General features: G+C 71.9%; 54 protein-coding genes (2 of these 54 only partly in view). 26 read left to right on the top strand and 28 right to left on the bottom strand.

Annotated elements, in window-relative coordinates; translation table 11 throughout:
- The 9 genes from pstC to JK359_RS06700 form a co-directional block, all read left to right on the top strand.
- A protein-coding gene (pstC, locus tag JK359_RS06660) for a phosphate ABC transporter permease subunit PstC (RefSeq protein WP_269138964.1) crosses the window boundary here: on the top strand, window positions 1-410 show its end. 652 nt of this gene lie to the left of the window's left edge; only the last 410 of its 1,062 coding nucleotides appear in the window; the start codon falls outside the window, past its left edge; the stop codon is at window positions 408-410.
- Between the two features lies 1 nt (window position 411).
- Window positions 412-1,803, top strand: a complete 1,392-nt coding sequence (gene pstA, locus JK359_RS06665; protein ID WP_201832592.1) for a phosphate ABC transporter permease PstA — start codon at window positions 412-414, stop codon at window positions 1,801-1,803.
- Window positions 1,803-3,536 (top strand): phosphate ABC transporter substrate-binding protein PstS, encoded by a 1,734-nt coding sequence (locus JK359_RS39790; RefSeq protein WP_201832593.1) that lies wholly within the window; start codon window positions 1,803-1,805, stop codon window positions 3,534-3,536. The genes pstA and JK359_RS39790 overlap by 1 nt, the downstream gene beginning before the upstream one ends.
- A complete protein-coding gene (locus tag JK359_RS06675; RefSeq protein ID WP_201832595.1) occupies window positions 3,533-6,223 on the top strand; it encodes a hypothetical protein in 2,691 nt (896 codons plus the stop codon). The genes JK359_RS39790 and JK359_RS06675 overlap by 4 nt, the downstream gene beginning before the upstream one ends.
- A 117-nt stretch (window positions 6,224-6,340) precedes the next feature.
- Window positions 6,341-8,338: an Ig-like domain repeat protein gene (locus JK359_RS06680; RefSeq protein ID WP_201832597.1), complete on the top strand. Its 1,998-nt coding sequence runs from the start codon at window positions 6,341-6,343 to the stop codon at window positions 8,336-8,338.
- A gap of 83 nt (window positions 8,339-8,421) precedes the next feature.
- On the top strand, window positions 8,422-9,330 hold the full coding sequence (locus tag JK359_RS38800) for a sortase (protein WP_201832605.1): 909 nt from the start codon (window positions 8,422-8,424) through the stop codon (window positions 9,328-9,330).
- Between the two features lie 68 nt (window positions 9,331-9,398).
- The gene (gene pstB, locus JK359_RS06690) at window positions 9,399-10,175 is read left to right on the top strand and encodes a phosphate ABC transporter ATP-binding protein PstB (protein WP_372445359.1); all 777 of its coding nucleotides are present in this window, start codon (window positions 9,399-9,401) and stop codon (window positions 10,173-10,175) included.
- A gap of 249 nt (window positions 10,176-10,424) precedes the next feature.
- Entirely contained in the window at window positions 10,425-10,697 is a 273-nt protein-coding gene (locus JK359_RS06695; protein WP_201832615.1) for a hypothetical protein, read from the top strand.
- 103 nt (window positions 10,698-10,800) lie between these two features.
- A complete protein-coding gene (locus JK359_RS06700) occupies window positions 10,801-12,588 on the top strand; it encodes a phosphatidylglycerol lysyltransferase domain-containing protein (RefSeq protein WP_236677329.1) in 1,788 nt (595 codons plus the stop codon).
- Here JK359_RS06700 and JK359_RS06705 read toward each other — a convergent pair.
- The 6 genes from JK359_RS06705 to JK359_RS06730 all read right to left on the bottom strand — a co-directional run bounded on the left by JK359_RS06705 (window position 12,583) and on the right by JK359_RS06730 (window position 18,760).
- Complete coding sequence (locus JK359_RS06705; protein WP_201832616.1) at window positions 12,583-13,413, bottom strand: hypothetical protein; 831 nt, start codon at window positions 13,411-13,413, stop codon at window positions 12,583-12,585. The two genes, JK359_RS06700 and JK359_RS06705, sit on opposite strands and share 6 nt — an antisense overlap.
- Before the next feature lie 152 nt (window positions 13,414-13,565).
- On the bottom strand, window positions 13,566-14,999 hold the full coding sequence (locus JK359_RS06710; RefSeq protein WP_201832618.1) for a sensor histidine kinase: 1,434 nt from the start codon (window positions 14,997-14,999) through the stop codon (window positions 13,566-13,568).
- A complete protein-coding gene (locus tag JK359_RS06715; protein WP_201832620.1) occupies window positions 15,000-15,725 on the bottom strand; it encodes a response regulator transcription factor in 726 nt (241 codons plus the stop codon). It lies immediately after the preceding gene.
- Between the two features lie 305 nt (window positions 15,726-16,030).
- Window positions 16,031-16,603, bottom strand: a complete 573-nt coding sequence (locus tag JK359_RS06720; protein WP_201832622.1) for an FMN reductase — start codon at window positions 16,601-16,603, stop codon at window positions 16,031-16,033.
- Window positions 16,600-17,688 carry an LLM class flavin-dependent oxidoreductase gene (locus tag JK359_RS06725; RefSeq protein ID WP_201832624.1) on the bottom strand — a complete coding sequence of 363 codons (1,089 nt, stop codon included), beginning with the start codon at window positions 17,686-17,688 and terminating at the stop codon, window positions 16,600-16,602. Before JK359_RS06725 ends, JK359_RS06720 begins: the two co-directional genes overlap by 4 nt.
- A 181-nt stretch (window positions 17,689-17,869) precedes the next feature.
- The gene (locus JK359_RS06730; RefSeq protein WP_201832625.1) at window positions 17,870-18,760 is read right to left on the bottom strand and encodes an NADP-dependent oxidoreductase; all 891 of its coding nucleotides are present in this window, start codon (window positions 18,758-18,760) and stop codon (window positions 17,870-17,872) included.
- Window positions 18,761-18,895: 135 nt separating this feature from the next.
- Between JK359_RS06730 and JK359_RS06735 the strand changes: the two genes are divergently transcribed.
- Entirely contained in the window at window positions 18,896-19,300 is a 405-nt protein-coding gene (locus JK359_RS06735) for a winged helix-turn-helix transcriptional regulator (RefSeq protein WP_201832627.1), read from the top strand.
- Window positions 19,301-19,407: 107 nt separating this feature from the next.
- On the opposite strand, the gene JK359_RS06740 is transcribed toward JK359_RS06735, so the two are convergent.
- Complete coding sequence (locus JK359_RS06740; RefSeq protein ID WP_201832834.1) at window positions 19,408-19,866, bottom strand: hypothetical protein; 459 nt, start codon at window positions 19,864-19,866, stop codon at window positions 19,408-19,410.
- A gap of 150 nt (window positions 19,867-20,016) precedes the next feature.
- On the opposite strand from JK359_RS06740, the gene JK359_RS06745 reads away from it, so the two are divergent.
- The 4 genes from JK359_RS06745 to JK359_RS06760 are packed head-to-tail and all read left to right on the top strand — an operon-like array spanning window position 20,017 to window position 21,966.
- Entirely contained in the window at window positions 20,017-20,355 is a 339-nt protein-coding gene (locus JK359_RS06745; RefSeq protein WP_201832629.1) for a YnfA family protein, read from the top strand.
- Window positions 20,356-20,408: 53 nt separating this feature from the next.
- On the top strand, window positions 20,409-21,188 hold the full coding sequence (locus JK359_RS06750) for an SDR family NAD(P)-dependent oxidoreductase (protein ID WP_201832644.1): 780 nt from the start codon (window positions 20,409-20,411) through the stop codon (window positions 21,186-21,188).
- The gene (locus JK359_RS06755) at window positions 21,185-21,331 is read left to right on the top strand and encodes a hypothetical protein (RefSeq protein WP_201832646.1); all 147 of its coding nucleotides are present in this window, start codon (window positions 21,185-21,187) and stop codon (window positions 21,329-21,331) included. The genes JK359_RS06750 and JK359_RS06755 overlap by 4 nt, the downstream gene beginning before the upstream one ends.
- 41 nt (window positions 21,332-21,372) lie before the next feature.
- On the top strand, window positions 21,373-21,966 hold the full coding sequence (locus tag JK359_RS06760) for a TetR/AcrR family transcriptional regulator (protein WP_307787988.1): 594 nt from the start codon (window positions 21,373-21,375) through the stop codon (window positions 21,964-21,966).
- Here JK359_RS06760 and JK359_RS06765 read toward each other — a convergent pair.
- A complete protein-coding gene (locus JK359_RS06765; protein WP_201832648.1) occupies window positions 21,956-23,149 on the bottom strand; it encodes an RtcB family protein in 1,194 nt (397 codons plus the stop codon). The genes JK359_RS06760 and JK359_RS06765 overlap by 11 nt on opposite strands.
- Before the next feature lie 215 nt (window positions 23,150-23,364).
- Here JK359_RS06765 and JK359_RS06770 point away from each other — a divergent pair, with 215 nt between their 5' ends.
- The 3 genes from JK359_RS06770 to JK359_RS06780 all read left to right on the top strand — a co-directional run bounded on the left by JK359_RS06770 (window position 23,365) and on the right by JK359_RS06780 (window position 26,654).
- Window positions 23,365-24,204, top strand: a complete 840-nt coding sequence (locus JK359_RS06770; protein ID WP_201832650.1) for a DUF3558 domain-containing protein — start codon at window positions 23,365-23,367, stop codon at window positions 24,202-24,204.
- Window positions 24,205-24,330: 126 nt separating this feature from the next.
- On the top strand, window positions 24,331-25,275 hold the full coding sequence (locus tag JK359_RS06775; protein ID WP_201832652.1) for a DUF3558 family protein: 945 nt from the start codon (window positions 24,331-24,333) through the stop codon (window positions 25,273-25,275).
- A gap of 119 nt (window positions 25,276-25,394) precedes the next feature.
- Window positions 25,395-26,654, top strand: a complete 1,260-nt coding sequence (locus JK359_RS06780; protein WP_201832654.1) for a DUF2637 domain-containing protein — start codon at window positions 25,395-25,397, stop codon at window positions 26,652-26,654.
- Window positions 26,655-26,741: 87 nt separating this feature from the next.
- Here the strand turns inward: JK359_RS06780 and lysS are convergent, their stop codons facing one another.
- The gene (lysS, locus tag JK359_RS06785; RefSeq protein ID WP_201832656.1) at window positions 26,742-28,481 is read right to left on the bottom strand and encodes a lysine--tRNA ligase; all 1,740 of its coding nucleotides are present in this window, start codon (window positions 28,479-28,481) and stop codon (window positions 26,742-26,744) included.
- Window positions 28,482-28,608: 127 nt separating this feature from the next.
- Between lysS and argS the strand changes: the two genes are divergently transcribed.
- Window positions 28,609-30,393, top strand: coding sequence for an arginine--tRNA ligase (argS, locus tag JK359_RS06790; protein ID WP_201832657.1), 1,785 nt, complete (start codon window positions 28,609-28,611; stop codon window positions 30,391-30,393).
- A gap of 252 nt (window positions 30,394-30,645) precedes the next feature.
- On the opposite strand, the gene JK359_RS06795 is transcribed toward argS, so the two are convergent.
- A complete protein-coding gene (locus tag JK359_RS06795) occupies window positions 30,646-31,593 on the bottom strand; it encodes a helix-turn-helix transcriptional regulator (RefSeq protein WP_201832659.1) in 948 nt (315 codons plus the stop codon).
- Between the two features lie 72 nt (window positions 31,594-31,665).
- Here JK359_RS06795 and JK359_RS06800 point away from each other — a divergent pair, with 72 nt between their 5' ends.
- Window positions 31,666-32,052 (top strand): VOC family protein, encoded by a 387-nt coding sequence (locus JK359_RS06800; RefSeq protein ID WP_201832661.1) that lies wholly within the window; start codon window positions 31,666-31,668, stop codon window positions 32,050-32,052.
- Window positions 32,053-32,060: 8 nt separating this feature from the next.
- Here the strand turns inward: JK359_RS06800 and JK359_RS06805 are convergent, their stop codons facing one another.
- Window positions 32,061-32,462, bottom strand: a complete 402-nt coding sequence (locus JK359_RS06805; RefSeq protein WP_201832663.1) for an ATP-binding protein — start codon at window positions 32,460-32,462, stop codon at window positions 32,061-32,063.
- A gap of 113 nt (window positions 32,463-32,575) precedes the next feature.
- On the opposite strand from JK359_RS06805, the gene JK359_RS06810 reads away from it, so the two are divergent.
- Genes JK359_RS06810 through JK359_RS06820 form a run of 3 tightly spaced genes read left to right on the top strand, consistent with a single transcriptional unit; the run spans window position 32,576 to window position 34,492 of the window.
- Window positions 32,576-33,394 (top strand): helix-turn-helix domain-containing protein, encoded by an 819-nt coding sequence (locus tag JK359_RS06810; protein ID WP_236677330.1) that lies wholly within the window; start codon window positions 32,576-32,578, stop codon window positions 33,392-33,394.
- Window positions 33,391-33,627, top strand: a complete 237-nt coding sequence (locus JK359_RS06815; protein WP_201832665.1) for a DUF397 domain-containing protein — start codon at window positions 33,391-33,393, stop codon at window positions 33,625-33,627. Before JK359_RS06810 ends, JK359_RS06815 begins: the two co-directional genes overlap by 4 nt.
- A 40-nt stretch (window positions 33,628-33,667) precedes the next feature.
- The gene (locus JK359_RS06820; RefSeq protein ID WP_201832667.1) at window positions 33,668-34,492 is read left to right on the top strand and encodes a DUF4253 domain-containing protein; all 825 of its coding nucleotides are present in this window, start codon (window positions 33,668-33,670) and stop codon (window positions 34,490-34,492) included.
- Window position 34,493: 1 nt separating this feature from the next.
- Here the strand turns inward: JK359_RS06820 and JK359_RS06825 are convergent, their stop codons facing one another.
- A complete protein-coding gene (locus JK359_RS06825) occupies window positions 34,494-35,921 on the bottom strand; it encodes a helix-turn-helix domain-containing protein (protein WP_307787991.1) in 1,428 nt (475 codons plus the stop codon).
- A gap of 184 nt (window positions 35,922-36,105) precedes the next feature.
- On the opposite strand from JK359_RS06825, the gene JK359_RS06830 reads away from it, so the two are divergent.
- Entirely contained in the window at window positions 36,106-36,831 is a 726-nt protein-coding gene (locus tag JK359_RS06830) for a DUF4232 domain-containing protein (protein ID WP_443729073.1), read from the top strand.
- A gap of 12 nt (window positions 36,832-36,843) precedes the next feature.
- Here the strand turns inward: JK359_RS06830 and hemB are convergent, their stop codons facing one another.
- From hemB to JK359_RS06875, 9 genes are all read right to left on the bottom strand, one after another.
- A complete protein-coding gene (hemB, locus tag JK359_RS06835) occupies window positions 36,844-37,836 on the bottom strand; it encodes a porphobilinogen synthase (RefSeq protein WP_201832670.1) in 993 nt (330 codons plus the stop codon).
- Window positions 37,837-38,063: 227 nt separating this feature from the next.
- Window positions 38,064-39,248, bottom strand: a complete 1,185-nt coding sequence (locus JK359_RS06840; RefSeq protein WP_201832672.1) for a hypothetical protein — start codon at window positions 39,246-39,248, stop codon at window positions 38,064-38,066.
- Complete coding sequence (locus JK359_RS06845; protein WP_201832674.1) at window positions 39,248-40,084, bottom strand: C39 family peptidase; 837 nt, start codon at window positions 40,082-40,084, stop codon at window positions 39,248-39,250. The genes JK359_RS06840 and JK359_RS06845 overlap by 1 nt, the downstream gene beginning before the upstream one ends.
- Before the next feature lie 113 nt (window positions 40,085-40,197).
- Window positions 40,198-40,467, bottom strand: coding sequence for a helix-turn-helix domain-containing protein (locus JK359_RS39795; protein ID WP_201832682.1), 270 nt, complete (start codon window positions 40,465-40,467; stop codon window positions 40,198-40,200).
- A 164-nt stretch (window positions 40,468-40,631) separates the two neighbouring features.
- On the bottom strand, window positions 40,632-42,341 hold the full coding sequence (locus JK359_RS06855; protein ID WP_201832684.1) for a bifunctional uroporphyrinogen-III C-methyltransferase/uroporphyrinogen-III synthase: 1,710 nt from the start codon (window positions 42,339-42,341) through the stop codon (window positions 40,632-40,634).
- Window positions 42,338-43,333 (bottom strand): hydroxymethylbilane synthase, encoded by a 996-nt coding sequence (hemC, locus tag JK359_RS06860; protein ID WP_201832693.1) that lies wholly within the window; start codon window positions 43,331-43,333, stop codon window positions 42,338-42,340. Before hemC ends, JK359_RS06855 begins: the two co-directional genes overlap by 4 nt.
- Window positions 43,330-45,072: a glutamyl-tRNA reductase gene (locus JK359_RS06865; RefSeq protein ID WP_201832701.1), complete on the bottom strand. Its 1,743-nt coding sequence runs from the start codon at window positions 45,070-45,072 to the stop codon at window positions 43,330-43,332. The genes hemC and JK359_RS06865 overlap by 4 nt, the downstream gene beginning before the upstream one ends.
- Window positions 45,069-45,830, bottom strand: a complete 762-nt coding sequence (locus JK359_RS06870) for a redox-sensing transcriptional repressor Rex (protein ID WP_201832703.1) — start codon at window positions 45,828-45,830, stop codon at window positions 45,069-45,071. Before JK359_RS06870 ends, JK359_RS06865 begins: the two co-directional genes overlap by 4 nt.
- 277 nt (window positions 45,831-46,107) lie before the next feature.
- Window positions 46,108-46,389: a glutaredoxin family protein gene (locus tag JK359_RS06875; protein ID WP_201832705.1), complete on the bottom strand. Its 282-nt coding sequence runs from the start codon at window positions 46,387-46,389 to the stop codon at window positions 46,108-46,110.
- A 117-nt stretch (window positions 46,390-46,506) separates the two neighbouring features.
- Here JK359_RS06875 and JK359_RS06880 point away from each other — a divergent pair, with 117 nt between their 5' ends.
- The 3 genes from JK359_RS06880 to JK359_RS06890 all read left to right on the top strand — a co-directional run bounded on the left by JK359_RS06880 (window position 46,507) and on the right by JK359_RS06890 (window position 50,126).
- Window positions 46,507-47,427 carry an HAD family hydrolase gene (locus JK359_RS06880; protein ID WP_201832707.1) on the top strand — a complete coding sequence of 307 codons (921 nt, stop codon included), beginning with the start codon at window positions 46,507-46,509 and terminating at the stop codon, window positions 47,425-47,427.
- Between the two features lie 450 nt (window positions 47,428-47,877).
- Window positions 47,878-48,654: an ECF subfamily RNA polymerase sigma factor, BldN family gene (locus JK359_RS06885; RefSeq protein WP_201832709.1), complete on the top strand. Its 777-nt coding sequence runs from the start codon at window positions 47,878-47,880 to the stop codon at window positions 48,652-48,654.
- Window positions 48,655-48,890: 236 nt separating this feature from the next.
- Window positions 48,891-50,126 (top strand): DUF5667 domain-containing protein, encoded by a 1,236-nt coding sequence (locus JK359_RS06890; protein ID WP_201832711.1) that lies wholly within the window; start codon window positions 48,891-48,893, stop codon window positions 50,124-50,126.
- Window positions 50,127-50,341: 215 nt separating this feature from the next.
- Here JK359_RS06890 and JK359_RS06895 read toward each other — a convergent pair whose 3' ends face one another.
- From JK359_RS06895 to JK359_RS06925, 7 genes are all read right to left on the bottom strand, one after another.
- A complete protein-coding gene (locus tag JK359_RS06895; RefSeq protein ID WP_201832712.1) occupies window positions 50,342-51,406 on the bottom strand; it encodes a lysophospholipid acyltransferase family protein in 1,065 nt (354 codons plus the stop codon).
- Between the two features lie 14 nt (window positions 51,407-51,420).
- Entirely contained in the window at window positions 51,421-52,485 is a 1,065-nt protein-coding gene (locus JK359_RS06900; RefSeq protein ID WP_201832714.1) for an NAD-dependent epimerase/dehydratase family protein, read from the bottom strand.
- A gap of 186 nt (window positions 52,486-52,671) precedes the next feature.
- The gene (locus tag JK359_RS06905; RefSeq protein ID WP_003948845.1) at window positions 52,672-52,770 is read right to left on the bottom strand and encodes a 30S ribosomal protein bS22; all 99 of its coding nucleotides are present in this window, start codon (window positions 52,768-52,770) and stop codon (window positions 52,672-52,674) included.
- A gap of 136 nt (window positions 52,771-52,906) precedes the next feature.
- On the bottom strand, window positions 52,907-53,119 hold the full coding sequence (locus JK359_RS06910; protein ID WP_121791081.1) for a helix-turn-helix domain-containing protein: 213 nt from the start codon (window positions 53,117-53,119) through the stop codon (window positions 52,907-52,909).
- Window positions 53,120-53,248: 129 nt separating this feature from the next.
- Complete coding sequence (locus JK359_RS06915; RefSeq protein WP_201832716.1) at window positions 53,249-54,064, bottom strand: phosphatase; 816 nt, start codon at window positions 54,062-54,064, stop codon at window positions 53,249-53,251.
- Between the two features lie 346 nt (window positions 54,065-54,410).
- Entirely contained in the window at window positions 54,411-55,583 is a 1,173-nt protein-coding gene (locus JK359_RS06920) for an acetoin utilization protein AcuC (RefSeq protein WP_201832718.1), read from the bottom strand.
- Window positions 55,534-56,784 carry the 3' portion of an MFS transporter gene (locus tag JK359_RS06925; RefSeq protein ID WP_201832720.1) on the bottom strand. Its footprint extends 57 nt past the window's final position, so only the last 1,251 of its 1,308 coding nucleotides appear in the window; its start codon lies off the right edge, out of view; it ends in the stop codon at window positions 55,534-55,536. Before JK359_RS06925 ends, JK359_RS06920 begins: the two co-directional genes overlap by 50 nt.

The following is a 56,784-nucleotide window of genomic DNA, read 5'->3' on the forward strand; positions in this document are numbered from 1 at the left end:
TCCAGTGCTCGGTGATGCGCGAGGTGTTCGCGCAGGCCCCGGCCGGCGAGCGGGAAGGCGCGTACGCGCTCGGCGCGACCCGCTGGGGCATGATCCGGGCGGTCGTCCTGCCGTACGGCAAGGGCGGGATCATCGGCGGCACGATGCTCGGGCTCGGCCGGGCGCTCGGCGAGACCATCGCCGTCTACCTGATCATCTCGCCGGTCTTCGTCATCCAGCCGCACATCCTGCAGACCGGCTCGAACTCCGTCTCGTCCCTCATCGCCCTGCACTACGGCGACGCCTCCGCCTTCGGCATGTCGGCGCTGATGGCGGCGGGCCTGGCGCTGTTCCTGCTCACCCTGGCGGTCAACTTCACCGCTTCCTCCATCGTGGCCCGTTCCCGGTCCGGCGCGCAGAGCGAGGCATGAGATGACCGTCGCAGAGATGGAAAAGGCCGGCGAAGAGAGGGAAAGGCCCGGCGAAGCGACCGGGTCCGCTCCCGCGGTGGCCGCCGCCGGACTCCCGGACGTCCCCCGGCGCATCGGCGGTGTCACCCGCTCCGGCGTCCTGTCGCTGCTGGGCGCCGCCGCCTCGGGCCTGTGCACGGCCGTGCTGCTGTTCGGCGAACTCGCCCCGTTCTCCGGCGCACTGGGCTTCACCGTCACGGGGTACGCCGCCTTCCTGCTGGTCTACGCCGTTCTCACCGGCCTGGAGGAGGACGCGCAGGCGGTACGGGACCGGGTGATGACCGTGGTGCTGTGGAGCGCGGCCGCACTGCTGTTCAGCGGTCTCGCCCTGGTCGTCGGCTTCACCGCCTGGCGGGGCCGGGAGGCGCTGCCGCACACCAACTTCTTCACCCAGGACATGCAGGCGGCCGGCCCCCTGGACCCGCTCACCAACGGCGGTGTCGCGCACGCGATGCTCGGCACCCTCACGATGATCAGCATCGCCCTGCTGATCACGGTCCCGCTCGGACTGGCCTGCGCGGTCTACCTCAACCAGATCCCCGGCCGCTTCTCCCGCTTCGTGCGGACGATCGTGGAGGCGATGACCGCGCTGCCCTCGATCGTGGCCGGACTGATGGTGTACGCCACCTGGATCCTCGGGCTCGGCATGCAGAAGTCGGGGCTCGCGGCCGGGTTCGCGATCAGCGTGATGATGCTGCCGATCGTGATCCGGGCGGCGGACGTGGTGCTGCGGCTGGTGCCGGGCACGCTGACGGAGGCGGCGGAGGCGCTGGGCGCGCCGCGCTGGCGGACCGTGTGGCACGTGGTGCTGCCCACCGCACGCTCCGGCCTGGCCACCGCGGTCATCCTCGGCACCGCGCGCGGCATCGGCGAGACCTCGCCGGTCCTGCTGACCGCCGGCTTCACGGCGGGGCTCAACGCGGACCCCACCGAGGGGCCGATGGTGTCGCTGCCCCTGGCCGTCTTCAACTTCGTCAAATCACCCGAGCCGGCGATGATCGCCCGCGGTTTCGGCGCGGCGGCGGTCCTGATGGCCCTGGTGCTGGTCCTCTTCGCCGTCGCCCGCGTCATCGGCGGCCGGGGACCGGGCCACCAGAGCAGGCGCCAGACCCGCAAGGCGCTCCGCGCGTCCCGCAGGGACTCCGAGCGGTTCGCCGAACTCCACGGGCCGGGCCTGCGCTTGTTCGAGACCGGCCCTGCCGACGACGGCCCCGACGGCCCCGACGGCCCCGACGACTCCGGCAACCCCGACGCCCCCGGCGACTCCCGCGACGCCGACGCCCCCGCAGCCGCCGACGCCCCCGACCCCGCCGACGGCGAACAGCCCTCGTCCTCCGTAGGAGACACGCACTGATGTCCAGCCTTGTCATCAACGCCCTACGACGGCTGGGCATCCTGGCCGCCCTGATAGGGATCCTCAGCACCGCCACCCCGGCGTCGGCCGACAGCTACACGCCCATCTCGGGCGCGGGCTCCACCTGGGCCGAGAACGCCGTCGACGAGTGGCGCCGGGCCGTCAACCAGTACGGCATGCGCATCAGCTACGCCGGCACCGGCTCCTCCGACGGCCGCCGCCAGTTCCTCAGCGGCACCGTGGACTTCGCGGTCTCGGACATCCCGTTCCAGACCCACCCGACCGACGGCTCCGCCGCGGAACGCCCGGCGGCCGGCTCGTACGCCTACATGCCGATCGTGGCCGGCGGCACCGTCTTCATGTACCACCTGACGGTCAACGGCAAGCGGGTCACCAACCTGCGGCTGTCCGGGGACGTCGTCACGAAGATCTTCACCGGGGTCATCCGGACCTGGGACGACCCGGTCATCAAGGCCGACAACCCCGGGCTGCAGCTGCCCCACCGCACGATCGTCCCGGTCGTCCGCTCCGACGGCTCCGGTTCCACCGCCCAGTTCACGCTGTGGATGGCCAACCAGCACAAGTCGCTGTGGCAGGCGTACTGCCGCCGCGTCGGCCGCTCCGGCGCCTGCGGGCAGACCTCGTACTACCCGACCGTCCCCGGCATGATCGCCCAGTCCGGCGACCTCGGTGTGGCGGGCTACGTGGCCCAGAACTACGGCGAGGGCGCGATCGGTTACGTCAACTACTCCTACGCGCTCAACGCGCACTACCCGGTCGCCAAGGTCCTCAACCACGCCGGCTACTACACCGAGCCCACCCCGCAGAACGTGGCGGTCTCCCTGCTCAAGGCGAAGATCAACACGAACAGGCGCAGCCCGGACTACCTCACCCAGCAGCTCGACGGCGTCTACAACGACAGCGACAAGCGCAACTACCCGCTGTCCAGCTACTCGTACATGATCCTGCCGCTGAAGGTGCAGGGCACCTTCACCAAGGTCAAGGGCAAGACGCTCGGCGCGTTCTCGTACTACTTCATGTGCCAGGGCCAGCAGCAGGCTCCCCAGCTCGGCTACTCGCCGCTGCCCATCAACCTGGTGAAGGCGGGCTTCGACCAGATCCGCCGGATCCCGGGCGTGCAGGCGCAGAACATCAACATCAAGAACTGCAACAACCCCACCTTCACGCCCGACGGCCACAACCGGCTCGCCGACACCGCGCCCTACCCGCCGGCCTGCGACAAGAAGGGCGCCCCGCCGTGCACCACGGGCACCGGCGGCACCAAGGACGACGGCGGCGGCACGGGCGGCGCGTCGGGCGGTCCGGGCAACGGAGGCGGTACCGGCGGCGGTTCCGGGAACGGCGGTACGGCCGGGGGCGGTGGCGGCGGGTCCGGCTCCGGGCCGGGATCCGGGTCGGGGCCGGGATCGGGGAGCGGGGGCGCGCAGCCGTCCGTCGACCCCGACACCGGGCAGACCATCGCCCCGGGCGGCGGCTCCGGCGCCGGCGGCAACGGCGGCGGCGGTACGGCGGCCGACGGGACCATCGCCCTCGCCCAGCCGGTCGCCGTGGCAGCCGGGCACGGCTGGACCGGGACGCAGACCCTGATGCTGCTCGCCGCGTTCCTCGTCCTCGGCCTGCTCCTGCTGCCCTCCCTGGTCTCCCGGCTGGTCGGCTCCCGTTCCGGACTCGACGCCGGCCGCGACCGCGGGGACGAAGGGAGCACCCGGTGACACCCCGTACCCCGGCGGCACGCCTGCGTACGCGCTCCCGCCGTGCCCTCACCCGCCTGCTCGCCGGCGCCGCCGTCGGCGCCCTGGCCGGGCTGGCCGTCGCCCAGGCGGCCCCGTCCGCCGCCGCGGCCGGCGACGGCACCCGCTCCGCCGTCACGGTCTCCGGGCGCGGCGAGTTCAAGGACATGAGGTTCACGGTGGACCGCACCACCCACCTCACCAGCCAGGCGATCAAGGTGACCTGGACCGGCGGCACCCCGACCGCCTTCGCGGGCACGCTGTTCAACACCGACTTCGTGCAGATCATGCAGTGCTGGGGCGAGGACGACCACAGCGTGCCCGGCAACCCGGGCCCGCCGCGCACCCAGTGCCAGTACGGCGCCTCCCCCACCACCGACCGCGGCAACTGGCCCGGCAACGGCCAGGACGACACCCGCCAGGTCTTCTACAGCGCCGCCCCCACCAACTACGGCCAGGACGACGTCTACGGCGCCGCCAACCCCAACGCCCCCGCCGAGGTGCCGTTCAAGGCGGTCGACGGCACGGTCATCACCACCAACACGCAGAACAACCCCTTCTACAACCGCAACACCACCAACGAGGTCGACTTCGCCCGCACCGGCGCCGACGGCACCGGCCAGGAGTACTTCGAGGTGCAGACCGCCAACGAGGCCCCGCACCTGGGCTGCGGCCTGCCCGTCGGCGCGGGCCGCACGGCGGGACCCCGCCCCTGCTGGCTGGTGATCGTCCCGCAGGGGCACCTGGACCTGGACGGCAAGCCGTACACCGACCACAGCCAGGTCAACGCGGGCTCCCCGGTCTCCTCCACCAACTGGAAGAACCGCATCGCGATCCCGCTCGGGTTCAACCAGGTCGGCACCAACTGTGCGCTCGGCGCCAAGGAGCGGCCCACCGTCGGCAGCGAGCTGGCCGCCGACGCCGTGACCAGCTGGCAGGCGGCCCTGTGCCCGGCCGGCAAGGTCTACGGCTACACGCAGCTGGGTGAACCGGACACCCGCGCCCGGCTCACCGCCGACGGCGCGGGCGGCCTCGGCTTCACCACCCGGGCGCTGGGCGCCGACACCGGCACGTCGGCCCCGTCCGGGACGACGACGTACGCGCCCGTCGCACTCTCCGGTGCCGTGATCGGGTTCACCATCGAACGCCGGCCCAGGGCCGGGGCACCGGACGACATCCGCAGGCTGGCCGGCACGAAGGTGGAATCGATCAAGCTCACCCCCCGCCTGGTCGCCAAGCTGCTGACCGAGTCGTACCGCAACTCGCCCTGGGGCGCGGTCCTCAGCAACCGCACCGCCCGGGGCTACGGCTGGGCGAAGAACAACCCCGCCGGGCTCGCCACCGACCCCGAGTTCGTCTCGCTCAACCCCGAGTTCGCCTACCTGTCGGTCGCCGAGACCCCGGCCACCGACACCGACCTGCTCACCTCGCTCGGCCACACCGACACCGCCCGCGCCCTGTGGCAGTGGATCCTGGCCGACAAGCAGGCCCGGCAGTTCCTCGCCGGGGTCTCCGACGACTGGGGCACACGGGTCAACCCGTACTACAGCACCAACCCGGACCTGAACCCCGCCGGCGCCGCCTTCGACCCCGCGCACGCCGACGACTACCCGAAGTCCGACCCGTGGTGCACCGTCCCGCCCGGCACCGACGCGCCCAAGGACGCCACCCAGTGCATGACGGACTTCCACCCCTACGTCACCGACATGCACGCCGGTGCCCTGCACACCCGGCGCGCCGACATCCTGTGGAAGTCGACCTGGGACCCGCTGGCCAACCCGCCCGCGTACAGGCTGCCCGGCCCGCAGACGGTCGGTTCCCGGTTCGTCATCACGGTCACCGACGCCGCCTCGGCCGCCCGCTACGGCCTGCAGACCGCGCACCTGCGCAACGCGGCCGGCAAGTTCACCGCCCCCACGCCGGACGCGCTGACCGAGGCCGCCAAGAGCGCCGCCGGCAAGGACGTCGCCGAGATCAGCCCGGCGGACGCCACCGCGAAGGGGGCCTACCCGCTCGCCCAGCTGGTGTGGGCGGCCGTACGACCCGGCTCGCTCGCGGCGGACGCCCGCGCGGACTACGCGGCGCTGCTGCGGTACGCCGCCGGTGACGGCCAGGTCGCCGGAGCCGCCCCGGGCCGGCTCCCCGCCGGGTACGCCCCGCTCTCCCACGGCCTGCGCGAGCGTGCCCTGAAGGCCGCCGACGCGCTGCTGCACTACACCGGCCCGGGCCCCGGCGGGGACGACGGCGGCACGGACGGCGGCACCACCGGCGGCTCGAGCGGCGGCACCACCGGCGGCGGCGAGGAGACCACCGGCAACGGCACCGGTTCGAGCGGCACGCTCTCCGGCGGCGCCTCGGGCGACGGCGGTGCGGCCGACGGCGGCAACGGCGGCGGCGGTTCGGCGTCGCCGAGCGCGAAGGCGTCGTACGACGGCGGCGAGGCCGTCCAGACGACCGCCGCCGGGACCACCCCCGACGACCCCGGAAACCCGCTGCGGTACGCCGTGCCGGCCGGGGCCGCGCTCGGCGCCGCCGCCGGGCTCGGGGCGCCCTTCGCCGGTGGCCGCCGGCTGCGGCTGCCCCTGCGGCTGCCGCTGCCCGGCGGCCGCACGGTGACGGTCCTACCCGCCTTCACCCTGCCGGAGTGGCTGCGCAGGCCGCAGCCCTGACCCGGCCCCACGGACGGCCGCCCGCCCCGACAGGCACTCGGGGCGGACGGCCCGCACCACCCTGCCAGATCCCTCTCCCTTCTCCCTCTTCTCCGTACTACCGTCAGGAGACTCTCGATGCGCAGAACGCGCTCATCGGCGGCGCTCGTCGCCGCCGCCGTGGTGGCCGGCGGCCTGGCTCTGGCGAGCCCCGCGCACGCCGACCCCACCCCCGCCGGGACCTTCCGCAAGCTGGTCGGCGTCGGCTCCGACACCACCCAGGACGTGCTCAACGCCCTGGCCGGCGACACGGTGAACAACAAGAGCTACGCCGACACGGCCGTGAAGTCGGCGAGCGGCGCGGGCATCGCCTCGTACGACGCGATCGAGCCCGGAACCGGCTCCACCAGCTCCTCCGTCCAGACCCGCTCCGGCGGCCCGGCGTTCCTGCGCCCGAACGGCTCCGGCAAGGGCCGGCTCGCCCTCAGCGAGTCGCTGACCGGCGACAAGTACCCGGACTCCGCCGGCGTCTCCATCAAGAACCAGGTCGACTTCGCCCGCTCCTCCAGCGGCCCGAGCACCTCCGGCACCGCACTGACCTACATCCCGTTCGCCCGGGACGCGGTCGGCGTCGCGGTGAAGGGCCCGGCGCTGGACAGCCTCACCGTGGACCAGCTGCACGACATCTACTCCGGTGCGCTCACCAAGGTGGGCGGGCAGACCGTGCACCCGAAGATCCCGCAGAGCAGCTCCGGCACCCGCAAGTTCTTCCTGTCGGCGATCGGCCTGACCGACGCCACGCTCTCCCCGGACATCCCGACCGTCCAGGAGAACCAGGCCGACAGCGCGATCACCGAGGACGGCGCGCTGGTGCCGTTCTCCGTCGGCAGCTGGATCGCCCAGAACAACGGCGTCGCCCCGGACTACAGCAAGGCCGCGGCGGCGGCCGGCGCGCACCTGGCGGCCGTGCAGCTGCCCGGTGACTCCGGCGCCACCACCCCGGTGATCACGGTCAACGGCAAGCTGTCCCCGGTCACCGCCTACTACGAGAACGCCACCTTCGGCCGGGACGTCTACAACGTCGTGCCGTCCCGGGCGATCGACCCGGCCGGCATCTTCTACGACAAGGACCTCTACGACGTCTTCGTCACCAGCGGCAGCCACAAGGCCGCCCTGGCGTCGGACGCCGCCGAGAAGGTCATCGCCGACTTCGGCTTCGTCAACGAGCCGTACAACGGCTCCGTCAGCGTGGCCAAGCACGCCAAGCTGGGCGGCCTGGAGGAGTCGGGCATCGACACCTCCACGCCCGCCAAGCCGGGGAACCTGAAGGCCGCCCCGGGTGACGCGAGCCTGAAGCTGTCCTGGACGGCGCCGGCGCCCACCGGTCTGCCGCTCACCGACTACCGGATCACACTGACCCGGGCCGACGGCACGGTGGCGGCGGTCAAGGACGTCCCCGCGCCGGCCACCTCGTACACCTTCACCGGTCTGGCCGACGGCACCTACACGGCCGTGGTCGCGGGCGCCAACCTCAACGGCACCGGCGCCCCCGCGACCTGGACCGGCGCGGTCAGGTTCGCCAGCACCACCAAGGCGACGGCCGCCACCACCGCGTACGGCAGGACGCCGAAGGTGACCGTCACGGTGACCGGCTCGCACGGCGTGGCCCCCACCGGCAAGGTCACCGTGAAGGAGGGCTCCACGGTCCTCGGCACCGGCGCCCTGGACGGCTCCGGCAAGGCCTCCGTCGCCCTGTCGAACCACCTCAAGGTCGCCACGCACACGCTGACCGTCTCCTACGCGGGCAACGGCAAGCTCAACGCGTCCTCCACCACGGCCACCCTGAAGATCACCAAGGCGACGCCGTCGGTGAGCAGCTCCGCACCCGGCTCCATCAGCCACACCGCGAGGGCCAAGGTCTCCGTCAAGGTCACCGCGACCGGCACCACCCCGGGCGGCACCGTGCGCATCTACGAGGGCTCCAAGGTCCTCGCCACGGGCACGCTGAGCGGCGGCAAGGTGACCGTCACCCTGCCGAAGCTGAGCCGCGGCTCGCACAAGCTGCACGCCTTCTACGCCGGCTCCTCGACGGTGAACTCCAGGTCGGGCGCCGACTTCACCGTCAAGTCCACCTGATCCGTCCCCACCCGCACCGCTGCCAGGGAGCCCGCCCCCGCTCCCCGGCAGCCCCCTACGCACAGTGAAGGAGGCGGGCCGCCGTGACCGTCGCCGCCCCTGCCGCGCTCGCACCGGCCGCGCCCGGCGCCCGGGTCCGCGGCCTGACCGCCGTACACCACCTGGCCCGCGGTGCCCTGCTCAGCCTGGCCGCGCTGCTGCTCGGCTGCACCGTCCAGCTGCTGCTGCTCAGCGGCATCCAGCAACACAGCGCCCAGCACGCCGCCTTCGACGAGCTGCGCAGACAACTCGCCCTCGGCACCGCGCCGGTGGCCCAGACCGACCAGCAGGGCGCGCTGCTGGGCCCCGGCACCCCGGTCGCGCTCATCGACGTACCGGAGCTGGGCCTGTCGCAGGTCGTCCTGGAGGGCACCGACTCCACCGTCCTGACCGGCGGTCCCGGGCACCGCCGGGACACCCCGATGCCCGGGCAGTCCGGCACCAGCGTGCTGATGGGCCGCGCCGCCGCGTACGGCGGGCCGTTCGGGCACCTGGCCGATCTGGCCGAGGGCGACACGTTCACCGTGACGACCGGCCAGGGCAAGGCCCGCTACCAGGTCATCGGCGTCCGCCGGGCCGGCGACCCGGCGCCCGCACCGCCGGCCACCGGCAAGGGCCGTCTGGTGCTGGTGACGGCCACCGGGACGCGATTCATGCCGGACGGTGTGCTCCGCGTCGACGCCGACCTGGTGTCGGCGCCCTTCCAGACCCCGGCCGCGGTCATCCGGGCCGGCACCCTGCCGGACTCCGAGGAGCCGCTGGCCCGCCCCTCCGAAGTGCCGTGGCCGCTGGTGATGTGGCTCCAGGCGCTGCTGCTCGCGTCCGTCGCCGCGGTGTGGACCTGGCACCGCTGGGGCCGCCACCAGACGTGGCTGGTCCTCGCCCCGGTCATCGCCGTGCTCGGCCTCCGGGTCGCCACGCACGCGACCGAACTCCTCCCGAACCTGCTGTAGCCCTTTGTGATCGAGGTGGCCCCATGACCGACACCGCCGTACTTCCCGTGACCGACGCACCGGCCACCGTGCCCGCCGCCCTGGAGGCCCGCGCGGTCTCGGCCTGGTTCGGCGGGCACCAGGTGCTCAGCCGGGTCTCGCTGACCATGCCGGCGGGCCGGGTGACCGCCCTGATCGGCCCTTCCGGCTGCGGCAAGTCCACGTTCCTGCGCACCCTGAACCGCATGCACGAGCTGATCCCGGGGGCCGCCTTCGGCGGTGAGGTGCTCTTCGAGGGCGAGGACGTCTACGCACCCGAACGCCGTCTCACCGACGCCCGGCGCCGCATCGGCATGGTCTTCCAGAAGCCGAACCCGTTCCCGGCGATGTCGATCTACGACAACGTGGTGGCCGGCCTGAAGCTGACCGGTGTCCGCGCGAGCCGCCGCGAGAAGGACGAACTGGTCGAGGAGTCGCTGACCCGGGCCGGGCTGTGGAAGGAGGTCCGCGACCGGCTCCGCAGACCCGGCGGGGCGCTCTCCGGCGGCCAGCAGCAGCGCCTGTGCATCGCCCGCGCCCTCGCCGTCCGCCCCCGGGTGCTGCTCATGGACGAGCCGTGCTCGGCGCTCGACCCGACATCCACCCGCCGCGTCGAGGAGACGATCCAGGACCTGCGCGACCAGATCACGATCGTCATCGTCACGCACAACATGCAGCAGGCGGCCCGCGTCTCCGACCAGTGCGCGTTCTTCCTCGCCGAGCAGGGCACGCCCGGCGGGATCGTCGAGCACGGCCCCACGGAACAGATGTTCAACTCACCGGCGGACGAGCGCACGGCGGACTACGTGGCGGGCCGCTTCGGCTGAGCCGCAGCGCACGGCGGACTACGTGGCGGGCCGCTTCGGATGAGCCGCAGCGCACGGCTCACCGGCACAGCTCCATGGCCCAGTCCTCCAAGCCCCCCGGCCACCGGCGGTGGGCGCATCCCGCGGGACGGAAGTTGCGCAACGGTTAGTGGCGCATCCGCACGGCATCGGCCCCAACCGACCCTACGTATTGTAGGTTCCCAACCGGCGGCGGCCGCCGGGCTGTTCACACTGCTCAACGGGGGACCCATGCAGGACACCACGGAAACGGAGCCCGGCACGGAGGTCTGTGCGGGCAGTCTCGCGCCGACCCTGACGCTGCTGGTCGTCAGCCTGGTCGTCGCCGCCGTCGGCGTGTACGAGCTGTGCGGTTTCGGCCTGCACAGCCTCGCCCGGCGCCCCCACCTGTTCAGCGACGGACTGGCGACCGGCGGGGTGATCGTGGCCACCGTGGCCGCCGGCGCCGCCGTGGGCAACCTGGCCTGGACGCTGACGGCGGCCCGGCGCGGCAGCGGCGGCTGACGCGTCGGGGACTGCCGCCCGTACGGAAGCCCGCCGTCCCGTCATCCGGGGGCTGTAGGGTCTGCGCTGCCCCGTCCCCGTCCCCAAGGGGTGATCCGTCACCATGCCCGCTCCCCAGACGACCCTGAGCCCGCCCCAGGCTCCCGCCGCAGAAAACGCCCGCCGCGTCACCCGCCTCCTCCCGCCGTCCTTCCGTGCCTTCTCCGGTGACGACCGGCTGCGCAGCCGCGCCGCCACGGCCACCGTCTGGTACCTGCGGCTGCTGGTCGTGCTGAACATCGCCGCGGTCGTGTCGCTGCCGTTCCGCGAGGAGGTGCACGAGCACAACGCGGGCGAGTACTTCACCCCGTACCTGGCAACCGCCGGCCTGGTCTCGGCGGTCCTCGCCCTCTTCCTCGCGGTGGTGATGCGCCGCCGCAAGCGAGCCGCCTGGCTCTTCAACCTCCTCCTGGCCGGCCCGCTCTTCGGCCTGTACGTCGTCGCCCTCACCCGCGCCCCGTACCGCGAGCACGCCTTCAACTGGGTGTCCACCGCCCTCACCGGCCTGTTCGTCGCCGCCCTGCTGCTCGGCCGGCGCGAGTTCGACGCCATCGGCGACCGCTCCAACCCGCGCCTCGCCCTCGCCGTCGGCGTGGGCGGCACCCTGGTCGGCGGCGGCCTGGGCACCCTCCTGGTGCACGCGACGAACAAGGTGGCCGGCGCCTCCCTGAGGGAGGAGATCTCCTACACCCTGCTGCGCGGCATCAGCGTCGGCCCGCTCGCCGACAGGATCGCCGCCGTACAGGCCCCCCGCTGGGCGGACATGGTCGTCAACACCCTGATGGCCGTCACGTCCCTGCTGGTCCTCTACGCCTGCTTCCGCGCCCCGCGCGGCGCCTGCCTGCTGGCACCGCAGGACGAGGCCCGGCTGCGCACCCTCCTGGACCGGCACGGCGACCGTGACTCCCTCGGCTACTTCGCCCTCCGCCGCGACAAGTCCGTCATCTTCTCCCCCAGCGGCAAGGCCGCCATCGCCTACCGTGTGATCGGCGGGGTCAGCCTCGCCTCCGGCGACCCGATCGGCGACCCCGAGGCCTGGCCCGGCGCCATCGACGCCTGGCTCGCCGAAGCCCGCCGGCACGCCTGGACGCCGGCGGTGATGGGCGCGAGCGAGGAAGCCGGCACCATCTACGCCCGGCACGGCCTGGACGCGCTCGAACTCGGCGACGAGGCGATCGTGGAACTGGCCGACTTCACCCTCGAGGGCCGTGCCATGCGCGTGGTCCGCCAGGCCCACAAACGGGTGCAGCGGGCCGGTTACACGGTCCGTATCCGCCGCCACGAGGACATTCCCGGCGAGGAGATGGCCGTCCTCGTGGACCGCGCCGACCACTGGCGCGACGGCGCCACCGAACGCGGCTTCTCCATGGCCCTCGGCCGCCTCGGCGACCCCTCCGACGGCCGCTGCGTGATGCTGGAGTGCCGGGACGCTGACGGCGAACCGCGCGCCCTGCTCAGCTTCGTGCCCTGGGGGGAACGCGGCCTGTCCCTGGACCTGATGCGCCGCGACCGGGGCTGCGAGAACGGCCTGATGGAGTACATGGTGGTGGAACTTCTCCTGCGGGCGCAGGAGCTGGGGACCGACCGGGTCTCGCTCAACTTCGCGATGTTCCGTTCGGTCTTCGAGCGCGGCGCCCGCCTCGGCGCGGGCCCCGTCCTGCGCCTGTGGCGCTCGACCCTCACCTTCTTCTCCCGCTGGTGGCAGATCGAGTCCCTCTACCGTGCCAACGCCAAGTACCGCCCCGTGTGGGAGCCCCGCTTCCTGCTCTTCGCCAAGAGCAGCGACATCCCGAGGATCGGCCTGGCGAGCGCCCGCGCGGAGGGCTTCCTCACGCTGCCGGGCCGCTCATAGGCGCCCGGGTCCCAGAGCGGGCACGTCGACGGCGTCGGCGGCGGAATCGGGCTCGTAGGCCTCGGTCCCGCCGCCCTTCCACCCGGGGTCGTAGGCGCAGCGGGTGGCGGAGCCGCCCGTGAAGTACTGCCGCTCCGGGTCCCAGATGAAGGACAGCCGCCCCTCGCCCTCGCGCTTGACGTACAGCATCCAGTCCTTGTGCCTGCCGCCCTCGCGGTACGAGGAGACCTCCCAGCCTTCGTCCCGCAGGTGCTGGTGCAGCCTGCGCAGGCCGGGCACGGCCCGGCTCGCGGGCACGCGGTCCAGCGCCCACTCGTGGTACAGCCGGTAGGCGCCGTCGACGGTCTTGTCCTCCAGCCCGAACGTGCCCCCGTCGTAGCAGTACTCGGCGCCCAGCGTGTTCTGCGGGCTCACGCCGGCGTCCTCGACCCCCGGCTGCACGGTGCGCGTGAACCCCATGACGTCGTACGCCTCCTGCGAGTGCCGGAAGGCACGGTCCGCCATGTCCTCGGGCGCGACCCGGGGGAGGTCGGTGCCGTCCGAGGCGTTCCACATGAGCACGAGGACCAGGGCCAGGACGGCGGCGAGGGCGACACCGCCGCATCCGAGACAGCCGAGCCCGAACGCACGCGCCACCGACCCGGCACGCACCGCACCACCCCCCGCGCCGCCGGCGCCCTCCGCGGTCCCGGAGCGCTCCGTGGCCGCTGCGGTCTCCGGGCTCCCGGCACTCTCCGGGGTCGCGGTGACCGGCGTGCTCTCCGAGGTCTCGGTGACCGGCGTGTTCTCCGTGGTCTCGGTCGTCGGCGTGCTCTCCTCAGGCATGCGACGACGGTACGGCGGCGCACGCTCCGGGCGGATGGGCGTACCTACCCGGCAGACGGTAGGTACCCGTACTCAACCGACGACGGCGGCAGGCCCCCCCCCCCCGGCACGCACATGCCCACTCGCTCGTCCGCGGCGCCGGCGGGTGTTCGTCAGGCGTCGTCGCCCCCACTGCCCGTGTACCCGCCCCCGACCGTGAAACCGATGACCGCGCCGCCGCCCGCCCGGCGGTAGGCGAACGGTGCTCCGCCGTGGGCCGCCGCGACCTCGCGGACGATGGACAGTCCGAGGCCCGAGCCGGGCAGCGAGCGGGCGTCGGCGGCGCGGTAGAAGCGGTCGAAGATGCGGATGAGGTCGCCCTCGGCGATTCCGGGCCCCCGGTCCCGCACCTCCACCCGTACCGTGCCCGGCCGGGCCGGCCCGGTGATGCAGACCTCGATCGGCGCCGTGCCGTCCCGGTCGAACTTGGCGGCGTTGTCCACCAGGTTGGAGATGGCCCGCTGGAGCATCCCGGGCCGTCCCTCGGTCGTCGTGTCGCCGCTCGTGCGCAGCCTGACGTCCCGGCCGGTACGGCGCCGGGCCAGGCCGGCCACGTCCTCGGCGAGGTCGGCGAGGTCCACCCGCTGGGGCGGCTCGCTGTCGGACTGCCCGGCGGCGAGGTCGACCAGCTCGTTGACGAGGTCGGTGAGTTCGCGGGCCTCCTGACCGAGGTCGGCGACGAGTTCCTCGCGGGTGGCCGGGGGAAGCTCGTCGATCCGGCGCAGCAGCGAGATGTTGGTCCGCAGGGAGGTGAGCGGTGTGCGCAGTTCGTGGCCGGCGTCCTGCACCAGCCGTCGCTGGTCCTCCTCCGACTGCGCGAGCCGGCCCAGCATCCGGTCGAAGGCCCGGCCCAGCCGGCCGACCTCGTCCAGTCCGGCCACCGGGACCTGGATGCCGAGCTGCCGGGTGCGGGCGACGTCCTCGGCGGCCGAGGTGAGCACCACCAGGCGCCGGGTGATCCGCCGGGCCAGCCACCAGCCGAACAGCCCGGCCGCCACCACGACGGCCGACATCAGGATCAGTGTCCGCTGCTGGAGCGCCCGCAGCAGGTCCTCGGTGTCGCTGAACTCCTGAGCGACCTGGACCGCCCCGCGCCCGTCGCCGAGCGAGACGGTGGCGATGCGGAACAGGTCCTCGTCCACCCGTACGTCCTTGTGCTGGACGACCTTCCCGGCCGGGCGCGCGACCGCGACCGCCTCGTCCCGGGCGGTGACCGGCAGCACCGGGCTGCCGTGGTCCACGATCTGTCCTTGTGCGCCGAGCACCTGGACGTCCGTGCGGGCGGGACGGACCAGGTCGTGCCCGGGGCGGGAGGAGGAGAAGTCCTCGGGGCCCATCGCGTGCTGCCGCACCTCGTCCCGGACGTCCTGCACGACCTGCGTGAACACCGACTGCTGGTCGACACGGACGAGCCGGGCGGCGGAGCCGTACGACAGGATGCCGACGAGGATGGTGACGGCCGCGGTGACGGCGGCGAAGGAGACCGCGAAGGTGGTGCGCAGGGAGACCAGCTTCGGCCGGGCCGGCAGCCGCCAGCGGCGGCCCACTCAGTCCTCCCGCAGCACGTAACCCACGCCCCGCACGGTGTGGATCAGCTGCGGGGCACCGGGTTCGTCGAGCTTGCGGCGCAGGTAGCCGACGTACACGGCGAGGTTCTTGGAGCCGGGGCCGAAGTCGTAGCCCCAGATGCGGTCGTAGATCGTGGAGTGGTCGAGCACGATGCCCGCGTTGCGCACGAGCAGTTCCAGCAGTTCGAACTCGGTGCGGGTCAGTTCCAGCTCGCGCGGGCCGCGCCAGGCCCGGCGGGCCTGGAGGTCCATGCGCAGGCCGGCGCCTTCCAGCTGCCGGTCGGTGAGCGGCGCTTCCCGTACGGGCTCCTCGGGGGCGGCGCCGCCGACGGGCACCGGGCTGGTGCGGCGCAGCAGGGCGCGGAGCCGGGCGAAGACCTCCTCGACGTCGAACGGCTTGACGACGTAGTCGTCTGCGCCCGCGTCCAGGCCGGCGATCCGGTCAGCGGTCTCCACGAGGGCGGTGAGCATGAGGATGGGGGTGCTGTCGCCCTCGGCGCGCAGGACGCGGCAGACCTGGAGGCCGTCGATGCCCGGCATCATCACGTCCAGGACGAGGACGTCCGGCGGGTTCTTGTGGGCCTGGGCGAGCGCCTCGACGCCGTCGGCGACCGCCGTCACCGCGTAGCCCTCCAGCGTGAGGGCACGCTCGAGGGCATGGCGGATGGCGCGGTCGTCTTCGGCGAGCAGCACAGTCTGGGGCACGTTCCCAGTCTGCCAAGGGCACCGCGGGTACGACCGGGACCACCATCCCTACGATCACCCTTTTTACCGCCCTCTCACCCTCCAAGCCCCGGGGCGCCCCACCAAGACCCCACCCCTCCAACCCCCCGAGCCACCCCACCCCCAACGGCAACCCCCCCAGCCGACCGAGCCTCCCCACCCCGAAACCGCACCCCCCAACCGACCGAGCCACCCACCCCCAACGGCAACCCTCCAGCCCACCGAGCCGCTCCCGCCCGAGACGGCAGCCCTCCGGCCGACCGAGTCGGGTGGGTGGATGGGCGGGGTCAGCGCCGCAACGCCGCCAGCTGCTCGGCGAACGGCACGACGTCGGCCTCGTCCCTCCCCGTAGCCAGCGGCATCAACACGGCCAGCTCACCCGCCGCCCGCTCGATCCGCTCGGCCAGCCCCTCCGCACCCCAGTCCTCGGACGCGGCGTACACACCGGTCGGCACGACGACGGCCCGCAGGTACGCGAACAGCGGCCGCAGCGCATGCTCCAGCACCAGCGAGTGCCGCCCCGTACCCCCGGTCGCCGCGATCAGCACCGGCTTGCCCGCCAGCGCGTCCTTGTCGAGCACGTCGAAGAAGGACTTGAACAGCCCGCTGTACGACGCGCTGAACACCGGCGTGACGACGATCAGCCCGTCGGCCCCCGCCACCGCGTCCTGCGCGGCGGCCAGGGCCCTCCCGGCGAACCCGTTGGTGAAGTTGTGCGCGATCTCGACGGCGAGGTCCCGCAGCTCGACCACCTGGACGTCCACCGGCGTGTGCCGGTCCACCGCGGCGGCCAGCCGGTCGGCGAGCAGCCGGGTGGAGGACGGGACGCTCAGTCCCGCCGATACGACGACGAGCTTCATGCGACGTTCTCCTTCCGGGCGGCGGCGAGCAGCGACTGGTGGGTCGGCGCCTCGGGCACCCCGGCCGGGCGTCCGTTCGCGAACTCCTTGCGCAGCACCGGCACGACCTCCTCGCCGAGCATGTCGAGCTGCTCCAGCACGGTCTTCAGCGGCAGCCCCGCGTGGTCCATCAGGAACAGCTGGCGCTGGTAGTCGCCGGCGTACTCACGGAAGGACAGCGTCTTCTCGATCACCTGCTGCGGGGAGCCCACGGTCAGCGGGGTCTGGTCGGTGAAGTCCTCGAGCGAGGGCCCGTGCCCGTACACCGGCGCGTTGTCGAAGTACGGCCGGAACTCCCGTACCGCGTCCTGCGAGTTCTTCCGCATGAACACCTGGCCGCCGAGGCCGACGACGGCCTGCTCCGGGGTGCCGTGCCCGTAGTGGGCGTACCGCTTCCGGTAGAACTCGACCATCCGCTTGGTGTGGTCGGCGGGCCAGAAGATGTTGTTGTGGAAGAAGCCGTCGCCGTAGTACGCGGCCTGTTCGGCGATCTCCGGCGAGCGGATGGAGCCGTGCCAGACGAACGGCGGCACGCCGTCCAGCGGACGCGGGGTGGAGGTGAAGCCCTGCAGCGGTGTGCGGAACTTGCCCTCCCAGTCCACCACGTCCTCGTCCCACAGCCGGCGCAGCAGGGCGTAGTTCTCGACTGCGAGGTTGATGCCCTCGCGGATGTCCTTGCCGAACCAGGGGTAGACCGGCCCGGTGTTGCCGCGGCCCATCATCAGGTCGACGCGCCCGTCGGCCAGGTGCTGGAGCATCGCGTAGTCCTCCGCGATCTTCACCGGGTCGTTGGTGGTGATCAGCGTGGTGGACGTCGAGAGGATCAGGTTCTCCGTCCTCGCGGCTATGTAGCCGAGCATCGTGGTCGGCGAGGACGGCACGAACGGCGGGTTGTGGTGCTCGCCGGTCGCGAAGACGTCCAGGCCGACCTCCTCGGCCTTCAGCGCGATGGCGACCATGGCCTTGATCCGCTCGCGCTCCGTCGGGGTCCGCCCCGTGGTGGGGTCCGGCGTGACGTCGCCGACCGTGAAGATCCCGAACTGCATGGTCGCTCACCCTCCAGGTTGTTGACCGTTCAACTATACCCCTCCAACGGTCACCCCACCCGAGGTATTCCGCCCCCCTCCCAGCCCGCACCCGACCCCTCCCAGCCCCCGCCCAGCCCCCTTCCACTCCCAGCCCTCCACCCCTCGGGCCCCCTCGCGGCCCCCGGGCCCTCTTCCGCGCCTACGGCACCAGCACCAGCCGGCCCCGCAGACCGCCCCCGGCCAGCCGGGCGTGCGCCTTCGCGGCCTCCTCCAGGGCATAGGTCCCGGCCACCCGCAGGGTCAGCACCCCCGCGTCCACCAGCCGGACCAGCTCCGCCAGCTGCGCCCCGTCGGCGCGCACCTCCACGGCCGTGACCCGCACCCCGCGCACGGACCCGGGCTGCCGGCCGGGCTGGGCGCTGACGAAGGCGCCACCGTCCCGCACCCACTCCAGCGCCGGCTCACCGAGCATCGCCGCGTCCAGCACCGCGTCCACGCTCCCCGCGGGCACCCCTTCGGCCGCGAAGCGCGCCGCACCCAGCGACCGCACCAGCTCCTCGTCACCGGCCCGGGCGTGCCCGGTCACCTTGATCCCCCGGTGCGCGGCCAGCTGCACCGCGAACCCGCCGACCGCACCCGCCGCCCCGGTCACCAGCAGCGAAGCGCCCGGCTCGAGGTCCAGCAGGTCCAGCGCCTGGAGTGCGGTCAGCCCGTTCAGCGGCAAGGTGCCCGCGTGCACGGCGTCCACCGAGGCCGGTGCCGCGGCCACCTGACCCGCATCAACGACGACGTACTCGGCGTGCGCGGCCAGCGGCTCGGCGACACCGGGAACGAGCGCCACCACCGGGTCGCCGGCCTGCCAGGCGGCGGGCGCCGCCACCGCGTCCACCGTCCCGGCCACATCCCAGCCGAGCCCGATCGTCTTGCCGGCCCCGCCGAAGGCGCCGGACCGGACGTACAGGTCCACCGGGTTCAGCGCACCGGCCGCGACCTTGATCCGCACCTGGCCGGCCGCCGGCTCCGGCAGCGGCACCTCCGCGATCTCCACCGCGTCCGGACCGCCGAACGTCTTCACCACAGCAGCACGCATAGCAACTCTCCTGATATCCGAGGCACTTGCCGGTTCCGCGGCTCGTTCCCGGCCGCAACACCAACCGTAGGAGAGGTACTATCCATTAGTAAGTAGTTACCTGAGAGTGCGTAGCTGCCCCGGAGGGAAGAGCCCATGGCGACCACGACCGCAGCCCAGCGCCGCGAACAGGCCCGCGCCGACTACGACGCCTTCCTGCGCGCCTGCCCCACCAACCAGCTCCTCGGCCGGCTCAGCGACAAGTGGGTCAGTCTCGTCGTCGCCGCCCTGGCCAACGGGCCCAAGCGCTACAGCGACATCGGCCGCAGGATCGCCGGGGTCAGCCCCAAGATGCTCACCCAGACCCTGCGCACCCTGGAGCGGGACGGGATCATCAGCCGCACGGTGACCCCGTCCGTCCCGGTCCGCGTCGACTACGCGCTCACCCCGCTCGGCGCCAGCCTCGCCGGCCTGCTCACCGCGGTGAAGGACTGGGCGGAGACCCACTTCGACGAGGTCCGCACGGCCCGCGAACGCTACGACGCGCAGAACCCCGAATAACCCCGGTCGGGCCGCCCGCTCGACCGCCCGCGGCCGGGGCATCCCGGCCGGACCGTGGCCCGGGCGGGACTCCGGTCGGGCCCCCTCGGCCGCGGGCCCGGGGCTGCTCAGAAGGCGTACGAGTCCCCGGTGGCCAGCACCAGCACCTGCATCCGGTCGTTCGAGCGGTCCTTGTCCACCACGTCCCCGCTCCACGCGGTGTCGATCTCCAGCGTCACCTCGGACGCCTGCTCCCGCAGCCGCATCGGCACCCGCAGCTGCTCCCCCGTCGCCTCCGCCGCCAGCGCACCGGTCCCGCACAGCACCGTCCGCTCGTCCTCCCGGACGCACCGGGCGGGCAGGTTCTGCTCGTCGGCGAGCGGCACCGACCAGCGCATCCGCACCGTGGCGTCCACGACGGCACCGGGCCCGCCGTTCCGCGGGGTCAGCCGCATCTCCGCCCGGTCCCCGTCCAGCACCACGGTCCCGTGGAAGGCCAGGTCCGTCTCCGGCACCGGAGCGGCCACCGCGATCCCCGGCACCAGGACGGCACCCGCGCACACCCCCGACAACACCCACGCCCGCATCCGCACGCCCCTCACCACTCCTCGCTCGCGCTCCCGCTGCCGTACGGATGTATGCCACGCGAGCCGCCCGCCAGGCGCCCTCCAACAGGTGACAAACCCGGGAGCGGACGCGGCGCCGGGCACCCGGGCGCCGCGTGCGAAGCTGCCCTCATGGCCGTCCTGCGCTCCGCCGCCCTGTTCGTCGTCGCCGCCCTGTTCGAGATCGGCGGAGCCTGGCTGGTCTGGCAGGGCTTCCGCGAGCACCGCGGCTGGCTGTGGATCACCGGAGGCGTCCTCGCCCTCGGCGCGTACGGCTTCGTCGCCACCTTCCAGCCGGACGCCCACTTCGGCCGCATCCTCGCCGCCTACGGCGGGATCTTCGTGGCCGGCTCGATCCTGTGGGGCGTCGTCGCCGACGGCTACCGGCCCGACCGCTGGGACATCACCGGGGCGCTGATCTGCCTCGCCGGCATGGCCGTGATCATGTGGGCGCCCAGGAACGGCGCCTGAAGCTCGCCTAGGCTGGACGGGAAACGCCCACGCACCCCACCCAGGAGCAGCTCATGGCCACCGCAGCCCCGTCCGCCGCCTCCCGCATCGCCGTCGTCACCGGTGCGAGCAGCGGCATCGGCGCCGCCACGGCCCGGCAGCTCGCCGCGGCCGGCTACCGCGTCGTCCTCACCGCCCGCCGCAAGGACCGCATCGAGGCCCTGGCCGAGGAGCTGACCAAGGCCGGCCACTCGGCGGTGGCGTACCAGCTGGACGTCACGGACCGCGCGGCGGTCGACGAGTTCGCCACGGCCTTCACGACCGTCGGCGTCCTCGTCAACAACGCGGGCGGTGCACTCGGCGCCGACCCGGTGGCCACCGGCGACCCCGCGGACTGGCGCACGATGTACGAGACCAACGTCATCGGCACCCTGAACCTCACCCAGGCCCTGCTGCCGAAGCTCGAGGCGAGCGGCGACGGGGTGGTCGTCGTGGTCTCCTCCACGGCCGGCCACGGCACCTACGAGGGCGGCGGCGGTTACGTGGCCGCCAAGCACGGCGCCCACGTCCTCGCCGAGACCCTCCGCCTGGAGATCGTCGGCCGCCCGGTCCGCGTCGTCGAGATCGCACCCGGCATGGTCAAGACCGACGAGTTCGCCCTGACCCGCTTCGGCGGCGACACGGAGAAGGCGGCGAAGGTGTACGAGGGCGTCGCCGAACCCCTCAGCGCGGACGACGTGGCCGAGACCATCACCTGGGCGGTCACCCGCCCCAGCCACGTCAACGTCGACCTCCTGGTCCTCCGCCCGCGTGCCCAGGCGTCCAACACGAAGGTCCACCGGGAGCGTCGATGACCGACGACGACTCCCCGGAGAAGCGCCGCCTCGCACAGGAGACCAAGGACGAGCGCCAGGTCTGGTACTTCCTGGCCTACTTCCTCTTCGGCATCCACTTCATCGCGTTCGTCATGATCTACGCGGTACGGCACGCGAAGTAGGCCGGTCAGGGCTTGACGGCGCCCTGTCTATAGTCAGTCAGGTGACGAACTCAGTGGACCGGCGGGCGAAGGCGACGGAGAAACGCAGGCGGCTCACGGCGGCGGCCGCCCGGGTCCTGCACCAGCAGGGCGTCGAGCGCACCACCCTCGCCGACATCGCCCGCGAGGCCGAGGTCCCGGTCGGGAACGTCTACTACTACTTCAAGACCAAGGACGAACTGGTCCGGGCCGCACTGGCGGAGCACAGCGCGGACCTGGACGAACTCACCGAGACCCTGGACCGGTTGCCGACCCCGCACGACCGCCTCAGAGGTCTCGTCTCGGCCTGGGTCGACCAGCGCGAGACGGCGGCCCGCCACGGCTGCCCCACCGGCACCCTCGCCGTCGAACTCGGCAAGCGGACGGACGGCACCCTGGACGGCGAGGCCGGCGCGGTGATCCGGCGCCTCCTGGACTGGACGGCCGCCCAGTTCCGCACCTGGGGTGTCCCGCACCCGGACGACCACGCCCTCACCCTGGTCTCCGCCCACCAGGGCATGACCCTCCTGACGAACGCCCTGCGCGACCCGGACATAACAACCCGCGAGGCCGAACGCCTGCTGGCATGGCTGGACTCCCTTCGGGTCAGCCCTTGACGCAGACGACCTGCTTCAGCTTCGCCACGACCTCGACCAGGTCCCGCTGCTGGTCGATGACCTGGTCGATCGACTTGTAGGCACCCGGGATCTCGTCCACGACGCCGGAGTCCTTACGGCACTCCACGCCCCGGGTCTGGTCCTCCAGGTCCTTCGTGGAGAAGCGCCGCTTGGCCGCGTTCCGGCTCATCCGCCGCCCTGCCCCGTGCGATGCGGAGTTGAAGGACTTCTCGTTGCCGAGTCCCTTCACGATGTACGAACCCGTGCCCATCGAGCCCGGGATGATCCCGTACTCCCCGCCGCCGGCCCGGATCGCGCCCTTACGGGTCACGAGCAGGTCCATGCCCTCGTACCGCTCCTCCGCCACGTAGTTGTGGTGGCAGGAGATCTCCGGCTCGAAGGCCGGCCTGGCCTTCTTGAACTCCTTGCGGATCACGTCCTTCAGGAGCGCCATCATCAGCGCGCGGTTGTACTTGGCGTACTCCTGCGCCCAGAACAGGTCATTGCGGTAGGCCGCCATCTGCGGGGTGTCCGCGACGAACACCGCGAGGTCACGGTCGACCAGGCCCTGGTTGTGCGGGAGCTTCTGGGCCACGCCGATGTGGTGCTCGGCGAGTTCCTTGCCGATGTTCCGGGAGCCGGAGTGGAGCATGAGCCACACAGAACCGGACAAATCAACGCATACTTCGACAAAGTGGTTGCCACTTCCGAGCGTTCCCATCTGCTTTTGCGCCCGGTCCTCGCGGAACTTGACCGCCTCCGCGATCCCGTCGAACCGCCCCCAGAAGTCGTCCCACCCGGCCGTGGCCAGGCCGTGGAAGCCGGCCGGTGCGACCGGGTCGTCGTGCATCCCCCGCCCCACCGGAATCGCCTGCTCGATCTTCGAGCGGAGGCGGGACAGGTCGCCGGGGAGGTCGTTCGCGGTCAGGGACGTCTTCACCGCCGACATCCCGCAGCCGATGTCGACACCCACCGCGGCCGGGCACACCGCGCCCCGCATCGCGATGACCGACCCGACCGTCGCGCCCTTTCCGTAGTGCACGTCCGGCATCACGGCCAGGCCCTCGATCCACGGCAGGGTCGCCACGTTCTGGAGCTGGCGCAGGGCCACGTCCTCCACGGTCGCCGGGTCCGTCCACATCCGGATCGGGACCTTGGCGCCCGGCATCTCCACGTACGACATACGTTCCTCATTCCCCCGGAATCAACGACAAAAGGCTTAAAACCAGCAAAACGCAAAAGCGGCGCCAAGGTCGATGAAAAGGGACAAGGGACCGGCGTCCACGGCAGTGCGTGCGATACACATTGTCTCCAGGGGGCGCCCCGCTGCGGCAAGCGAATAACCAGCGGGGACACTGGATCACCGAGCAGGCACAGACCGTCGAGAGGAGCCCGACCGTGCTGCGGAAGGCGTACGTACCCGGCACCGCCGCCCTCCTCGCGGCGCTGCTGGCCGGCTGCACGAGCGGCTCGGGGGAGCACACCCCGCCGGACAACGCCAACCCGGGCGAGGCCGGCACGGCGACGGTCGCCGCCCAGCCCGGCAAGTACCGCACGCTCCCCGAACCGTGCGGCGCGGTCGACCACGACACCCTGGACGCGCTGCTGCCCGGCATCCAGCAGATCCCCGGCCCTGACCAGCAGGAGAAGGCCTACCAGGGCGAGGCCACGCTCACCTACGACACGGACCGCAAGGTCGGCTGCCGCTGGAAGGTCGAGTCGCCGGACGCCACGGACCGCCTCTCGGTGGACTTCGAGCGCGTGGTGTCGTACGACAACGCGGTCAGTGACGACGACCAGGCGGAGCGGCTGTTCCTGGAGAAGCAGACGGCCGCGGACCTGCCGGCGCCGAGCGGTTCCTCGGCGCCGCCCGCGTCCCCGACGCCCACCGGGTCGGCGAGCGGCTCCCCGTCCACCGCCAGGCCTTCGTCGGGCGCCGCGGGCTCCTCCGCGTCCGCGGACTCCGCGCAGACCTCCGCCGGTGCCACGCCCGCAGATCTCCAGTCCCGAGCGCTCACCGATCTCGGTGACGAGGCGTACCTGGACGACCGGCTCGGTGCGTCCGGTTCGACTGCCGAGCCGCGGACGGTGACTGTGGTGTTCCGCACGTCCAACGTGGTGGTCACCATCCAGTACGAGGAGCAGCCGATGGCGACCGGAACGGTGCCCGACAGCAAGGAAATGCAGGACAGGGCCCGTAATCTGGCCTCTCAACTGGCCGACGCACTCAACGGTTGAGGGCCTCACCGGCCTCCTCCGTCCCGGCCCGCGGAGCGCGGGAACGGGAACCGCACAGGTCCTTCACCGCGTACCGTGGCCCCGCAGGAACCCGCACGAACACCGAGCGTCACGAGTGAAGGAACCATGCAGCGAGCAGCTCAGCGAGACGACCGTGCCCAGCTTGACCAGCGTGCCAAGCGCCTTCGCCGCGTTCTTGTCTGCGCGGCAGCCGTTCCCGCGGTCCTGATCACCGCGGCCTGCTCCTCGGACTCCGGCGACTCCAAGGCCAAGTCCGCTGGAGAGGGCACCCGGCAGTCGGCGAGCGGCGGTACGCAGCCGTCGGCGAGTGCGTCCCCGACCGTGCAGGCCGCCGCGTACCAGAAGCTTCCCGACCCGTGCGGGGTGCTGGCGAAGAAGACGCTGGGCGATCTGGTGCCCGAGGGTGTGAAGTCGAGCAAGAAGGGCGGTTCGGACGATCCGTCGTCGCGCTCGTCCTGCTCGTGGAACAGCCTGGACAACAACGGTGTGAAGGGGTCGCAGTTCCGCTGGCTGAACGTCTCCCTGCTGCGCTTCGAGTCGGACGCCACGCGGGGTTCGGGTGCCGAGCAGGCTCACACCCACTTCGGTCAGCAGGTCAAGGACGCCCAGTCGGTCGACGGCGCCAAGAACACGAAGCTGGTGCCGCTGTCGGGTACGGGTGCCGAGGCGACGGCCGTGCGTTACGACCTGAAGAAGAAGGAAGGCCTCTTCAAGCAGCAGACGGTCGTCGCCCGGGTCGAGAACGTCGTCGTCACCCTGGACTACAACGGTGCCGGTCTGGCGGGCGAGAAGACTCCGGACGCCGATGACCTGCTGAAGGCTGCGGAGAAGGCGCTCAAGGAGGCGGTCGCGTCCGTCTCGGCGGCCAACGGTGGCGGTTCCGGGCAGGGTTCCGACGACGGCAAGTCCTCCGCGTCGCCGTCGAAGCCGGCGTCGAAGTCCCCGTCGAAGCCGGCCTCGAAGTCCCCGTCGAAGCCGGCCTCGAAGTCCCCGTCCAAGTCACCCTCCTCCAGCGCATCTCCGTCCAAGTCGGCCACGAAGAAGAGCTGACCGGGAAGCCGTAGCGGCCACCGGCACCACGTTCGCCGCACACGTGTGCCACTCTGTTGCGCGCAACAACACGCAAGGGGAGGGGAGTACGAGTGGCCGCGCCACCGCAGCTGACTCGGATGCACCGCGTTCTCATCGGCGTGGTCGTGACCGGTGCTTTGATCATCGCCGGCATCGGCTTCGCCGGTTCGTACGCGGCCGTACGTGAGCTGGCCATCAAGAAGGGGTTCGGGAACTTCTCCTATGTGTTCCCGATCGGTATCGACGCAGGCATCTGTGTTCTGCTCGCCCTTGACCTGCTGCTGACCTGGATCCGCATTCCGTTCCCCCTGCTGCGCCAGACCGCGTGGCTGCTGACGGCGGCCACGATCGCCTTCAACGGCGCGGCCGCCTGGCCGGACCCGCTGGGTGTGGGGATGCACGCCGTGATCCCGATCCTGTTCGTCGTGGCGGTCGAGGCTGCCCGCCACGCGATCGGCCGGATCGCCGACATCACGGCGGACAAGCACATGGAGGGGGTTCGCCTCACCCGCTGGCTGCTCTCGCCGGTGCCCACGTTCCTTCTGTGGCGCCGGATGAAGCTGTGGGAGCTGCGTTCCTACGACCAGGTGATCAAGCTGGAGCAGGAACGTCTCGTCTACCAGGCGCGTCTGCGTTCCCGCTTCGGCCGGGCCTGGCGTCGCAAGGCCCCGGTGGAGTCGTTGATGCCCCTGCGTCTGGCCAGGTACGGCGTCCCGCTGGCGGAGACGGCTCCGGCGGGCCTGGCGGCGGCGGGCATAGAGCCGATCCTGCTGCCGCCCGCCCCGCAGCAGCCGCAGCTGGTGGCGGCCGATTCCGCCGTGGCGGCCTCCGCTCGCGCTGGCGGTACCGCCGCCGGGGCGGCGTCCGTGCCGCGGCAGGCGGCGCCTTCTCCCGGCGGGCAGGGTCCCGGGGAGCCGCCCGAGGACGACCAGAGCCCGTGGTTCCAGACGCCCCGTGAGGTGGAGTACCACGGTGCCTACGACCCGGCGTACGAACCGCCCGTCGAGCCTCAGTACCTCCCCGAGGAGCAGTACGAGGAGTGGTACGAGGAGCAGGCGCCGGAGGACTTCCAGCAGCCTTCTCCCGAGGAGACCGGCAGCTTTCCCATCCCGGTGAACGCCAGCCGTACCCGGGAACTGGGCGAGGGCGGCGGTACGCCGGAGCCGTCCCCGTCGGAGGACGACTACTACCAGGTCTTCCGCAAGTCGATCGACGGCAGTTTCCCCACGCCGCACCAGTTCGGCGAGGCGGTGGAGGCCACGTACGGTCTCACGCTCCCGGCGCGGGACACGGACCGCATGGTCAACCGCTTCACCAACCGCTTCAACGCGGAGCTGGAAGAGGACCACATCGCGTGAGGGCGTGAAGCGTACGAAGAGGACATGAGACGCACGAAGAAGGGGCCCTCCGGATGGAGGGCCCCTTCTTCGTGCGCCTGTGCGGTGCTACTCCCCGAGCAGGGCCCGCACCCGCTCCTGTCCCACCGCGAGCAGCAGCGTGGGCAGGCGGGGACCGGTGTCCCGTCCGACGAGCAGGTGGTACAGCAGGGCGAAGAACGTGCGCTGGGCCGTCTTGATCTCGGCCGGCAGTTCCTTCGGCGTGGCGTCGGCGGAGAAGCCGGCCTGCACCTTCGGGACGCCGTAGACGAGGTGGGTCAGCCCGTCGAGCGACCAGTGCTCGGCGAGACCGTCGAGCAGCAGCCGCAGGGACTGCTGGGAGGCCTCGTCGAGGGACTTCAGCAGCTCCGCGTCGGGCTCGTCGCGGACGATGGTGCGCTGGTCGGCGGGCACGTGCGTGTTGATCCACGCTTCGGCCTTGTCGTACCGCGGGCGGGCCTCGTCCAGCGAGGCGAGCGGCTGCTCCGGGTCCAGCTCGGAGAGGATCCGCAGCGCCTGGTCCTCGTGTCCGGCGGTGATGTCGGCGACGGACGCGAGGGTGCGGTAGGGCAGCGGCCGCGGTGTCTTCGGGAGGTCACCGGCGGCGGTGCCGACGGCGCGGGTGTGGGCGGCCACGTCCGCCGGGAGGGCGGAGCCGTCGGCGACCTTGCCGGCGAGCTTGTCCCACTCGTCGTACAGCCGCTGGATCTCCTGGTCGAAGGCGATCTTGAAGGACTGGTTGGGCCTGCGGCGGGCGTACAGCCAGCGCAGGAGCTGCGGCTCCATGATCTTCAGCGCGTCAGCCGGGGTGGGGACGCCGCCGCGCGAGGACGACATCTTCGCCATGCCGCTGATGCCCACGAAGGCGTACATCGGGCCGATGGGCTGCTTGCCGTCGAAGATGCCGACGATCTGGCCGCCGACCTGGAACGACGAGCCGGGCGAGGAGTGGTCGACACCGCTGGGCTCGAAGATCACGCCCTCGTAGGCCCAGCGCATGGGCCAGTCGACCTTCCAGACCAGCTTGCCGCGGTTGAACTCGCTGAGCCGGACGGTCTCGGCGAAGCCGCAGGCGGTGCAGGTGTACGACAGCTCGGTGGTGTCGTCGTCGTAGGCGGTGACGGTCGTCAGGTCCTTCTCGCAGTTGCCGCAGTAGGGCTTGTACGGGAAGTACCCGGCGGAGCCGGAGCTGCCGTCGTCCTCGGACGCGGCGCCGGAGCCCTCCTCGGCCTCCAGTTCCGCCTCGTCGACGGCCTTCTGCTGCTGCTTCTTCGGCGCCTTCTTCGTCCGGTACTGGGCGAGGATGGCGTCGATGTCGCCGCGGTGCTTCATGGCGTGCAGGATCTGCTCGCGGTAGGCACCGGAGGTGTACTGCGCGGTCTGGCTGATCCCGTCGAACTCCACACCCAGCTCGGCGAGCGACTCGATCATCGCGGCCTTGAAGTGCTCGGCCCAGTTCGGGTGGGGCGAGCCCTTCGGCGCGGGGACGGAGGTCAGGGGCTTGCCGATGTGCTCGGCCCAGGACTCGTCGATGCCGGCGATGCCCGCGGGGACCTTGCGGTAGCGGTCGTAGTCGTCCCAGGAGATGAGGTGCCGGACCTGGTGCCCGCGGCGGCGGACCTCGTCGGCGACCAGGTGCGGGGTCATGACCTCGCGGAGGTTGCCCAGGTGGATGGGGCCCGACGGGGAGAGTCCGGACGCGACGACGACCGGTTTGCCCGGGGCCCGGCGCTCCGACTCCTCGATGACCTCATCCGCGAAACGGGAGACCCAGTCGGTGGTCTCGGTGCTCTGAGCCACGATCGGCACGTCCTTCTTTCTGAACGGGGTGACACCCCATTCTCACAGACGGGTCGGCGACCGGTAAAACGGCTTTACCCCCCGTGGGATACTGGCCGGGACTATCCATCCCACGAGGAGAACGGCACCCATACCTATGGCCTCGGTCACGTCCCTCAGCGACAACGTCAAGCAGCACCTCGCGTCCGCCCTCTCGGCCACCCTGCCGGAGGCTGCCGGCGCGGACCCGCTGCTGCGACGAAGCGACCGGGCCGACTTCCAGGCCAACGGGATCCTGGCCCTGGCCAAGAAGGCGAAGGCGAACCCCCGGGAGCTGGCGACGCAGGTCGTCTCCCAGGTGGTGACGGGTGACGTGATCGAGGACGTCGAGGTGTCGGGCCCCGGCTTCCTCAACGTCACGATCGCGGACCGGGCGATCACCGAGAACCTGGCCGCGCGGTACGCGGACGAGACGGGCCGCCTCGGTGTGCCGTACGCGGAGCGCACCGGCACGACGGTGATCGACTACGCACAGCCGAACGTGGCGAAGGAGATGCACGTCGGTCACCTGCGGTCCGCGGTGATCGGTGACGCGGTGGTGCAGCTCCTGGAGTTCACCGGCGAGAGCGTGGTCCGCCGGCACCACATCGGCGACTGGGGCACCCAGTTCGGCATGCTCATCCAGTACCTGGACGAGCACCCGCACGAGCTGGACCACAAGGCGTCCGCCGCGGACAGCGCCGCTTCCGGCGAGGAGGCGATGTCGAACCTCGACCGCCTCTACAAGGCCGCGCGGAAGAAGTTCGACTCCGACGAGGAGTTCAAGACGCGTGCCCGCCGCCGGGTGGTCGACCTGCAGGCCGGGGAGCCGCAGACGCTCGCCATGTGGCAGAAGTTCGTGGACGAGTCGAAGATCTACTTCTTCTCCGTCTTCGAGAAGCTGGACATGGAGGTCCGGGACCCCGACATCGTCGGCGAGTCGGGTTACAACGACATGCTGGCCGAGACCTGCCGCCTGCTGGAGGAGTCGGGCGTGGCGGTCCGCTCCGAGGGCGCCCTCTGTGTCTTCTTCGACGACATCAAGGGCCCGGAGGGCAACCCGGTCCCGCTGATCGTGCAGAAGTCGGACGGCGGCTACGGCTACGCGGCCACCGATCTGTCCGCGATCCGGGACCGCGTGTTCAACCTCAAGGCGGACACGCTGCTGTACGTGGTGGACGCCCGCCAGTCCCTGCACTTCCGGATGGTCTTCGAGACGGCCCGCCGGGCGGGCTGGCTGAACGAGGACGTCAAGGCGCACCAGCTGGCCTTCGGCACGGTGCTCGGCAAGGACGGCAAGCCGTTCAAGACGCGTGCGGGTGAGACGGTCAAGCTCCAGGACCTGCTGGACGAGGCCGTCGAGCGGGCCACGGCGGTGGTGCGCGAGAAGGCCGAGAAGGTGGGCCTGACCGAGCAGGAGATCACGGAGAACGGCCGTTACGTCGGCGTCGGTGCGGTGAAGTACGCGGACCTGTCGACGTCGGCCGTCCGGGACTACAAGTTCGACCTGGACCAGATGGTCTCGCTGAACGGCGACACGTCCGTCTACCTCCAGTACGCCTACGCCCGTATCCAGTCCATCCTGCGCAAGGCCGGCGAGGCCCGTCCGGTCGCGCACCCGGAGCTGGAGCTGGCTCCGGCGGAGCGTGCGCTGGGCCTGCACCTGGACCAGTTCGCGGAGACAGTGCTGGAGGTGGCGGCGGAGTACGAGCCGCACAAGCTGGCGGCGTATCTCTACCAGCTCGCCTCGCTGCTGACGGCGTTCTACGACAAGTGCCAGGTGCTGTCCGCCGACAACGCGCCGGAGGTCGTGGAGAACCGTCTGTTCCTGGTCGACCTCACGGCCCGCACCCTGCACCGCGGCATGGGCCTGCTGGGCATCCGGACGCCCGAGAAGCTCTGACCCGCAGCCCTTGGGGTCTGTGGAGACCCGTGTCCGCAGGACCGTCTCCACAGACCTCGAGGAAGCACTTGCGGGCCGGCTGCGCCCAGCGGGTGACGTGGGTGCTGTGCATGCTGGGGCCGGGCGTCGTGGCGCCGCTGGACGCTGGTCCTCGGCCCCTGGTGCAACCCCGTCGCCCCGGAGCGTGCGGAGGAGGTGCTGAGCGTCGTCACGGAAGTGACGACAGCGGCCGGGCGGAGAGCGACCGGCGTGTCAGGTGTTCTCCGCGGCCAGCTCCCGCACACGCCGCGCCAGTGCCTCCCGTACGGCATCGGGGCTGATCACCCGCAGGGGTGTCCCCAGCCCCAGGAGGAAGCGGGCCAGGCCGTCCGGGTCGGGGCCGCCGATGTCGACCAGGGTGGCGTGGGGGCCGTCGGGGCGGTGGGTGCCGACCGTCGCCGGGACGAGCCGTAGCGCCCGGTCCATCGGTACCGGCAGCCGGACGGTGGCCGACAGCGGGTAGGGGCCGTTCGCCGTGTTGTGGGAGACCAGTTGCCCCGGGTCGGGCGGATCGCTGATCTGCACCGGCTGACCCGTGGGCTGGAGCCGCTCGACCCGGTCGGCCCGGAACGTCCGCCACCCCCGGCTCACGTCCCGCGCGACGAAGTACCAGCGCCGTCCCGTGTGGACGAGCCGGTACGGGTCCACGTCCCGCACCGTGCTCCGGCCCTCCCCGTCGCAGTACGACAACCGGGCCCGCTCCCCCCGCCGGCAGGCCGCGGCAAGCTCCAGCAGCATGCCGGGCCGTAGCTGCGGCTCCTCGGACCACGGCAGCCGGACCAGGGCGTCGTCCCAGTCCGCCAGCCGCTCGGCGATCCGCGGCGGCAGCACCTGCCGCAGCTTGAGCAGCGCGGACAACGCGGCCTGGTCGCCGCCGAGCGCCCCGCCCAGCGCCGCCTCCCGCAGCCCCACGGCCACGGCCAGCGCCTCCTCGTCGTCCAGGATCAGCGGCGGCACGCGCGCACCGGCGCGAAGCCGGTAACCGCCCCACGGCCCGGCGTCCGAGTCGACGGTGTAGCCGAGTTCCCGGAGTCTGGCGATGTCCCGCCGGACGGTGCGGTCGGTGACGGCCATGCGGTCGGCCAGCTCGGCGCAGGTCCACGCGGGCCGTGCGGCGAGCAGTGACAGCAGGCGCAGCAGACGGGCGGACGCGCTGAGCACGAGCCGAAGTTTTCCATACGATCCGCATGACCAGGACCGGAACTGTCCGGGTCAGGTCCTACCGTCGTCCCCATGACCACGGAGAACACTTCCGCACCCGAGTTCCGCTTCGCCGCCGTCACCTTCGACTGCGCGGACCCCGCCGAACTGTCCCGGTTCTACGCCGAGATGTTCGGCCTGCCCGTCACCTTCTCCAGCGACGACTTCGTCTTCCTGGGCGGCAAGGACGGAGCGGGCCTCGGCTTCAACCGCCTGTCCGACTACCGCCGCCCCACCTGGCCCGACCCGGCGCAGGAGAAGCAGGCCCACATCGAGGTGGGCGTGGCGGACCTGGACACCGCCGAGGCCCACCTGCTGTCCCTGGGCGCGACCAAGCCGGAGACCCAGCCGCAGCCGGACCGCTGGCGGGTCCTGCTGGACCCGGCCGGCCACCCGTTCTGCATCACGACCCTCGTCTGACCGGCCGCTCAGGACACGGCGAACTCGCACCACACGAGTTTCCCCGGCGCACGCTCCCCGACGCCCCACGTGTCACTGAGCGCCGCCACCAGCAGCAGGCCCCGGCCGCCCTCGTCCGGATCGTCCGTGATCCGGGGGGTGCCGGGGCCGCTGTCGTGCACCTCCGCCCGCACGAGGACCCCGTCGTACCGCAGCCGCAGCAGGAACCCCCGGCCCCGCGGCACGCCATGGCACAGCGCATTCGTGGCCAACTCGCTCACGCAGAGCGACAGATCGGCCGACCGGTCCCAGCCGTCCAGCCCCCAGTACCTCAGCGACCACTCCGTGAACCGCCTGGCCGCCGGTACGGAACGCCGGGCCCGGCCGTAGAACTGGTCGCGCTGGTAGGGGAGTTCGATGTGTGCATTCACGGGGCGAATGTCGCGCAGAGTAACTAGGATCGATCAGTGCGTGATCCCGTACAGGGTTTTTGTACGGGTTGCTGCGGGGTGGTGCACGGGCAAGCGTGGGGAGTTCGACAGGCATGACGCCTACACGGAGGAAGAACCAGTCGGCCCTGAGGATGCTGGGCCGACAACTCGCCGCGGCCCGCCGGGCAAAGGGGTTCAGCCAGGCCGGCCTGGCCGCCGCGTTGAAGATGCACGAGGAGACGGTCGCCAGCATCGAGCAGGGCCGGCGCGCGCTGAAACAGGACATCGCCGAGCTGTTCGACGACTTCCTGGACACCAAGGGCACGCTCGCGGCGGGCGTGGCGAACCTGCCGGAGGTCGATCAGTTCCCGTTGTGGGCGGAGGAGTACATCGAGCAGGAACGACAGGCCATCGCGCTTTCCTGGTACGACGCTCTCGTCGTACCAGGTCTGCTCCAGACCGCGGGATACGTACGCGCTCTACTGGGCAACCGAGTTCCCGCCTACGACACCGACGAGCTTGAGACGAAGATCGCGGGACGCGTCGAGCGTCGCGCGATCCTGCACCGCAAGGAGCCGCCGACGCTGAGCTTCGTCATCTGGGAACCCGCCTTGCTCTGGCCCACGGGAGGTCCCGAGATTCACTGCGAACAGCTCCGATTCCTGTGGGAATGCTCGCAACTCCCCTTCGTGTCCTTGCAGGTCCTGCCGTTGAGTCGCCCCCATCACGCTGGAGACGCGGGCCCGTTCGCCCTGCTGGAGAGCCCCGACCACCAGCACTTGGCGTACACCGAGTCCCAACGCGGCAGCCAGTGGGTTTCCGACCCGGATGAGGTCTCCATCCTGGCCCGTAAGTATGCGATGCTGCGGACACAGGCCCTCACTATCGAAGACTCGCGAAGGCTGCTGAACCGTCTGCTAGGAGACCTATGAGCGCCCCACTTCAGTGGTTCAAGTCGACCTATAGCAGCAGCGAGGGCGGCCAGTGCCTGGAAGCGGCCGTTGCCTGGGGGAAGTCGCGGCTCTGCGGGGGCCTCGAGTCCGCCTGTGTCGACGTGGCCGCCCGCTCCGTCCACGTCCGCGACTCGAAGCTGGACCCCTCCCAGGGCCCCACCCTGCGGCTGACGCCCACCGCCTGGGCGGCGTTCACCTCAACCCTGGGCTGAGGCCGGGCCGTTGTCAGTGGCTGCCTCTACAGTCACTGACATGGCGACTCTTCCCAACCCGCTGCCCAAACTGGCCACCGACCCCAGCGGTCGTTCCCTGGGCCTCCGACTGCCGCCCGGCAGACTGGTGGACGAGACGGACGAAGGACTCTGGCACGAGCCTCTGCTGTGGCACGCGGAAAAGGCGTCCGCGCCCGGTACCTGGAAGGCACTGGGCGCGCCGGCGGCCCGGACCGGGCTGTTGCCGGTGCTGGTGGACCTGGCCGGTTGCCGGGTCGGTGTGGAGGACTGGGCGCTGCTGCCCGGAAAGGCGTCGTACCCGGGCGACCACGACGTCGCGGACGTGCTCGCCGAGTACTGGAAAGAGGAGACGGACGGTCACGTCAGCGACGAGATCGCGCCGTTCGACGCCGAGTGGCCGGGGCTCGCTCCGGCCGGTGTGCTGTCGGCCGACCCGGACACCCGTGCCGCACAGGTCGCCGACGCGCTGCACAGCGACCCGGAGGCATGGGCGGAGTGGGTCGAGGAACCGCACCTGGCGCTGGTCCCGGCGCGCCGCTCCGCCGACATACCGGCGGCGATCGGGTGGGCGGGCCCGCTGAACTACGAGGCGGACGTGGCCCGGGTCAGCGCGGTGCTGCGGTCGTGGGAGGACCGCTTCGGCATACGGGTCGTGGCGCTCGGCCTGGACGCCCTGGTGGTGTCCGTCGCGGCACCGCCCGGCACCGTCACCGACGCCGAGGTCCTGGCCGCCGAACACTACGCCCTGTGCCCCAACACCGTGGCGCAGAGCGGCCCGGGAAGCATCGAGGCGTACGCCGAGGAGCTGGTGGGCGCCACCAGCTGGTCCTTCTGGTGGGACTGAGTCAGTCGAAGTCCGCCGCCGGTCGCCACTTCTGACCGCCGAGCGGAAAGGCGTACGCCGGTCGGCCGTTGCTGCCGCTGGTGCGGAACGGGCGGCCGGCGTCGTCGATCACCAGCGTGCCGTGCCGGGCCCCGCTGGACCAGGACAGCTCCAGGTACCAGCTGACGTCGTACGCGGACGCGTCGGCCAGGACATGGAAGACCTCGGGGTCGGACTGGCTCACCTTGAACGGGAAGTTCCGGCCCCCGGCCTCCGGTACCGGCGCGGGGCGCATCGCGTCCAGGGCGACCGTGAAGGAGCGGGTCGGCACACCGCCGCCGCAGCCGACGCCCGGGTAGCCCATGGCGTAGTCGTTCCAGGCGAGCGGGGACCGCTTGCCCGCCATGCGCACGGACAGCCCCTCCAGGACCACGGTCTCCTTGCCGGTGCCCTGCACGGTGAAGGTGACGTACTGCTCCTTCGCCGACACCGCCTTGTGCACGTCCACCCAGGCGGGCGCGTCCTGCTCCAGCGGCGGCGGGGAGACGTCGGACGGCGGCCGGTCGATCAGGTAGTGCGGGGAGCAGGGGCTCTCCCAGGTGTAGGGACGCGTGGTGACCGTGAGGGGCGGGGTCGCCGCCTGGGGCGTCCGCCCGGCACCGGAGACACTCGGCCTGTCCTCGGGTGTGCCGCTGGGCGTGGCGGGGTCTTTGGCGGACGGTGGTGCCGAGGGGGTGGCGGACCCGCTCGGACGGGAGCTGCCGGCCGGCGGGGTCACCGGCGCGTGGTCCCTGGCCGCGGCGCCCACGTCGACGGCCGGGCCCCTGCCGTCCTGCTTCCCGTCCCCGGAGGGCAGGTTCAGGGCGACCGCCACCGTGCCGAGCAGCGCGGTGACGGTGAGAGCGGCGAGAAGAACGGTGCGCCGCCGCCGACGCCGTGACCCGGCTCCCGCCGCCCCCGGCGCCGCCGCAGCCACGGCCCCGGGCACAGGGCCGGACTCGGACACGGGCTCAGCCCCAGACGCAGACCCGGACTCAGGCACAGGCACGGGCAGGGGCACGGGCTCGGATGCAGGCCCGGGCTCGGGCTCGGCCACAGGTCCGGGCACGGACTCGGAGGCGGACTCGGCCGCCGCCCCCGGCTCCCGTACCGGCTCGGGGTCTCTCCTTGCCGGGTCCTTCCGTAGCGGCTCCTTCCGCCCCCTCTCCGCATCCGCCCGCACCCACCGCCGATGCAGCTCCACCAGCTCCTCGGGCGTGGCCTTGCACAGCCGGGCGAGCCGCTCCACGGGCGCGTAGTCGGCCGGTACGCCGTCCCCGTTGCAGTAGCGGTGGAGCGTGGACGTACTCAGGTGGAGCCGTTTGGCGAGCGTGCCGTAACTCTGCCCGGAGCGGTTCTTCAACTCCCGCAGCAGCTCGGCGAAATCGCTCCCGGACCTGCCCTCCGACACCGTTCCCCCATCCCCCTCGTCCCACCCCGGCGTCCCAGGGAGGGCTCGTTTGCACAGGTCAAGGCCGGTCCAGGCATTCCAGCGTCCCGGATCACCGGCAGATCCTGGCGGCCGGGACGAACCCGCCCACAGGCTGTTGGTCATCCAAGCACGACAACCGGCCCAGCCCGAAAGAGGACTTGCCATGCGTATGCGCCATATCCGTCTGCTCGCCGCGACCGGCACCGCCGTCGCCGCCCTCGCGCTCACGGCGTGCGGCAGCGGGACGGGTACCGAGGACGAGGGCGCCTCCCGGCCGACGACACCGTCGGCCGGAGCGGAGCAAGCGGCGTCACAGACGCCCGGGGCTGCGGCCGGCGACACCGGGGACCGTACGGCGAAGGGCACGCCCGTGACCCGCACCCACGCGCCCGGCGCCCGGCCGAGCGCCTCCGCCGGCCACAGCACGAAGGGCACCGGCACCGGCAGCAGCACCGGCAGGTCCGTGGTGCTGTGCAACGGCACGAACACCACCGTCACCGCCCGGCCGCTCGCCCGGCCCCTCAACCACATGCTGCTCACGGTGAAGAACACCAGCCGCAAGACCTGCGAGCTGCCCTACTACCCGGTGCTGCGGTTCGACGAGATGCAGTGGGTGCCGCAGGCGGACGAGGACACCCAGCCGCAGGCCGTGGTCACCCTCGCGCCCGGCGAGTCGGGGTACGCGATGGCGCTGCTGTCGGCCGCCGACGGCAGCGGCACCGGCGGCAGGACCGCCCACAAACTGACCCTGGCCTTCCAGGGCTACACCCCGAACAGCAGCGGCGGCCCGTCCGCGACCCCGGCCCTGCCCGCCAAGGGCGTCTTCTACGACAGCGCACTGAAGGTCACGTACTGGCAGCAGGACCTCGGCCTCATCAGCGGCTGGTGAGCGACGCGCCGGCTAGCGCAGCTTCTGGGCCACCTCGGTGGCCCAGTAGGTGAGGATGTTCCGCGCGCCGGCCCGCTTGATGCCGGTCAGCGACTCGAAGATGGCCCGGTCCCGGTCCACCCAGCCCTTCTCGGCGGCGGCCTCGACCATCGAGTACTCGCCGGAGATCTGGTACGCGGCGACGGGCACGTCCACGCTGTCCGCGACCCGGGCGAGAACGTCGAGGTACGGGCCGGCCGGCTTGACCATCACCATGTCGGCGCCCTCGGCCAGGTCCAGCTCCAGCTCGCGCAGGGACTCGCGCCAGTTGGCCGGGTCCTGCTGGTACGTCTTGCGGTCACCCTGCAGCGAGGAGGCGACGGCCTCGCGGAAGGGGCCGTAGAAGGCGGAGGAGTACTTGGCCGTGTAGGCGAGGATCGCCACGTCCTCGCGGCCGATCTGGTCGAGCGCGTCGCGGACGACGCCGATCTGGCCGTCCATCATCCCGCTGGGACCGACGACGTGGGCGCCGGCGTCGGCCTGCACCTGGGCCATCTCGGCGTACCGCTCAAGGGTGGCGTCGTTGTCGACCCGGCCCTCGGCGTCCAGCACCCCGCAGTGCCCGTGGTCGGTGAACTCGTCCAGGCAGAGGTCGGACATGACGAGCAGGTCGTCGCCGACCTCGGCACGGACGTCGCGCAGGGCGAGCTGAAGGATGCCGTCCGGGTCGGTGCCGACCGTCCCCAGGGCGTCCTTCTTGGCGTCCTCCGGCACGCCGAACAGCATGATCCCGGAGATCCCGGCCTCCACGGCCTCGGCCGCGGCCTTCTTCAGGCTGTCCCGGGTGTGCTGCACGACCCCGGGCATCGCCGCGACCGGCACCGGCTCGCTGACGCCCTCCCGGACGAACGCCGGGAGGATGAAGTCGGCGGGGTGCAAGCGCGTCTCGGCGACCATCCGCCGCATGACAGGCGTGGTCCGCAGCCGCCGGGGACGCGTACCGGGGAAGGATCCGTACTTCGTCATGCCTTCTACGCTACGCCCGCACGCGGGCTCCTCTTGCCGACTGCCTGTCGACCGGGGCGGTCCGCTCGCCACGCCCGGAAAAGGGTGAACCCACGCCCGGGGAAAGAGGAGCCCGCGCCCGGAAAGAGGCCCCATGCCCCCTGCGCCCACGCCCGTCCGTGTCACGCTCGCCCACGTCCGTCCGGGCCCGGCCGGGCTCAGCCGCGCCCGGCCGGGCCCGCCGGTGCTCAGGGGGTGAAGTGCCGCCAGGCGAGGACGGTCGGCTTCGCGCCCCTGGACTGCGTGAACTGGTACGGGTCGTAGACGACGTACAGCCTGTTCCCGGCCCCCCGGGGCGCCCCCAGTCCGACCGCGTCGGGGCTGAAGCCGGCGGAGGTCGCGGGGTGGCGCACGTCGGCCAGGGCGTAACCGCTGATCGCCCAGGTGACGAGCCGGTTCCCGGTGATCCAGTCGACCTCGTAGAAGCCGTTCACCGGGGCGCCCACGTCGACCGGCCGGGTCCTGCCGCCGATCGTCAGGACCCGGATGCGCCCGGTCTCGTCGGCGGCGCGCGGGAAGTACGCGATGCGCCCGCCGTGGACGGCGAAGCCGCCGCTGCCCGTGAAGCGGGCCACCCGGCGCGGCTGCACCGGGCTGCGCAGCCCCAAGCGGTAGGTGGTGCGGGTGCTCGCGCCGCCGTCGGGGGTGAGCGTGCCCTCGGTGAGGTACAGGGCGCCGCCGTCGACGTCGAGCCGGCCCCGGGTGGACCGGCTCAGCAGCCGTTCGGGCCTCGGCGCGCCCCCGGTCCAGCGGAAGACGCCGTACTTACCGGCCGTGGTCCCCTGTTCCCACACGAAGGTCCTGCCGTCCGCCAACGGGTGCGGCACGAGGCTCTGGTGCCCCGGTTGCGCCGACCGGGCGATCAGGCGGGGCTTGCCCGAGGAGAGCGGCTGGGCGTACAGGCGCCAGCGGAAGCAGTCGGCGGTGGCGGAGGCCGGCTGGCCGCACGCGGTGCCGTCGAGTTGCCGGCTCTCCACGTGCAGCAGCCAACCACCGCCGAGGACGGGGTTGTTCGCGGTCCAGCCGGAACCGACCTGCGGGAAGCGCCGGACCCGGCCGGTGCCCGAGTCCACGACCCAGGTCTCGGCCGCCCCACCGCGGGTCCTGGCCGGCGGTACGGCCATGAGGACGAGGTGCTTTCCGGTGGCGGTCACGCCGGAGCCGTCGATGTTCCAGCCCCTGGGCATGGCGAGGCTGCCGTCGGGCCGGAGCTTCGCCAGCGCCCGCGGCACCGGGGTGACCGCCTTCAGGCGGACCGGGGCCGGCGCCGAGGCGGCCGGGCCCGTGGTTCCCGCGGTGCCGCTGTCGCACCCCGCGGTCAGCAGTGCCGCCGCCGCGCACAGCAGCGGCAGCAGCCGGGAGCGCAGGGTCATCACCACACCAGCTCGTTGGTGGCCTTGCCGTCGCTGCCGTACCTGGCGTTCATCGCGGCGTACACGTACTTCCTGTTGACCACGTGCCGGCCGTACAGGACGTCCGCGTCGGCCGGGTCGAAGTACTTGATCGAGACACCGTCGCTGCCGTAGCCGTACAGCGTGATGAAGTGCAGGCCGTGGTAGCCGTTGCTGCTCCACAGGGGCAGCGAGTGGCCCTGAACCAGCGGGATCAGGGGTGCCTTGTACTTGTGCACGTCGGTCTTGACCTGGCCGAAGAGGAACTTCGCGCTGGTGGTGATCCGGTTGTCGACGTACGGGTTCCGGCCCTGGGCGTGGTTCAGGACGATCGGGATGTCGTGGGCGTACGTGCCGTTCCTGTCGGTCTTCATGGCGCTGGCCAGGGTGGACTGCGACTTGGTGACGCCGAAGGCGGTGAGGGCGGCACGCCCGGCGGCGGGGCCGCACCAGTACGGCTTCTGCTGCATCTGGGTGGTGATGCCGAGGGTCGTGTAGGTGAGGGACGCGGCCGCGGCGGGGTCGGGGTCGGCGTCGTCGTCCGGGGTGGAGGCCAGGTAGGCCGCCATGGCGGCGACCTTGGCGATGGGTGTGGCCTCGGAGCTGTCGGACCCGGTCTCGTCCGCGAGTGCGCCGGATATCGCGCTGGAGGTGGCCATCTCCGTGGCGGCGGGGTCGGTGTCGTCCGCGTCCTCGGCGGCGAAGGCGGGGCCGGTGGCGAGACCGGCGGTGAGCAGGCCCGCGGCCAGGGCCGAGGCGAGGGCGAGGCGGCGGCGCTTGCCCTTGGACACGGTGCGGTGGTCGGCTCCGTGCGTCATGGTGTGTTCCCCCTTGGTCGTCGATCAACAGTTGTTGATCTAGGTCAAGAGGAAGTGAACGCGTTCACATGCCCGCGCCGCCATTGGCCTCCAGGCCAGTTACTGCCGGTAAGTCACCCGAGCAGGCCGCCGATCTGGGCCAGCACGACCGCGCAGGCGATCTCGACCCTGCTGGTCGCCTCCAACTGCCGCAGAACGCCGGCGACATGGGCCCGCACGGTCCTGGGGCTGATGAACAGCTTCGAGGCGATCTGCGGATCGGACAACCCCCCGGCCACCAGCTCGGCGACCTCCCGCTGCCGCGAACTGAGCCCCGGCAGCAGCCGCGCCCGGCGCTGATGCCCGGCGACTATGCCGACCAGCGGCAACTCCTCGCACCCCACGATCCTCGACCCCCCGTCGAGCAGCCCTCATGGCATGGACATCCCAAAAGATACCGCCCCAAACCCCGGAACCCCCGCTTCAGCCGTAAAAAACGCCCACCCACCAGCCGAGCGGGTCGGATGGTGGGTGGGCGAGGTACGCAGGGGGCAGCCCCCCGGTCGGTTCAGGTCGTCGAGCGGCGCCTGCGGGCCCCTGGACGGCGTTCGCTCGGCCGCGTCACCGGATCACCGGCTTCCACCGCCGCCGCACGCCGCTTCATCCCGAAGTCGGCCAGCGCCTCCGCGAGCTTGTGCACGGACGGCTCCGGCGCCATGACGTCCACCCGGAGCCCGTGCTCCTCGGCGGTCTTCGCCGTCGCCGGACCGATGCACGCGATCACCGTCACGTTGTGCGGCTTGCCCGCGATACCGACCAGGTTCCGGACCGTCGACGAGGACGTGAAGAGCACCGCGTCGAAGCCACCGCCCTTGATCGCCTCGCGGGTCTCGGCCGGCGGCGGCGAGGCACGGACCGTCCGGTAGGCGGTCACGTCGTCGACCTCCCAGCCCAGCTCGATGAGCCCGGCGACCAGGGTCTCGGTGGCGATGTCCGCCCGGGGGAGGAACACGCGGTCGATCGGGTCGAACACCGGGTCGTACGGCGGCCAGTCCTCCAGGAGACCCGCCGCGGACTGCTCACCGCTCGGCACCAGGTCCGGCTTCACGCCGAAGGCGACCAGCGCCCTGGCGGTCTGCTCGCCCACCGCGGCCACCTTGATGCCCGCGAAGGCGCGCGCGTCGAGACCGTACTCCTCGAACTTCTCCCGCACCGCCTTCACCGCGTTGACCGACGTGAAGGCGATCCACTCGTAGCGGCCGGTCACCAGGCCCTTGACGGCCCGTTCCATCTGCTGCGGGGTGCGCGGGGGCTCCACCGCGATGGTCGGGACCTCGTGCGGCACGGCACCGTAGGACCGCAGTTGGTCGGAGAGCGACGCCGCCTGCTCCTTCGTACGCGGCACGAGCACCTTCCAGCCGAACAGCGGCTTGGACTCGAACCACGACAGCTGGTCGCGCCGGGCGGCGGCGGAACGCTCGCCGACCACGGCTATCACCGGCCGGCCGCCGTCCGGCGACGGCAGCACCTTCGCCTGCTTCAGCGTCTGCGCGATGGTGCCGAGCGTCGCCGTCCAGGTGCGCTGACGGGTCGTCGTACCGGCGACCGTCACCGTCAGCGGCGTGTCCGGCTTGCGGCCCGCGGAGACCAGCTCGGCCGCCGCGGCGGCCACGGAGTCCAGGGTCGTCGACACGACCACCGTCCCGTCCGAGGCGCCCACCTCCGTCCAGCACCGGTCGGAGGCGGTCCGGGCGTCCACGAACCGGACGTCCGCACCTTCGGCGTCCCGCAGCGGAACACCGGCGTACGCGGGCACGCCGACCGCCGCCGCGACACCGGGGACGACCTCGAAGGGCACCCCGGCGGCGGCGCAGGCGAGCATTTCCTCCGCCGCGTACGTATCAAGTCCCGGGTCCCCGGACACCGCACGGACGACCCGCCTGCCGCCCCGCGCAGCCTCCATGACAAGATGAGCGGCATCCCGGGCAGCAGCCGGGACAGCGGCGGGTGTTGACGTGCCGTCGACAACCGTCAGCTGGGGCGTGCCCGTGCCCGGCGGCGAGACCGAGGAGGGATCGGCGTCCGTCTGCACGACGGAGACGCCCTGTCGGGCGTGTGTCCGGATCACGTCGAGCACCTCGTGCTCGGCGACCAGGACATCCGCGTGCGACAGCGCCTCCACGGCGCGCAGAGTCAGCAGTCCCGGATCCCCGGGTCCGGCACCGAGGAAGGTGACGTGCCCGTGTTCCGGACCGGCGGGAAGGGTGGTGGGGCTCAATGTGCTCGCTCCCCCATCAGACCGGCCGCGCCCTGGGCGAGCATCTCGGTGGCGAGTTCGCGACCGAGTGCCCACGCCTGGTCGTGCGTCTGGGGCACGGGACCGGTGGTGGACAGCTGCACCATGCGCGTGCCGTCGGTCGTGCCGACGACGCCACGCAGGCGCATTTCCTTGACAAACTGGCCGTCGGCCTGGGAGCCCCCTCGCTCGAGCGGAGCCGAGAGGGGGGGAAGGTCGGCCAGCGCGCCCACAGGTGCGCTGCAACCGGCCTCCAGGGCGGCGAGCAGTGACCGCTCGGCGGTGACGGCGACCCGCGTGAACGGGTCGTCGAGTTCGCCGAGCGCGGCGATCAGGGCCGCGTTGTCCGCGGCACACTCGATCGCCAGGGCCCCCTGGCCGGGGGCGGGCAGAACCGTGTCGACCGACAGGAAGTCGGTCACCTCGTCGATCCGGCCGATCCGGTTGAGGCCGGCGGCGGCCAGCACGACCGCGTCCAGTTCACCGTCCTGGACGTATCCGATCCTCGTGTCGACGTTGCCGCGGATCGCGACGGTCTCGATGTCCAGGCCGTGGGCGCGGGCGTACGCGTTCAGCTGCGCCATGCGACGCGGCGAACCGGTGCCGATGCGCGCCCCGCGCGGCAGGTCGGTGAACTTCAGCGCGTCGCGGGCGATGAGCACGTCCCGCGGGTCCTCACGCGGCGGTACGGCCGCCAGGACCAGTTCCGCGGGCTGTGCGGTCGGCAGGTCCTTGAGCGAATGAACCGCGAAGTCGACCTCGCCCTTCAGCAGCGCGTCGCGCAGCGCCGTGACGAACACGCCGGTGCCGCCGATCTGCGCGAGGTTCTCGCGGGAGACGTCGCCGTACGTGGTGATCTCGACCAGCTCGACGGGCCGCCCGGTCACCTGGTGGACGGCCTCCGCCACCTGCCCGGACTGGGCCATGGCGAGCTTGCTGCGCCGGGTCCCCAGCCTCAGTGCCTTCTCAGTCATGCCGGTCGGTCCTTCGTTTCTGTGCTGTCCACGGCCCGGGAGACGGAGGCGACCGTCTCCGGGTCGAGGTCGAACAGGGTGCGCAGCGCGTCCGCGTACCCGGCGCCGCCGGGCTCGGCCGCGAGCTGCTTGACCCGTACGGTCGGCGCGTGCAGCAGCTTGTCCACGACCCGGTGGACGGCCTGCCGGATCTCGCCGCGCTGGCGTTCGTCCAGGTCGGGCAGGCGGCCGTCGAGCCGCGCGATCTCACTGGCGACCACATCGGCGGCCATGGTGCGCAGCGCGACCACGGTCGGCGTGATGTGTGCCGCCCGCTGCGCCGCCCCGAAGGCCGCGACCTCGTCGGAGACGATACGCCGGACCTGGTCCACGTCGGCCGCCATCGGCGCGTCGGCGGAGGCCTCGGCCAGCGACTCGATGTCGACCAGGCGCACCCCGGCCAGCCGGTGCACGGCCGCGTCGATGTCGCGGGGCATGGCCAGGTCGAGGAGGAAGACGAAGGGCGCGGGGCGCTCGGCCACCGGCTCCGGCTTGCGCCGCTCGGGGATCCGGCCGACGCTGGCGGCGGTCGCGGCGAGCGCGGTGATCAGCTCGGCGTCCGCCTCGGGGGTGCGGCGGTCCCGGCGGTCGGTGACCCCTCCCGCCGGCTCCCGGCTCCGCCCGAGCCGGGAAGTGCCTCCGCCGGCCCACGCCGCGTGCTGCTCCAGGGTGGCCGCGTCCATGCCGGCCACGGCGGCCTCGCCCATGAGCGAGAAGCCGGGCTGTACGGCGGCGAGGTCGAGCGGGCAGTTCTCCTCGCCGCCGGCGCCGGTGGCCGGCAGCGGGGCCTTGCCGGCCGTGCGAGCGGTGTCGGCCGGGGCGGCGGGCGCGGTGATCTCGGCGGCGGGGGCGCCGGTCCGGCCCTCGACCGCCTGCGCGACCGCCTCCGCGGTGAGCACCAGACCGGTCGCGCCGGTGCAGGAGACGACGACGTCGGCACGTGTCAGCTCGTGCCGCACCGCCGCCATCTCCACCGCGCGGGCGGTGACGGCCGCCGTGTCGTCGCCGTCGGTCAGTATCTGGGCGAGCCGCTCGGCGCGCTCGAAGGTGCGGTTGGCGACGACGACCTCGGCGACACCGGCGCGCGCGAGCGTGGCCGCGGCCAGGGACGACATCGATCCGGCGCCGATGACCAGCGCCTTCTTGCCGGCGGCCCAGTCCTGGACGGCACCGCCGGCGGCCAGCTGCTCCAGGCCGAAGGTGACCAGGGACTGCCCTGCGCGGTCGATCCCGGTCTCGGAGTGGGCGCGCTTGCCGACCCGCAGGGCCTGCTGGAACAGGTCGTTCAGCAGCTTGCCGGCGCTGTGCAGCTCCTGGGCGCGGGCCAGGGAGTCCTTGATCTGTCCGAGGATCTGCCCCTCGCCGACGACCATCGAGTCGAGCCCGCAGGCCACCGAGAACAGGTGGTGGACCGCCCGGTCCTCGTAGTGCACGTACAGATAGGGCGTCAGCTCTTCCAGGCCGACCCCGCTGTGCTGGGCGAGCAGCGTGGACAGCTCGGCGACGCCGGCGTGGAACTTGTCCACGTCGGCGTACAGCTCGATGCGGTTGCAGGTGGCCAGCACCGCGGCCTCGGTGGCGGGCTCGGCGGCGACCGTGTCCTGGACCAGCTTGTTCTGGGCGTCCGTGCTCAGCGCGGCCCGCTCCAGCACGCTGACCGGGGCACTGCGGTGGCTCAGCCCGACGACGAGGAGACTCATGCCGGCATCACGGCGGGGACGTCCCCGTCGGGCCCCTGGTCGGCGGAGTCGTCGCGCGTGGCGGCGGGCAGCGCGGCGTCGCCCGCGGCGGTCTCCTCGCCGGCCTTGCGCTGCTCGTGGAAGGCGAGGATCTGCAGCTCGATGGAGAGGTCGACCTTGCGCACGTCGACGCCGTCCGGGACGGACAGCACGGTCGGCGCGAAGTTGAGGATGGACGTCACACCGGCGGCCACGAGCCGGTCGCAGACCTGCTGGGCGGCACCGGCGGGGGTGGCGATCACACCGATCGACACGCCGTTGTCCTTGATGATCTTCTCGAGGTCGTCGGTGTGCTGCACGGGGATGCCGGCGACGGGCTTCCCGGCCATCGCCGGGTCGGCGTCGATGAGCGCGGCCACCCGGAAGCCGCGGGAGGCGAAGCCGCCGTAGTTGGCGAGGGCCGCGCCGAGGTTACCGATACCGACGATGACAACCGGCCAGTCCTGGGTCAGGCCGAGTTCACGGGAGATCTGGTAGACGAGATACTCCACGTCGTAGCCGACACCGCGCGTTCCGTAGGAGCCCAGGTAGGAGAAGTCCTTGCGCAGCTTGGCGGAGTTGACCCCCGCCGCCGCGGCCAGCTCCTCGGAGGAGACCGTGGGGACCGAGCGCTCCGACAGTGCGGTCAGGGCTCGGAGGTACAGCGGAAGCCGGGCGACGGTGGCCTCGGGAATCCCTCGGCTGCGGGTCGCCGGTCGGTGTGTTCGGCCAGTTGCCACGGTGCTCCTGCGGGTAGAGCGGGGCTGCAGGCGGTTCGTTCCCAGACCGCCCCATCGACAGCAGGCTATGTCTTTGTGAACGCGTGCACAAAGATGGTGTCCGATTTGCCCGGCAGAAGTGACCGGGGTCACGCGCCGTTCGCGCGCTCGCCCGGAACCGGCGCATACACACCGGCGTTCCTTCATTACTGGGGGCAAAGCCGCACACTCTCCTCACGAACCCCGCCCCCGAGACCAAACCACCGTCGATCCTAAGCGACTTTCCGGTCGGTTTGGACTAGTCGGTCAGTGCCCGGCGCAGTCGCTCCTCGTTCACGCGCCAGAAGGTGTGCTGTTCACCGTCGACGAGTACGACCGGGATCTGCTCCCAGTAGCGGTCGTGGAGTTCCCGGTCCTCGGTGATGTCCTCGGACACCCACGGCACGCCGAGGTCGCCGCAGACTTTTTCGATCACCAGCTGCGCGTCGTCGCACAGGTGGCAGCCCGGCTTGCGGATCAGGGTGACCAGCCGCTCGCGGGGCTCGGTCCTGCGTCGGAAGAGGGGACTCATACCGGCCATTCTCGCGCGCTCCACGCCCATTCCGGATCGCCTCTTTAACGGTCCCGACGCGCAGAGTTCACAGCTTGCCAACCTCTCGACTCCGGAACCACCGAACAGACTGGCTATGCTCACGTCATGGCCGCTCTCGGATGGCTCACTCCCCGTAGGCGCTCCGCCACCGCGCGCAGCGTGCTGGCAGGCGAGGCCTCGGCGGAGGCTGCCCGCAAGTCCTCGCAGGAGGCCCCGCAGGTCACGCCGGAGGAACCGGTGTTCCCGGTGATCGGCGACGACAAGGCGGCCGCCTTCTTCGACCTCGACAACACGGTGATGCAGGGCGCCGCGCTCTTCCACTTCGGCCGGGGACTGTACAAGCGGAAGTTCTTCGAGACCCGCGACCTCGCCAGGTTCGCCTGGCAGCAGGCGTGGTTCCGGCTGGCCGGCGTCGAGGACCCCGAGCACATGCAGGACGCCCGCGACTCGGCCCTGTCGATCGTCAAGGGCCACCGGGTGGCCGAACTCGAGACGATCGGCGAGGAGATCTACGACGAGTACATGGCCGACCGGATCTGGCCCGGCACCCGCGCCCTCGCCCAGGCCCACCTGGACGCCGGCCAGAAGGTGTGGCTGGTCACGGCGGCCCCCGTCGAGATCGCCCAGGTCATCGCCCGGCGCCTCGGCCTGACCGGCGCCCTCGGCACGGTCGCCGAGTCGGTCGACGGCGTCTACACCGGCAAGCTGGTCGGCGAGCCGCTGCACGGCCCCGCGAAGGCCGAGGCGGTACGCGCCCTGGCCGCCGCCGAGGGCCTCGACCTCACCCGGTGCGCGGCCTACAGCGACAGCCACAACGACATCCCGATGCTGTCCCTGGTGGGCCACCCCTACGCCATCAACCCCGACGCCAAGCTCCGCAGGCACGCCCGCGAGAAGGACTGGCGGCTGCGCGACTACCGCACCGGCCGCAAGGCGGCGAAGGTGGGCATCCCGGCGGCGGCCGGCGTGGGTGCGGTCGCCGGTGGCACCGCGGCCGCGATCGCCCTGAGCCGCCGCCGCCGATAGTTCCGGCGTTCGGGTCCGGAGTCCCAGTGTCCGGGCCCGGAGTTCCCGTGTTCGGGTCCGGAGTTCCGGCGTTCGAGTCCGGATCATCGGCGCACACCCGCGGACCGGTGCCGGAGACGGGGCGGTCCGCGACGTTCACGCAGCTCCCCGCGCCCCTCCCCGGGCGCCGCCCGCGCGCTCTTTGAACGATGCATGTACATCACCTTTTTCAACACGCCCCGCACTTCACCGAAACACGCCTTTTTCCGGTCAACAAGCGATCAGCTTGCGGAACTTGACCTGGCATCAAACGATTACAGAAGCGACGCAATCGATGATTTGAGCAACTCGGTGTAGCAGTGCCTGCACGAAGCGTTATTCTCCTCAGACGCAAACCGGTACCCCTCCGTCGCTACGACGGGTGAAAGGTCCCGCACTGCACGTGATGGAAGCTCTGCCTCTGGGAGTCCCGTGTACCCACACGTCGGGGTTGACGCCTCGGGCCTGGCTACGCTGCGCGCAACGGTCGCAACGGTCAAGGAGACGCTGCGCGTCTTCGCCCCCACCGCGTACGCCGTCCCCGCCTTCGCCGCCGCGCCCGTAGGCCCGTGCTACGCACTGGCCGACGGCAGCGCCGCCGTCGGCAGACGAGGACGCGCCACCGGCCCGGCCACCACCCGCCGCCCGGCCGCCGACAGCGACAGCGCCCGGATGATGGATCTGGTCGAACGCGCCCAGGCCGGCGAGGCCGAGGCCTTCGGGCGGCTCTACGACCAGTACAGCGACACCGTGTACCGGTACATCTACTACCGCGTCGGCGGCCGCGCGACCGCCGAGGACCTCACGAGCGAGACCTTTCTGCGGGCGCTGCGCAGGATCGGCACCTTCACCTGGCAGGGCCGGGACTTCGGCGCCTGGCTGGTCACGATCGCCCGGAACCTCGTCGCCGACCACTTCAAGTCGAGCCGGTTCCGGCTGGAGGTCACCACCGGCGAGATGCTCGACGCCAACGAGGTCGAACGCTCCCCGGAGGACTCCGTCCTGGAGTCGCTGTCCAACGCCGCGCTGCTCGACGCCGTACGCCGGCTCAACCCGCAGCAGCAGGAGTGCGTCACGCTCCGCTTCCTCCAGGGCCTCTCGGTCGCCGAGACCGCCCGGGTGATGGGCAAGAACGAGGGCGCCATCAAGACCCTCCAGTACCGCGCCGTACGCACGCTCGCCCGCCTGCTGCCGGACGACGCCCGCTGAGCACGGCAACCGAGAGCGACACCCAACTCACGTTCCGTGTACGCCGGTTGCCTTTCTGAGCCGATCGTCCGCCGTCCGTAACCCAAGTGCCGCGCCAGTCGTTGTGCGGGATACAGGCTCCCTGTGGTCACGTCCTGGCCGACCCTGATCGCTCGATCGAGTGGAAGTGGTCGTGGGCGTGCAACCCTCAGGACCCCCTGGGGAGTCGACCGTCATGACGAGAGGAGGTGCCGCCAGTGATCGCGAACGTATCGGCACACCGGCGGGCGAACGCCTTCGCCCAGGCCCTGGAGGAGCAGTCCGACCGGGACACGGCGGCCGAGCAGTCCGCAGCAGCGGCGGGTTCACCGCCGACGCACGGGGACCAGACCGGCCAGGGCGATCTGCTGGCCCTGGCCGCGGGTCTCGGCGCGCTGCCCAAGCCGCAGCTCGACCCCGAGGTCAAGGTCGTGCAGCGGGCCCAGCTGGTGGCCGCCATGGAGGCCATGCTCCAAGAGGGAACCGGGGCGGCGGATGCGTCGGTGCCGGAACAGCGGTCCCACCGGGCCAGGGGCGCGCACCGGGCGAGCCCACTGGGCAAGTTCCGCCCGCGTACGAGGCTGACCAAGGGGCTCGCGGCAGGCGGGCTGAGCGTCGGCGTGGCCGCCGGGGCCTTCGGCGGGGTCGCAGCCGCCAGCTCCGACGCTCTGCCCGGCGACTCGCTGTACGGCCTGAAGCGTGGCATCGAGGACTTCAAGCTCAACTACCTGACCGACGGCGACGACCAGCGCGGCCAGACCTACCTCGACCAGGCCTCCACCCGGCTCAGCGAGGCCCGGCGGCTGCTCGAGCGCGGCCGCGGTGGCCACCTCGACCACGAGTCCATCGGCGAGATCCGCCGCACCCTGTCCGGGATGCAGCACGACGTCACCGAGGGCCATCGGCTGCTGCACGCGGCCTATGAGGCGGACCCGGACTCGCTCGGCCCCATCCAGGCCCTGTCCAGCTTCTCGCGGTCCCACCGCGAGGCCTGGTCCGCGCTCAGCGACAAGCTGCCGGTGCAGCTCGGCGACGTCAAACAGCAGGTCTCGTCGGTCCTCGACGCCATAGACGAAGAGGTCGCCCCGCTGCAGTCCCTGCTCCCGCAGCCACCCGCCCCGTCCGGCGGCGGCCAGCGGCAGAGCGGCTCCGGCACGGCGTCCACCGGCTCCTCCGGCGGGCACCGGCCCAGCTCGCCCAGCTCCTCGGGCCACACCCCGTCCACCGGCAAACACACCGGCAGCGGCACCCCGAGCGGTCCGGCCACCGGCAGCAGCGGCGACGGCCTGATCGGCGGCGACACCGGCGGCCTCCTCGACCCGCCGAAGATCGGCTCCGACGGCAGCTCCCCGTCCGCCGGCAAGTCCCCGTCCGCACAGCCGGACGTCACCATCCCGCCGCTCATCCCGGACCTGCTGCCGGGCCTGGGCATCGACAGCGAGGACGACGACTAGCCGCACGACGTCCACGACGACCGGGGGCACCCCACCCGAGCGGGGCGCCCCCGGACCCGTCACCGGACAAGCGCGCCGGCCTCCGGCCGACGGCTCCAGCCGACCGGACGCCCCACGGACGCCCCCGGCCATCACTCGTTCAGAAGAACACCGGCCGCGGCTGCACCAGCAACTCGTTCAGAAGAACACCGACCGCGGCTGCACCAGCAACTCGCTCAGAAGAACACCGACCGCCGCTGCACCAGCAACTTGTAGAGGGTGTGCTGGATCTGCTCCCGCACCTGGTCGGTCAGGTTGAACATCAGCATCGGGTCCTCGGCCGCCTCCGGCGGATAGCCGTCCGTCGGGATCGGCTCGCCGAACTGGATCGTCCACTTGGTCGGGAGCGGGATCGCCCCCAGCGGCCCCAGCCACGGGAACGTCGGCGTCAGCGGGAAGTACGGGAAGCCCAGCAGCCGGGCCAGCGTCTTGGCGTTGCCGATCATCGGGTAGATCTCCTCGGCACCGACGATCGAGCAGGGGATGATCGGCGCCCCCTGGCGCAGGGCCGTGGAGACGAACCCGCCGCGGCCGAACCGCTGGAGCTTGTAGCGCTCGCCGAAAGGTTTCCCGATGCCCTTGAAGCCCTCCGGCATCACCCCGACCAGCTCGCCCTGCGCCAGCAGCCGCCCCGCGTCCTCCGCACAGGCGAGGGTGTGCCCCAGCTTGCGGGCCAGCTCGTTGACCACCGGCAGCACGAACACCAGGTCGGCCGCCAGCAGCCGCAGATGACGGCCGGCGGGATGCTGGTCGTGCACCGCCACCTGCATCATCAGACCGTCCAGCGGCAGCGTGCCGGAATGGTTGGCGACGATCAGCGCCCCGCCCTCGGCCGGGATGTTCTCGATGCCCTTCACCTCGACCCGGAAGTACTTCTCGTACACCGGCCGCAGCAGCGACATCAGGACCTGGTCGGTCAGCTCCTCGTCGTACCCGAAGTCGTCGACCTCGTAGTCCCCGGACAGCCGGCGCCGCAGGAAGGCCAGCCCGGCCGCCACACGCCGCTCCAGGCCGCCGTCCCGCCCGTCGGCGCCCTGCTGCTCCAGCGGCTCCTCCTCGCGGCTCACAGGCCCATCATGCTGCGCCTGCGCCCGGCTCGGCAGGGGCTGGACCTCACCCATCTCGCCCGTCTCCCCGAGCGCCCCGCGCCGGCCGGCCCCGCCCCGGCGCCGCGCCGGGCGCTGCGCGGCGCTCCCGCGGGACCGGTCGTCGTCGAACGGAATGACCTTGGCGTCCGCCATCGTTGCCGCTCTCCTCAATTGGCGCTGTGCGTCTGCGGGTGGTGGCCGGCCGCCCTCGCGGTCAGCGTGGCGATCCGGTCGACGGCCCCCGCCAGGGCCTCCGGCGGCAGCAGCCCGGGGCCCTGGCTGCGCGCGAAGTCCTCGAACGTCTCCGCGGTCGTGTACTTGGGCGCGAACCCCAGCGTCTCGCGCATCTGGTCCGTGGCCACCACCCGGCCGTGGGTGAGCAGCCGGATCTGCTCCGGCGAGAAGTCCGTCATACCCAGCGTACGGACCAGGGAGCCGGCCCAGGTGACCGCCGGCAGCAACAGCGGCACCGTGGGCCGCCCGAGCCGCCGCGAGCACTGCGAGAGCAGCAGGACACCGTCGCCGGCGATGTTGAACGTGCCGCTGTTGAGGGTGCCCCGGCGCGGCTCGTGCGAGGCGGTCCGCAGCACCTCGATGACGTCGTCCTCGTGCACGAACTGCAGCCGCGGGTCGTAACCGAACACCGTCGGCAGCACGGGCAGGCAGAAGTACGAGGCGAGCGGGGTGTCCGCGGTCGGCCCGAGGATGTTCGCGAACCGCAGCACGCACACGGCGACGTCCGGGCGCCGCCGCGCGAACCCGCGCACGTACCCCTCGACCTCGACGGTGTCCTTGGCGAAACCGCCGCTGGGCAGGGACTTCGGCGGGGTCGTCTCGGTGAACACGGCCGGATCCCGGGGCGCCGACCCGTACACGTTCGTACTGGACTTCACCACCAGCCGCTGCACGGCCGGCGACTTCTGGCAGGCGCCGAGCAGCTGCATGGTGCCGATGACGTTGGTCTCCTTGACCGTGGCCCGGCTGCCGCTGCCCAGGGCCGTCCCCGTCACGTCCATGTGGACCACGGTGTCGGCGCCCGTCTCGGCGAGCACCCGGGCGATGGTCGGCTGCCGGATGTCGGCCTGGATGAAGTCGGCCCCGCCCAGATGGTGTGCCGGGGGCACCGCGTCCACGGCGATCACCCGGTCGACCTCCGGGTCCCGCTGGATCCGCCGCACGAACCGGCCGCCCAGTTGCCGGGCCACTCCGGTGACGAGCACGACCTTCCCCAAGATCAGCGCCTTCCTTCCCGCGTACCGGTATCCCGCGTTCCCCGTGTGCGGCCAACCTAGCGGTTCGATGTTGCGCTGTGATGACCGCCGATGCCCGAGGCGACGGAATTTCCCCCATCGGTATATGCCTGTGGCCCCCCACCACTGCTGGTGGGGGGCCACAGGGCCACGCTCTCGCTGCGCCGCTTACTTCTTGTTACGACGCTGAACGCGCGTGCGCTTGAGCAGCTTGCGGTGCTTCTTCTTGGCCATCCGCTTGCGCCGCTTCTTGATAACAGAGCCCACGACTACCCTCGCTCACTTCTCATCACTCGGTTGTTTGGGCGCCATGGGCCCACACGACCTACGAGGGGCTAGCCTACCCAACCGAGCGCTGAGGTCGTAATCGAGGGGGTACCCCCAGGTCACCCGGGGGTTGCCGTCAGGCCGTCTCCACCCCCACATAGCTGTCGCGGAGGTACTCGTGGACCGCTTGCTCGGGGACGCGGAAGGACCGCCCCACCCGGATCGCGGGCAGATGACCGCTGTGCACCAGCCGGTACACGGTCATCTTCGACACTCGCATCACCGAGGCGACCTCCGCCACGGTAAGGAACTGAACCTCGTTCAGAGGCCTCTCGCCAGCTGCAGCCATGACACACCTGAACCTTCCGCACTCGACGGCCACCGGCTTCCCCTTCCGGTGACTCTTCGTCGTTGCGTGCTCACTCCCCAGACTAGGGGCGGGTGATGCGAGTGGGGAAGAGGTGCACCCATCGGCGGCCTACTGTGACAGACAGGCTCGATTGAGCACGTAGCGGGTGAGCGGCCGGTAGTGAGCAGACCGCACTGCGTCATCAACCGGAACGACGACGGACACCCGCCCCTCCGCCTCCCCCACGAACAGCGCGGGATCATCCGTGTCCGCCAGCCCGATGGCCTCGAACCCCAGCTGACCAGCACCGCAGACCCACCCGTGGTCGCCGACGACCAGCTCGGGCAGGGGCCCGCCGGCCGCCGCGGCGGCATCCAGCGCGACCCGAACCGGCAGCGGCGAATGGCTGTGCGCACCCGGCTCACAACCGGGGCGCTCGCTCTCCGGTTCCCGCACCAGGGCAACCCCTCGTACGTAGTCGAGGCGATGGGTACGTAGACCGAACTGGGTCAATATGTCGACACAGCGACCCTGCGCCGGGGTGAGCACCTCACACCCCGACGCCGAGAGGGCGTCCGCCAAGCCGGCGTAGAAACCGAGCAGCCGGTGCGGGTGCCCGGTGCCGAACAGCACGGGCGCACCACACCGGGCCGCCTCCCGGATCCGCCCCGCGAAGGCGTCCAGCGCGGCGATGGTCCGCTCCGGATCGATCACATCAGGTCCGGTCGTGCACCGAGGATCGGCCGAGACCCCGCACCGCTCCGCCATCAGCCCGAGCAACTCCCGCTGTCCCCACACCCCTTCCGGGTCGATCCCGATCAGCACCCGGGGATCCCGCGCGGCGAACAGCCGGTAACTCCGCAGACTCGCCTCCCGCGAGGTCGCCACCACCCCGGCCAGCCGGGAAGCCACCAGATGCGCACGGAGACGAGCGGGGGTCGACACGGCTGCGATGCTGGCCCATCAACCCCGAAGGCAGGACGAAAACACCCAAAATCCCCACGATCGGCCTAACGAACCCCACGTCCGAGACCCGACGGCACAGAGGACGGAGCCCCCTGGGTGTGCCGGCGCCTTCTTGGCCGACCGAGTCGTCTGGTCGGTGCCTCATTGACCGACCGAGTCGGGTGATCGGTGCCTTCTTGGCCGACCGAGTCGGGTGGTGGGTGGGCGAGGCCCGGGGGTCCGGGGGGCGGAGCCCCCCGGGGGTGTCGGTGCCTTTTCGGCCGACCGAGTCGGGTGGTGGGTGGGCGAGGCCCGGGGGTCCGGGGGGCGGAGCCCCCTGGGTGGCTCAGGGCAGCAACCCCCGCAGCGGAAACGCGGCCCGCCGAGCCGCCAGCACGGCCTGATCAACGCGGTCCGCCGGATCGTACCCGGCCTCCCACTCACCGTACGACACCGGCCACCGCCCATCCGTCATCCGCTGCGGCCCCAACTGCCGGGTCCGAGCGAACACTTCCTGCCGCCACCCTTCAGGAATCATCGCCTCCGGAGCCACCGGCTTCCCCGCCGCGATCCCCACCAGATGCGTCCACGACCGCGGTACGACGTCCACCACCGCGTACCCGCCCCCGCCCAGCGCGACCCACTTCCCGCCCGCGTACTCGTGCGCCAGCTCATGACACGCCACCTGCACCGCCCGCTGGGCGTCCAGCGACACGGCCAGATGGGCCAGCGGATCCTCGAAGTGCGTGTCCGCCCCGTGCTGGGAGACGAGCACCTGTGGCCGGAACTCAGCGAGCAGCTCCGGCACCACGGCGTGGAACGCCCGCACCCAGCCCGCGTCCCCGGTCCCGGCCGGCAGCGCCACGTTCACCGCGGCCCCCTCCCCCGCACCCGCCCCGGTCTCCTGCGGCCACCCGGTCTGCGGGAACAACGTACGGGGATGCTCGTGCAAGGAGATCGTCAGCACCCGCGGGTCCTCCCAGAACGCCGCCTGCACCCCGTCCCCGTGGTGCACGTCGACGTCCACGTAGGCGACCCGTTCGGCCCCCAGCTCCAGCAGCCGGGCGATCGCGAGCGACGCGTCGTTGTAGATGCAGAACCCCGACGCCCCGCCCGGCATCGCATGGTGCAGCCCGCCCGCGAAGTTCACGGCGTGATCGGCGGCCCCCCGCCACACCGCCTCGGCCGCCCCCACCGACTGACCCGCGATCAGCGCGGAGACCTCGTGCATCCCGGCGAACGCGGGATCGTCGAGCGTACCGAGGCCGTACGACGTGTCGGCCCCCGCCGGATCCGCGGACGCGGCCTTCACGGCGTCGATGTAGTCCTCCCGGTGGACCAGCCGGAGCGTGGATTCGCCGGCCGGTTTCGCCGCGACGACATCCAGTTCCCGGTCCAGCCCGAAGGCGCCGACCAGTTTCCGGGTCAGTTCCAGCCGTACGGGGTCCATCGGATGGTTCGGGCCGAAGTCATAGCCCGTTACTGCCTCGTCCCACATCAACTGTGCGCGGCCGCTCATGCCCGCCACCGTATCGGTCCGGTTGAGCGGCGAACGACCTGGCGTACCCCAGTGTCACCAGCACCAACACCATCGGCACCAGCATGGCTCCCCGGTAGCTCCAGGCGTCCCCGAGGGCACCCACCAACGGCGAACCGATCAGGAAGCCGACGTAGTTGAAGATGTTCAGCCGTGCGACGGCCGCGTCCGAGGCGTTCGGGAAGAGCCGCCCCGCCGCCGCGAAGGTCTGGGGCACCAGCACGCACAGCCCCAGCCCCAGCAGGGTGAAGCCGAGCATCCCGGCCCACGCGCCGGGCGCCACGGCCACCACCGCGAACCCGCCGGCCGCCACCAGCGCCCCGAGCCGTACGACCGTGACGGCCCCGAACCGCCGCACGCCCAGGTCCCCGACGGTCCGTCCCACCAGCGTCGTCACCATGTACACGTTGTACGGCACGGTCGCGAGCTGCTCCGAGCTGCCCAGCACGTCCTTCAGGTACTTCGCGCTCCAGTTGGAGACCGTCGAGTCCCCGATGTAGGCGAAGGTCATCACCAGGCACAACGGCAGCAGCACCTTGAAGACGACGCCCCCGCCCCACACCTGACCTCCCGCCAGGCCCTCGACCGGGCCCCCCGCCAGGCCCCCCGACGGGTCCTCCGCCGGGTTCTCCGCCGGGCCCTCTGCCCGGCTCGCCGCCCGGCTCGCCGTCTCCGACTGACCGTCGACGTACCAGCGGCTCCCCACCAGCGCCGCCGGCAGCAGCAGGGCCACCACGGGCAGGTACGACTCCCACAGCGCGAGATGCCAGTGCGCCCCCGCCCAGGCCAGCGAGGCACCCACGATCCCGCCCAGGCTGTAGACGGCGTGAAAGCCGAGCATGATGCTGCGCCCGTACGACCGCTGCAGGCTCACCCCGAGCATGTTCATGGACGCGTCCAGCGCCCCCACGGCCAGGCCGAAGACGCCCAGCGCCACCGCCAGCGCCGCCACCTGCCCCTGCCCGCCCGCCCCGACGCCGAGCAGCGCCAGCAGCACCACCGGCTGGGACCAGCGCAGCAGCCGGCTGGGCCGTATCCGCTTCACCAGATGCTCGGTGGTCACACTGCCGACCCCGGCGAGGACCGGTACGGCCGCCAGGAAGACCGGCAGCAGGGCGTCGGAGACGCCGTACCGGTCCTGGACGGCCGGGATCCGCGTGACGAGCAGGGCGAACGCGGCGCC

It is taken from the genome of Streptomyces actinomycinicus (assembly GCF_016741775.1).
Lineage (GTDB): Bacteria > Actinomycetota > Actinomycetes > Streptomycetales > Streptomycetaceae > Streptomyces > Streptomyces actinomycinicus.

What these genes read in the sequence shown, in the direction of transcription:
- pstA (WP_201832592.1), top strand. Translation starts at nt 412, where the DNA reads ATGACCGTCGCAGAGATGGAAAAGGCCGGCGAAGAGAGGGAAAGGCCC.
- JK359_RS39790 (WP_201832593.1), top strand. Translation starts at nt 1,803, where the DNA reads ATGTCCAGCCTTGTCATCAACGCCCTACGACGGCTGGGCATCCTGGCC.
- JK359_RS06680 (WP_201832597.1), top strand. Translation starts at nt 6,341, where the DNA reads ATGCGCAGAACGCGCTCATCGGCGGCGCTCGTCGCCGCCGCCGTGGTG.
- JK359_RS06695 (WP_201832615.1), top strand. Translation starts at nt 10,425, where the DNA reads ATGCAGGACACCACGGAAACGGAGCCCGGCACGGAGGTCTGTGCGGGC.
- JK359_RS06700 (WP_236677329.1), top strand. Translation starts at nt 10,801, where the DNA reads ATGCCCGCTCCCCAGACGACCCTGAGCCCGCCCCAGGCTCCCGCCGCA.
- JK359_RS06705 (WP_201832616.1), bottom strand. Translation starts at nt 13,413, where the DNA reads ATGCCTGAGGAGAGCACGCCGACGACCGAGACCACGGAGAACACGCCG.
- JK359_RS06720 (WP_201832622.1), bottom strand. Translation starts at nt 16,603, where the DNA reads ATGAAGCTCGTCGTCGTATCGGCGGGACTGAGCGTCCCGTCCTCCACC.
- JK359_RS06725 (WP_201832624.1), bottom strand. Translation starts at nt 17,688, where the DNA reads ATGCAGTTCGGGATCTTCACGGTCGGCGACGTCACGCCGGACCCCACC.
- JK359_RS06730 (WP_201832625.1), bottom strand. Translation starts at nt 18,760, where the DNA reads ATGCGTGCTGCTGTGGTGAAGACGTTCGGCGGTCCGGACGCGGTGGAG.
- JK359_RS06735 (WP_201832627.1), top strand. Translation starts at nt 18,896, where the DNA reads ATGGCGACCACGACCGCAGCCCAGCGCCGCGAACAGGCCCGCGCCGAC.
- JK359_RS06740 (WP_201832834.1), bottom strand. Translation starts at nt 19,866, where the DNA reads ATGCGGGCGTGGGTGTTGTCGGGGGTGTGCGCGGGTGCCGTCCTGGTG.
- JK359_RS06745 (WP_201832629.1), top strand. Translation starts at nt 20,017, where the DNA reads ATGGCCGTCCTGCGCTCCGCCGCCCTGTTCGTCGTCGCCGCCCTGTTC.
- JK359_RS06750 (WP_201832644.1), top strand. Translation starts at nt 20,409, where the DNA reads ATGGCCACCGCAGCCCCGTCCGCCGCCTCCCGCATCGCCGTCGTCACC.
- JK359_RS06755 (WP_201832646.1), top strand. Translation starts at nt 21,185, where the DNA reads ATGACCGACGACGACTCCCCGGAGAAGCGCCGCCTCGCACAGGAGACC.
- JK359_RS06765 (WP_201832648.1), bottom strand. Translation starts at nt 23,149, where the DNA reads ATGTCGTACGTGGAGATGCCGGGCGCCAAGGTCCCGATCCGGATGTGG.
- JK359_RS06775 (WP_201832652.1), top strand. Translation starts at nt 24,331, where the DNA reads ATGCAGCGAGCAGCTCAGCGAGACGACCGTGCCCAGCTTGACCAGCGT.
- JK359_RS06780 (WP_201832654.1), top strand. Translation starts at nt 25,395, where the DNA reads ATGCACCGCGTTCTCATCGGCGTGGTCGTGACCGGTGCTTTGATCATC.
- argS (WP_201832657.1), top strand. Translation starts at nt 28,609, where the DNA reads ATGGCCTCGGTCACGTCCCTCAGCGACAACGTCAAGCAGCACCTCGCG.
- JK359_RS06800 (WP_201832661.1), top strand. Translation starts at nt 31,666, where the DNA reads ATGACCACGGAGAACACTTCCGCACCCGAGTTCCGCTTCGCCGCCGTC.
- JK359_RS06810 (WP_236677330.1), top strand. Translation starts at nt 32,576, where the DNA reads ATGACGCCTACACGGAGGAAGAACCAGTCGGCCCTGAGGATGCTGGGC.
- JK359_RS06815 (WP_201832665.1), top strand. Translation starts at nt 33,391, where the DNA reads ATGAGCGCCCCACTTCAGTGGTTCAAGTCGACCTATAGCAGCAGCGAG.
- JK359_RS06820 (WP_201832667.1), top strand. Translation starts at nt 33,668, where the DNA reads ATGGCGACTCTTCCCAACCCGCTGCCCAAACTGGCCACCGACCCCAGC.
- JK359_RS06830 (WP_443729073.1), top strand. Translation starts at nt 36,106, where the DNA reads ATGCGTATGCGCCATATCCGTCTGCTCGCCGCGACCGGCACCGCCGTC.
- hemB (WP_201832670.1), bottom strand. Translation starts at nt 37,836, where the DNA reads ATGACGAAGTACGGATCCTTCCCCGGTACGCGTCCCCGGCGGCTGCGG.
- JK359_RS06840 (WP_201832672.1), bottom strand. Translation starts at nt 39,248, where the DNA reads ATGACCCTGCGCTCCCGGCTGCTGCCGCTGCTGTGCGCGGCGGCGGCA.
- JK359_RS06845 (WP_201832674.1), bottom strand. Translation starts at nt 40,084, where the DNA reads ATGACGCACGGAGCCGACCACCGCACCGTGTCCAAGGGCAAGCGCCGC.
- hemC (WP_201832693.1), bottom strand. Translation starts at nt 43,333, where the DNA reads ATGACTGAGAAGGCACTGAGGCTGGGGACCCGGCGCAGCAAGCTCGCC.
- JK359_RS06865 (WP_201832701.1), bottom strand. Translation starts at nt 45,072, where the DNA reads ATGAGTCTCCTCGTCGTCGGGCTGAGCCACCGCAGTGCCCCGGTCAGC.
- JK359_RS06875 (WP_201832705.1), bottom strand. Translation starts at nt 46,389, where the DNA reads ATGGCCGGTATGAGTCCCCTCTTCCGACGCAGGACCGAGCCCCGCGAG.
- JK359_RS06880 (WP_201832707.1), top strand. Translation starts at nt 46,507, where the DNA reads ATGGCCGCTCTCGGATGGCTCACTCCCCGTAGGCGCTCCGCCACCGCG.
- JK359_RS06895 (WP_201832712.1), bottom strand. Translation starts at nt 51,406, where the DNA reads ATGGCGGACGCCAAGGTCATTCCGTTCGACGACGACCGGTCCCGCGGG.
- JK359_RS06910 (WP_121791081.1), bottom strand. Translation starts at nt 53,119, where the DNA reads ATGGCTGCAGCTGGCGAGAGGCCTCTGAACGAGGTTCAGTTCCTTACC.
- JK359_RS06920 (WP_201832718.1), bottom strand. Translation starts at nt 55,583, where the DNA reads ATGAGCGGCCGCGCACAGTTGATGTGGGACGAGGCAGTAACGGGCTAT.